This is a genomic window from uncultured Psychrobacter sp., from assembly GCF_947495825.1.
In the GTDB taxonomy this organism is placed as follows: domain Bacteria; phylum Pseudomonadota; class Gammaproteobacteria; order Pseudomonadales; family Moraxellaceae; genus Psychrobacter.
This window is the reverse complement of record NZ_CANMAH010000001.1, coordinates 576714-634384: the sequence shown is the minus strand read 5'-3', so window position 1 is coordinate 634384 and position 57671 is coordinate 576714. Positions and strand designations below refer to the sequence as shown.

The following is a 57671-nucleotide window of genomic DNA, read 5'->3' as shown; positions in this document are numbered from 1 at the left end:
AGACGTATTGCCTAAGTCCATTGCGCTAGATACTCAAGATAATGGCGATGAGGTTTTTGTATTTTTAAGCTTAGAGATTGTCCATAATGACAGCAATAATATACAGACAGAGCATAGTGATAATCCAGCGCGCTATGTGAGGGGTGCTGTCGAAGTAAAAGATTTATATAGTGAGGCAGCTGAAGCAGTCATTGATGTTATCAAGCTATCACCAAGCTTGCAGCTGAGTCATTCCGCGCAAGCACCTAGTCAAGATACAGTGTCTTTGTTGGTAGCCAAACTAATACGCACAACCCAAGGCGCTTATCAAGTAGACGAAGATTACATCGTCCCTAGTGTGCATATTACCGCTAACCCTGCGCTCGTGGGTCAAGTCTATCGTTTGATGACTATGATTAATACCAAATCGACTTCATTATATGATCATCATCGTCAGTCTAATAATGATTTACTAGAATTTCGCTCATCAGATATCGCATCTTTTTGGCTATTGCATACTCTCAATACCGCGTACTCTCAGCTAAATCACTTATATAATAACGCTAAATTGCATCCAGAACGTCTGTATGAGGCGCTATTAAATGTGGCCAGCCAGTTGGCAACTTTTAGTTCATTATATAAAGTGGGCGATCTGCCTTCTTATCATCATGACAATGCTCATGAGTCGTTTATTAGTATCATCTCGATCATTCGTGAGCTACTCAACACTGTCATTGCAAGCAATTTTATCTCGATTCCCTTATGTCAGAATAAATCATCTTACTATACGGGCGAGCTAAGTAATGACAAGATTACGCGAAGCTCACAGCTATATCTGTCCATTAGCTCATCACTACCGATGCATGAGCTGATCGATATCGTCCCACGCCGCTTTAAGGTTGCGACTCCTGATTCAGTAGAGAAGCGTGTGTTATCAGCGCTACCTGGTTCACCTGTCTCGCATGTGACTCAAGTACCTAGTGCGATACCAGTGCGACCAGGATTTAGTTACTTCACCATTGAGCCAGTAGGCGAGCTGTATGATGAGATGATCAAGTCAGAATCTATTTGTATCTATGTACCAAACGGTTTTGATGACTTAAAAATAGAGTTGATGGCTATCGTACAGTAGCTGATTACAAAACCAGTATTTTCAAAATCAGTATTTTCAAAAATCAAGCCTTAGGAACGATCATGTCAGGGAATAATTCAATTGGCTCTGCGCCTTCATTATTAGACTCAGGTGAGGTGGCCTCAAAGGTCTCAGCAATCGGTCTTGATAAACGTCTCAGCAGCCAATCGCTGGTTGATGTCATGTATGACGGCTTTTATTTAGTGTTCTTACTACGCAACCACTACTTTAGTACCGAACCACATAAGTTTCGTCAAAAGATTTATGACTTCTTAGATAAGTTCGAAGTTAACGCGCGCAAAAAAGGATTTTTGTCAGAAGATATTCATGAAGCCAAGTACGCATACTGCGCTCTGGTTGATGAGACAGTCATGACCTCGCAGGAGCCAGAGTTTCAAACGCTAAAAGACGCATGGGAGATGAACCCTTTGCAACTAGATTTGTTTGGTTCACAAATTGCGGGTAATGAATTTTTTGAACGCTTAGATGGTCTACGTGAACAAGGCGAGAAGCGTTTAGCTGCACTAGAAGTCTATCATTATGCGATGCTGCTTGGTTTTCAGGGCAAGTACCGACTTGAAGCACCAGAGAAGATTCGCTATCTTATCTCGCGCTTAGGTGATGAAATTGAGCATCTTCGCGGGAATAAAAACGAATTTTCACCGTTTTGGGCGATTCCTGATCAGATTAAGCATACTCTCACTAGCGAAACACCGCTATGGGTTATTCTCGCGGTAATGGCTGTACTACTGACGGTCATATTTGCAACCATGTGGCAATTTACTAATAGCTTCTCTGACAATCAGCTCTCAGCGTATGACAATGTGATTCAAGAAAACAAAGAGCAAGCACATATCTCGATCTTCTTACCGTAAACAGTATTTAAACATGGTACTAAGCCTATAGAGTTAATACTTAACTTATTTTAATGTTTAAAAAGCCATTCCATTTGTGTAGTGGGGTGGCTTTTTTATTACATAAATTTATTGCCTGAAAGTTGACGTATTATATAGCTATTAATAACACTCATCTCTGTCGTTCATAGGTCGTCATTGTTACTTTTTAACTTCATCAAGCCATATCTGTTATAGTTAATTATAGTACTATTAGTAACTACAATTTGCTCAATCACCATAACCAATACCACCATAATAATTATTAAAAAATAAGGCTTACAAAGATGGATACCTTAAATATCCTATACTTAGTAGGGGCGTTGTTGATTTTTGCCAGTATCATGGCAAGTACGCTATCGGCGCGCTTGGGCGTTCCATTGTTATTGCTGTTTTTAGCAGTAGGCATGTTGGCGGGCGAGCAAGGCATCTTAGGAATTGAGTTTTCACAATATAATATTGCCAACTTCGTCGGGCAGGCTGCTTTAGCTTGTATCCTGCTAGACGGTGGGTTACGTACCTCTTTTAAATCATTTCGAGTCGGTCTAAAGCCTGCGGTTACTTTAGCGACCTGGGGCGTACTGGCTACCGTCATGGTGCTTGGGGTCTTCGTCACTTGGTTGCTCGAAGTGGATTGGCGCTTTGGTTTGCTAATGGCAGCGATCGTTGGCTCGACCGATGCGGCAGCAGTGTTTTCTCTATTACGTAATGGCGGGGTCAAGCTAAACGACCGCGTTCAAGCCACGCTCGAATTAGAGTCCGGTGCCAACGACCCTTTGGCTATTTTATTGGTTACAGGTCTAATCGCTCTAAATGTAGATCCTGCTGGGCAGACGGTATTTGGATTTTTAGGCTTGTTAGTACAGCATTTAAGCTTTGGCTTGGGGATGGGCTTGCTCTTCGGTTATTTACTATCGAGGCTGTTACCTAAGGTTCATTTAGCGGAAGGTATGTATGCAATTTTGATACTGTCTGCTGGCTTATCGGTCTTTGCAGCTACCAATTTGATGGGTGGTAGTGGTTTTTTGGCCGTCTATCTTACTGGTGTGCTAATTGGCAACCATAAGGTGCGCTCAACTGAACATGTCATGCGAGTGATGGATAGCTTTGCATGGTTATCACAAGCAGTGCTTTTCGTCGTTTTAGGTCTGTTAGTCACACCGTCTAACGTTATCAACGTTTGGCATTATTCAGTGGCAATCGCCGCCTTTATGATTTTGGTTGCCCGTCCTATCGCCGTCTATACCAGTGTGAAGCCTTTTAAGTTCAAAGACAGGGAAATTGGTTTTATCTCTTGGGTTGGTTTGCGCGGTGCTGTCCCTATTACTCTTGCCATTTTGCCAGTCATGGCGGGGATAGATGGCGCCTTTATGTTGTTCGATATAGCGTTTGGGGTGGTGGTCTTGTCGTTGATTTTGCAAGGAACGACCATTCCTATGATGGCAAATTTATTTAAGGTGCGTATTCCGACCAATAAAGATCCAAAAGAGGAGCATGAAGTCTGGGTATCGGACAAAGCAAGTATCACCTTGTACGAGTTTGAAGTTCAATCAGGAGCGTTTGCTATCGGTCGTCATCCTAAAAGTATCTCCAATCGGGTAAGTCCTGATGAAATTAGTATTTTTGCACTGGTGCGCGGACAACAAATCGTCATTGTCGATGAAAACACCAAGTTAAAATTTGGTGATAGCGTCTGGTACGCCATGAGGGGCAACCATGCCAGTAAAATTGCTAAGATTTTTAATGACACGACGTTAGATCGTAAAGCCATCGATGATTTCTACGGAGATTGGTTATTATCACCCAGTGTAAAGCTTGGAGATTTACCGTTTTTTACCGGTGTTATGGCGTCCGAAACGCTATCAGACAAACTTAAGTCTAAAGAGGAAGATTCATCAGTAGATATGTGGCAGCAGACTGTGGCTGAGTATGTTAAACAAAGCTTGGACACGGCTCCAGTATCGGGTGATACCGTCTCGATAAACGACGAATGGTCGTTGGTTATTAAGGAAGTCGATGACAAAGGAGCGCTGAGAACCATTGGCTTAAAACATCAAGAGTTGCCCACGGTGGTCTAATGCGGCTGGTCTAAAACAACAATCAAGCTTTGACACGGTCAAAAAACCAAGCCATGCAAAATTATGCCATATCTGATAAAGGATAATGCTCTTGCACGTACTTGATACACAACTCATAAAAGGCTTGTGCAGGTGGTGAGATGGTTTTATCGGTTAGCTTAAAAATACCGATTTGCCGATCCAAAGCTGGCTCCAGTAAGTCAAGCCACACAAGCTCTGGCTCGTTCGACGGAAAAGCAAGCTTGGGCAAAGTCGTGATGCCCAAATCATTGCGCAGTAGTGCAAATAAGGATGTGATGTTTTCGACCGTGTAGCGCGCATTGCGATTGAGCACCTCAGCTGGCGTGTTTTCAAGTAGCCGACAAGTGCCATTATAGATAAAGGGCTGCGCGACTAATTGTTGCCATTTAAGCCCTTTTTTTTGTGGTCGCTTTTGCGGCTTTTCTGATTGACTTTTCAACTGATTTAATACGTTACTTTTTAAGCATACCACGCCAATTGGGTCTGATATAAGCGGGGTAAAGTCGATATCTGCCTGATCCATACTGGTACAGTTGCCTAATGCCAAGTCTACTTCTCCTGCCAATAATCGATTGGCCACACCAACCGCATTATCATCTATCAATACAATCTCGATATCAGGATACTTTTTGGAGTATTCGACCAACACGCTTGGCAACAGCTTGGTGACCAGTGATGGCACGCTAGCGATTCTTATTTTGCCTTTATCGCCTGCTGCCGCTGCTTTTAGATCGTCTTCTAGCACTTGATAAGTATTAAGAAACTGCTCAATCTTTGGTAAACAGCTCTCGCCAAAAGAGGTGAGTGTGGCCTTGTTACCACTTTCAAATAAACGCTGACCGAGCGTCTTTTCTAGCTCTTTGATGGACGCTGATAGCGCTGCTTGTGTGCGATTAGCGCGTTCAGCAGCAGCACGAAAACCGCCTTCTTTTACCACAAATAAAAAGTGCCGTAATTGCTGTATTTTCATATTCTTTATTGCCCAAATTTATTTATAGATAAGATAAGCACCATGATAGATTAAATCTATCAATATTAATACTTAATTAGTTAGATTTGTCATTATTAAAAGGGTAGCATGGATGCAACATCGCAATACAGGCTATCAAGTAAACAGCTGATGCCGCCATTTATCTAAGGAAGAACACCGCATGACGACTCAAACCACTAAGCAGCCCGTTAAGACCCCACTTTACGCTTCCAAATCTCCGTTAGAGTGGGCGATTACTAACAATGGAACGCTGTATACCGCGCAGATTCCTATTGATGAGAATGGTGAAGTGGTCGCAGGTGGTATTGAGGCACAAACTCGGCAAACGCTAGATAACCTAAAACATACTTTGGAATCTGCGGGCGTTGGCATGGATGCGGTATTGCAGGTGCTTATCTATGTGACCGACCGCGAGTACCTAAAAACCGTCAACCAAGTGTATGCTGAATACTTCGAAGCACCATATCCAAACAGAGCGGCGCTGGTGATAGCAGGACTTGCTCGCGAAGAGATGCTCGTAGAGTTGGTCGTTTATGCTGCTGTGCCTTAAGTTTTGAATAAATCTCTATTCATAAATATATTTATTTTAAAATAAAACAAATACGGTTGTTAAACGTGCTACTGGTATAAATTTTCCTCGCTTGCTGTGCGCTTTGCACTCCAGAGGCTTCACAACCTATACTTAAAAAGAAAGCATCCCAGTAGCACTATTTTCTTCAAAGTAAACCAATTATATAGATAGGTTTCATTTCATATTTTTTATTTACCAAGTTTTTTAATCGTTTTACTAAGGATGTTCTTATGTCAGCTCAAACCACCCAACAAGTATTACAACAAGACCCAGCCAAATCCATCTATATCAATGGTGAATGGCAAGCGGGCAGCGATACGATTGATAATATCAACCCATCTGATACCAGCGAGATCGTTGGCGAGTTTGCGCAAGCCAGTCAGGATCAAGTCAAAGACGCTATCGCAGCGGCGCGCCAAGCACAGCCGAAATGGGAAGCCACACCACTTGAGAAAAAACAGTCTATCCTACAAGCAATCGGCGATGAGATGATTGCCCGCTGTGATGAGCTTGGTACATTGCTCTCTCGTGAAGAAGGCAAGCCTTTTGCCGAAGGCCGTGGTGAGATTTATCGCGCTGGGCAGTTCTTTCATTATTATGCCGCCGAAGTGTTACGTCAAATGGGCGACCTTGCTGACTCGGTACGTCCTGGGGTCAAAGTCGAAGTCACTCGTGAAGCCGTCGGTGTGGTGGCGATTATCTCGCCTTGGAACTTCCCAACCGCCACTGCAGTATGGAAAATCGCGCCAGCTTTAGCTTTTGGTAACAGTGTTATTTGGAAGCCTGCGAACTTAACGCCTGCCAGTGCAGTGGCAATGGCTGACATTATTCATCGTCAAGGTCTGCCTGAGGGCACGTTTAACCTACTATTGGGCGGTGGCTCTAGCGTCGGTGATGCGCTTATCAACTCTACAGAAATTGATGCCGTCAGCTTTACAGGCTCTGTGCCCACAGGTCGCAAAGTCGCTGCCGCTACGGCTCCAAACTTCATCCGCTGCCAGCTGGAGATGGGCAGTAAAAACGCCTTGGTCATCGCTGATGATGCTGACTTACAAACGGCTATTGATACAGCGGTTGCTGGTGCGTTTGGCGGTTCAGGACAAAAATGTACCGCCTCTTCACGCCTTATCGTCATGGACAGTATCCATGATGCCTTCGTCGACGGTGTGGTCGAAAAAATGAAGACGCTAAAGGTTGGTCATGCGCTGGAGGACGGCATCTTTATGGGGCCTGTGGTCGATGACAAGCAGCTGGCGGCTAATATGGATTGGGTCGAAAAAGCCAAGCAGTCTGGCGCCAACTTAGCCTTTGGTGGTGAGCGGTTAGAGATGCCACATAATGGCTATTATATGGCACCGACCTTGTTTACCGAGACTGATAACAGCTGGGATATTAACCAAGAAGAAGTGTTTGCTCCGCTCGCTTGTGTCTTACGGGTCAAAGACTTAGACGAAGCGATTGCCATGACCAATGATACCCGCTTTGGTCTGACGGGCGGCATCATCACCCAAAGTTTGCGCAACAGTGCATTGTTTAAAGAGCAAGTGCAGGCAGGGTGCGTGATGGTGAACTTAGCGACTGCGGGCACTGATTATCATGTGCCATTTGGTGGCCGTAAGGAGTCGAGCTTTGGTCCACGTGAGCAAGGTCAGTATGCCAAAGAGTTTTATACCATCGTCAAGACCGCTTATCAAAAAGCGTATTAGTTTTTGATAAAAAGTAGAGGCGTGTTTTGCGTAGGATGGGTTAGTTTTTCAAACTCTTGCAAAGAGTGCCGACAAAACGTAACCCGCCACTTTAAATATAAATTGTCAAATATCGGCGGGTTACGCTACCGCTAACCCACCCTACGACAGAGTTCAGTCGAAAAACGAGTCATAAGAAGGATAACAAGATGTACCAAGATCATATCGTCATCGACGGATTACAGTATAGCCATTGGGATCGCGACTACTTCAAAATGCTAAAAGATAGTGGTATCAATGCGGTGCACGCCACCTTGGTCTATCATGAAGACGCGCGTCAGACCATGACCCGCTTTGCTGAGTGGCACGCACGCTTTGAGCAAAACAGTGATTTGATCATGCCCGTTTATTCGGTCAGTGACATCAAAACCGCAAAAGAGCAGGGTAAGGTCGGTATCTTTTTTGGCGCGCAAAACTGCTCACCCATTGATGATGAAATTGGCCTGATTAGTGTCATGCGCCGTATGGGGCTCTTGATTATGCAGCTGACGTATAACAACCAAAGCTTACTGGCGACCGGCTGTTACGAATCAAAAGACAGCGGCGTCACCCGCTTTGGTCAGCAAGCTATCAAAGAGATGAATCGGGTCGGTATGATTGTCGATATGTCACACAGCGCTGAGCAGTCTACGCTTGAGGCGATAGAAGTCTCCTCACGTCCGATATGTATCAGCCATGCCAATCCAACTACCGCACATGATGCCCTGCGTAATAAATCAGATACGGTCATTAGCGCCTTAACCAAAGCAGGCGGGCTATTGGGTTTTAGCTTATACCCGTTCCATTTGCCCAACGGTAGCGCATGTACGCTTGATGACTTTTGCACCATGATTGCCAACTGCGCTGATAAATATGGCGTTGAGCATTTAGCTATCGGTAGTGACTTGTGTCTCAATCAGCCACAAGCAGTGCTTGAGTGGATGCGTAATGGTCGCTGGTCAAAAGCGATGGATTATGGTGAAGGTAATGCTAATAACTCAGGCTGGCCAGATACTCTGCCGTGGTTCGCTGGCAAAGATGGTATGGAAAATATTTATAACGGTCTTTTACAGCATGGCTTTAATGAGACTGACGCTGGCAAAATCATCGGGCAAAACTGGTTTGACTTTTTAGAGCAAGGATTAAAGCCTTTGGCTTAAAGAGTAAGGCTCTAAAGCTAATTTTTAAAAGCTCGTGTTTTAGAGGTTCATTGTTTAAATCTGAACTTTGCAAGTTAACACTCCAAAGCGCTATAAAACGACGTTCGTTTTATAGCGTTAAACCTCTTTCATTTTTATAGTGGATTGACTATATACCCCTGATTTAAACCATGTAACGTTAGCATATGGAGCCACACTATGGCCGATTTAAAAGGATTTAACAGCGATGAGCAAGGACGCTCAGACGTTAACCAAACAGCAGGCACCTTGACCCATGTAGAGGGGCCGACCGATACCTTAGGTCTTAAAAACCCAGCGTTTTGGTACAGTGGCGGTTTTATTACTCTTTTTGTTTTGATGGCTATCTTTGCCGAGGCGCAATTAGCAGAGATCGTCAATGCCAGCTTTGCCTGGTCGGTTAATATATTTGGCCCCTTTTGGCAGATACTGCTACTAGCTACCTTTGTGATTGCTTTGGCTGTGGGCGCTGGTCGTACGGGACGGGTCATTTTGGGTAATCTGCCTGTGCCAGAGATGGACAGCTTTAAGTGGATGGCCATCTTGTTTTGTACGCTACTTGCTGGCGGCGGTGTATTTTGGGCAGCCGCTGAGCCTATTGCGCATTATGTTACAGCGCCGCCTTTATATGGTGAGTCCGAGAACTTACAACAACGCGCGTTCAATGCCCTGTCACAATCTTTTATGCATTGGGGCTTTTTAGCATGGTCGATCGTCGGTAGCTTAACGGCTATTGTAGTGATGCATCTGCACTATGACAAAGGCTTACCGCTTAAGCCGCGCACCTTGCTGTATCCCGTATTTGGTGAGCGCGTGCTTACCGGTCAAGCTGGCGCCATTATTGATGCTTGTTGTATCGTTGCAGTCGCGGCAGGTACCATCGGTCCGATTGGATTTTTGGGATTGCAAACCAGTTATGCACTCAATGAGCTATTTGGTATTCCTGATACCTTTATCACGCAGCTGATGATCATTGTGTTTGCGATTGCGCTGTATACCATCTCAGCGATTAGTGGTTTGACGCGCGGTATGCAGTTGCTCAGTCGTTTTAACGTTACACTGGCCTTTGCGCTGATGGTGTTTATTTTAATCTTTGGGCCGACCAACTTTATCGTGAATGGCTATATTCAAGGTGTCGGTAGTTTGGTTGATAACTTTATCCCAATGGCCACGTACCGTGGTGATGAAGGCTGGCTGAGCTGGTGGACGGTGTTCTTTTGGGGTTGGTTTTTGGGCTATGGCCCGATGATGGCTATCTTTATTGCTCGTATTTCACGTGGCCGTACTATTCGAGAGTTGATTACCACGGTTTGTATCATTGCGCCGCTCGTCACCTGCTTTTGGTTCACTATTGTTGGCGGTTCGGGGCTGGCGTTTGAGATTGCCAATCCTGGTAGTGTGAGCGCCGCCTTTGAAGGCTTTAATTTGCCAGGTGCGCTATTAGCGGTCACGCAGCAGCTACCATTTCCTTTGATTACCTCGATACTGTTTTTAATTTTGACCACGATTTTTATCGTGACGACAGGGGATTCGATGACCTATACCATCAGTGTGGTCATCAGTGGCGAGCGTGAGCCAAACGCTATGATTCGTACCTTTTGGGGCATTATGATGGGTGTGACTGCCATTGTCTTAATCTCCTTGGGAGCAGGCGGTGTGAGTGCCTTGCAGTCATTTATTGTGATTACTGCGGTCCCGGTGTCCTTTGTCTTATTGCCGTCACTATGGAATGGACCACAGATTGCCCAGAAAATGGCACACGACCAAGACTTATACCGTCCTAACAAGGTTGCGGTTAATCATCGCATTAACGAGGAGAAGCTCGCTAAACAAAAGATTATTGAAGAGAAGTAAATCATCGGTCAACTATCATAATCGATGTGTTATGTATAACATGTTGATTATGATAGTGATTTATTTAAAGTATTAAAATGGTTGTTTTTTAAATGGCTTTGATTAAAAGCACCTCGTTAAAACGGTTAGCCAGTTAACTGGTCTGACATATTTTGTAAGGTAGTGGCATTATGAATTTGGTTCACGCAAGCAATGAGAGCATTGACGTAGCGACACTGTCTTTACGCAGTCCTGATGTGGTCATGAATGCTGAGCGGCTGGGCGCCATGCACCAGACGCGTATCAGCTTTGTGCGCACATTACTGCGTAAAATTGATAGAGAAAAATGGACGCTGAGCACGCATCTTTGGGACTTAGATGACAATGGTTATGGACAAGTGATCTACCGTCTGCAAACCCCAGAGCATACTTATCATTTGGTGGTGTTTTGCAATGAGTTAGCGGATGACGAGCGCAATGATCGAGTGATCGCCCAAAAATGGGACGTCACCTTTGGTCTGGTGTTTGGGGAGATCGGTCAGGAGCTGCTCGATAATCTCAAAGCCAATGTGCCGCTGCAAGAAGCGGGTCGCAACTCCAACATGGTAATGGTACTGGCGCGAGCGAATAAAAGCGTACGCGTCTTTGATCATATTGTGAGCGCTTTAGCTGATGGTCAGCAGCCAGACCTTGAGGTGCTCGCACAAGTTGGCTATATCTTGCGTACCACGGCAGTCTATGGCAATGGCAAATTTGGTATTTATGATTTTAAGCCATTAGATCATAGCGAAGACTTTAACCAGTCGTTTCGCGCGCAGATGTGTGCCGTTTACTTGCTACGCGAGTTTAGCCTTGATTGGGTTGATTTTTTAGCCAAGAAAAAAGGCGGTAATAAAGCCGTCGCGCTCCATCCAGAGATTAAGCGTTATCTAGGAATCGGTAACGCGACGGGTCTGGGTATGGCACCGTATCTGATCAATCACCCTTGTATCGTCGATCAGTGGCTCACCACGCGTGAAGAAGCGGTGCAAGCGACCTTGGTCTGTGATATTGAGTCAGAAAAGGTGGCGTATTTTTCCAGCTTGCTTGCGCGCGCGATTCAGCATTTTACCGAAATCGTTACCATCAATGAGCATCAAGCCACATTAAACGAAGCTGTCGTTACAGAGTTGAGTGCGTTACAAAGTGAGTTAACGACAGTTATTCAAAACCACACGACATGGGCAGAGTTCCTGCAGGCTCATGATCATTTGAGCTTTGAGAGTCAAGAAGTCATTCTCTCTTGCTTGATGGAGCTATACCCTGAGCGTGTCGATGCGTTTCAAGAAAAAGTCAACGCCGATGAAAACTTATCATTACCGAAAGGTAAGGTGATTCAAGATTTGCTTGACGTCTTAGAGTCACGTTATCAATGGGCGATTACGATTGATTTTGATGAGCCTGACAATCGCTATTGGTTTTGGTATCGCTCGGTGGACAAAGAAGAGCCACGCATGGGTGTGCGTGGTCAAGAGCCAGGTGATGATCGAGAGCTGTCATTAGACATCGCACGGCAAGCAAAAAATTTGTACTTGGCATTACAGCAAGCCGATCCACAGCAGCTCATATCTGAGTTTATGTTGAGCAAACCTAGGTACCGCTCTATCGCTCGGCGAGTATGGACCATGGGCCATAAAAAAATGGGTGATATTCAGATGAATGTCTTGCATAAGCATACACCGCCCATGCACTTGCTACGCTGTAAGCTATCGATGTTTGGCGCGACCAAGTTCGATCCTAGATCTGATCGCTGGGTACGAATTACTTTATTCCAAGGTGCGCCTTTATTTAGAGAAGTACATAGTGATGAATGGCTGTTTCCTTTATTACCTAACTTGTCTATAAAGGACTCATCTACAGAAAATTCGTCTACCCAAAAACTGCTCACACAAGACTCGTCCATTACTAAGGAGGTTTAAGACATGATTGTATCGCACAATGAAATCGTGGCAATGGTGTATAAAGCCTTTACGGGGATGCACCGAGAAGTCGGTGAGGCTGATGTCATCGCCTCTATGGTGGCTGAGCTTGAGATGGCAGGACTGGACGGTGTACGTCATTTTAATAATGCCACACCTTTTATTTTATCTGAACAAGATGCGCCTATCGATATCGTCCACCAAGAAGCGGGCGCCATTCGCCTTGACTTGCATAATAGCAGTTTGATTTGTCATTTGCCTGCCATCATGGACTATGCCCTAGAAAAGATGGGCGATTTGGATCATTTTCAGATTTATCTCATGAACTGTCATAATCGCTGGCTGGCTTATAGTGAGTTGGTCAAGTTGGCTGATAACGGTATCGCTTGTCTGGCCAAATGGGACAACGGATCAGCGCCTAAGCATACTTTATTTACCCTAAATCAAGGCTTTGTCTATCCTGACATTTACTTCTTTAATAAGGCGCAAGCCAACTATAATACTGACGATATGATCATTGAGCTGGCTACCTCAAATTTTGATATCGAAGACGATATCCAGCACTTCGATCATAAGATATCGACTGATGAGCTGTATACCACCCATCAGCGTTCATGGAAAGAGGGTATTCATGTTGATGATGAGCAGTGGGCGATACTCAAAAAAACAGCGGCTGCCATATTGGTAGAAAATAGCGAGATATCGAGCAAAGGGGCGGGCGGGATATAAATTCGACTAATCCATTTATCGACGTTAAAACCCGCTGAATATTTTAGCGGGTTTTTTGCTGTGGGTTGTACGTTGTTAAAAATTGGATTATCAAAAGCTTTAAAATGCTACTTATAAACATTTTTCATTTATTGTTTATTGAAATATTCTTATATGTCTGTATTATTGGACATATGGAAATAACTAACGCTATCGCAAGCTTTGCCGCACTGTCTCAAGACACGCGTCTCAAAGCCTTTAGGTTACTTGTCAGCCAAGAGCCCGAGGGTTTGCCTGCGGGTGAGATAGCCCGTCAACTGTCTGTACCACATAACACTATGTCCGCGCATCTATCAGTGCTGGCAAGAGCAGGGTGGGTGGTGTCAAAACGCCAAAGTCGGCAGATAATCTATCGCGCTTCGCTGTCACACATGGAGGCGGTCGTGCAGTTTTTGTTGCAAGACTGCTGTGCGGGACATCCAGAGCTGTGTGCTTCGCTGCTGGATAGTTTAAGCGGCTGTGAGACTGCCAAACCTAATAACCAAGACAGTTTTTAGGACAAGCGCTAAGCTAAGCAGCTAGCTACTTTAATAAATATCTTCTTAATAACTATAGTCGATTCTAAATAAAACAGATACATTATATGTCAACGTGGAACTGGTATAAATTTTTCTGGCGTGCTGTGCCTGCGCTGCTCGATGCTGCGTAAAATTCATCCCAGTTCCACTGTATCGTTTTTATGTCTGAACTCACTATAGATTCAAAAAAATAGGTGAAGTCGCTATGAAACCATTAATTTTTCATAATCCAAACTGCGGTACCTCTCGCAATACGCTTGCCATCATAAAGGCATCAGGTGAACAGCCAGAAGTGGTGGAGTATCTAAAAAACCCGCCGAGCCGTGACGAGTTGGTCGAGCTATTGGCAAAGATGAATATCTCGCCAAGAGAGTTACTACGCAGTAAAGAAGCCATCAATGATGAGCTGGGCTTAGATGATCCTGAGTTATCTGATGATGAGATTATCGATGCAATGATTGCCCATCCTATCTTAATTAACCGTCCTATCGTGGTCACAGATAAAGGCGCAGCGTTATGCCGACCATCAGAGCGGGTGTTTGAATTGTTAGAAAATCCAGTGAGCAGTTTTACCAAAGAGGACGGCGAGACGATTTATCATGACAACAACCAATAAAAACCAACCTCACGCAGAGGGGTCGTTAAAGCTAGATGACCTGCCCAATATTGATGCCAGTCAATTACAATCGATTGATATTGAGTCATTGATTGCACCAAATGACCCACGTCATCCACCTAAGATACTCGTGCTATACGGGTCGTTACGGGAGCGCTCATTTTCTAGGCTAGCGGCTGAGGAGGCAAGTCGGCTGCTGCGTTGGTATGGCTGCGAGGTGCGGGTGTTCAATCCATCGGGGTTACCGCTGCCAGATGATGCTGACAGCAATCATCCAAAGGTGCAAGAGCTGCGCGAGCTGGCGCAGTGGTCAGAGGGCATGCTGTGGGTGAGTCCAGAACGTCACGGCAGCATCACCAGCATTATGAAAGCACAAATCGATTGGATACCGCTTGCACTGGGCGGCGTACGTCCAACCCAAGGCAAAACCTTGGCAGTAATGCAAGTCAGCGGTGGCAGTCAAAGCTTTAATACCGTCAATCAGCTGCGCATTCTGGGGCGCTGGATGCGCATGATTACTATCCCCAATCAATCATCGATTCCAAAGGCTTTTTTAGAGTTTAATGATGACAATCGCATGGATATGTCGCCTTTATATCTGCGCCTTGTGGATGTCTGTGAGGAGCTGGTGAAGTTTACATGGCTGACTCGTGGACGCTCGGCCTATCTGACCGATAGATACTCTGAACGGGTGGAAAGTGCTGAGGAAGTGTCACAGCGTGTCAATCAAAAATCGATTTAGTCTTTTGTAGATTCAATCGGCTAAACCAAATAGCTCAACAAAATCGGTTAAAACAAGCTGGTTAAACCAATTTGGTTAAAAAAGCCAGCTCAAATAAGGTTGTTTCATGCTCGCATTCATTATCTTTATCGTGACCTTGGTTTTGGTGATATGGCAGCCTAAAGGTTTGGGCATTGGTTGGAGCGCGCTGGGCGGAGCCTTGGTCGCCTTGGCTTTTGGTGTGGTGCAGTTATCCGATGTCGCTGTGGTGTGGGATATCGTTTGGGATGCGACCTTTACCTTTGTGGCGCTTATCATCATCTCGCTTATCTTAGATAGGGCAGGGTTTTTTGGTTGGGCGGCGCTCCATGTGGCCAGACTTGGCAATGGGCAAGGGCGCTTGTTGTTTCCTATGATTGTGATACTGGGCGCGTTTATCTCGGCGTTTTTTGCCAATGATGGCGCGGCATTACTTCTGACACCGATCGTCATCGCTATCTTGCTACGGCTTAAGTTTTCACCGCCGTCGGCATTGGCTTTTATCATCGCCACGGGCTTTATTGCTGACACCGCTAGCCTGCCGTTAGTGACTTCCAATCTGGTCAATATCGTCAGCGCCAATTATTTTGATATTGGCTTTGGGCGTTATGCCGCGGTCATGGTGCCGGTCAACATCGTCTCTGTCATCGCGACATTAGTAGTGCTGTGGGTGGTCTATGCCCGCCAAATCCCAACACACTATTCTATTACCAATCTTAGCGCACCTGCATCCGCTATCGAAGATCCGCTGGTGTTTAAAGCAGCTTTTCCGCTACTGGCCTTATTATTGGTTGCGTATTTTGCCACCGAGCCATTAGGTGTGCCCATCTCCCTCGTCACGGGAGCAGCGGCATTGGTATTAATGGCCATCGCTGGGCGCTGGTGGCAAGGCGGGCGAGAGGCGGTTGTTTCTGTGTCTGATGTCGTACGTAAAGCGCCTTGGCAAATCGTCTTGTTTTCAATCGGTATGTACTTGGTGGTGTATGGCTTGGGTAACGCAGGACTGACGGCTTATGGTGCTCAGATACTCAATTGGCTAGGGCAGCAAGGCAATATCATCGCGACAGTAGGGACGGGGTTTCTTTCAGCGATTGTAGCCTCTATCATGAATAATATGCCATCGACCTTGGTAGGTGCACTGGCTATCGATAGCGCGCAAGTACCGGCTGCCACTCGCGAGCTGATGGTTTATGCCAATGTCATTGGCAATGATCTGGGGCCGAAGTTTACGCCTATTGGCAGCCTTGCGACATTGTTATGGCTACATGTATTGGCAGAGAAAGACTATAAAATCAGCTGGGGGCAGTATATGAAAATCGGCCTGCTTATCACGCCGCCAGTGTTACTAGCTACGCTGCTAGCTTTGGTGGTTTGGTTGCCGATGTTACCGAGTTATTGAAAAGCTATCGTCGATTCGCTTGAAAACCGATACAGTGCGCGCTACAAAATCACTTCAACTTGAAAGTAATAATCATTTTTGATAGTAATGCTGACTTTGCCATTATGCGCATGAGCGATCGCTTGTACAATAGATAATCCCAGACCTGATCCTGCGTGCATAGCCTTGGTCTGATCATGTCGATGGAACCGCTCAAATAATTTATCCGCATCGCTTTGAGTCAGTGGCTTAGCCAATTTATTAGTTATAGTGATTGTTGACGTAGAGGTTGTAGTTGCTTCAATAATAATGACGCTATCACTAGCCGCGTAATAGATAGCATTTGACATGAGATTAGCAAACAGTCTTTGCAGCAAGCCTTTGTCGCCCAGCACTGTGCTAAAGCTGCCCTTTTTTTCAAAAGTTATTCCTCGTTCATCTGCTATCATCTCAAAGTAGTCGATAAGTTTGGTTATCAGCGATTCTGTATCTACCGGATTAAGCTGCGAGTCACTCAGTCCCTTTTGAGTCTTGGCGAGCAGCAGCATATTATTAATCAGTCCCGATAACTGCTCTAAAGTTTCATGCTGATGATGTAGCTGCTCGATATACTCATCGCTATCTCTAGGTTTACTGAGCATTACCTGTGTTTGGGTACTAAGCGTAGCTATGGGAGTACGCAGCTCATGGGCAATATTGTCAGAAAAACGTAGCAGGGAGTCAAAATTGCTCTCAAGCTTGCCCATCATTAAGTTATAGGATTCAGCAAGTGGACGCAGCTCCAATGGCATGTTATGAGCGTTAATTCTTTCATCTAGCCGTTCAGGGTTGATGCCTTTCATCTTTTGCATGATAGTAGATAGAGGCGCAAAGCCCCAATAGACACTTAATGCTGCCACGGAAACTAACAATAGGGTAATGGCCATTAAAATCATACTAAGCTGACGGTTGAACTGTAATAAATATTGGTGATGAATATCGATGGGTAGGGCGATAAATGCCAAGGTATGGTGGTCTTTAATAATGATGGCTCGATAATTTCTATCTTTTATCTCAACGACGAACTGCTGCTCATGGTGCTCTTGCCATAATGATAATAGATTAAAGCTGGCTGGCAAATCGTCGACAAAGCGGCTGGGTATGCTGGTCAAAAGCTGCCCCTCTTTATCAGCAATGACTTTTTTTAAATCATAATCACGCCAGGAGGGGTGTAAATGGTCGTTGTCTGCTGGAACTGTGAGGGTGGATGAGTTAGAGGTAGCTGTTTGATCATTGAAGTCAGTTAGACGCTGACGTAAATCAAAAGCAGCATGGGTGATAATCTCCGCGTCCATCTCCTCAAAGTGACCTTTGACAGAACGTTGCACCCAGATATAAATCACTACTTGTGAGAGAACCACGAAGAAGGTAAGTAAAAATATCGTGCGCCAAAGTAGCGGCCAGCGTCGATTATCAGGTGGAGCTTTCATTGTATTGACTGCCATTTTATTCAACGTCTATATTGAGTGGATCTGAGGTCTCTAACTTATAACCCATGCCGCGCACGGTATGGATCAGTCTTGTATTAAAGCCATCATCGATTTTGAGTCGCAGACGTCTTATAGCCACATCAATGACATTGGTATCGCTATCAAAATTCATATCCCATACTTGCGAGGCGATGACAGAGCGCGGCAACACTTCACCGCAGCGCTCAAGCATAAATTGTAGGAGAGAAAACTCTTTTGCCGTCAGTTTAATAGCGCTGTCACCTCTATGTACGGTGCGCTTGGCAATGTCCATCTTCAGATCTGCTATTTGCATGACAGTGCTTTTATAATCTGTTTGATTGGCGCGTCTTAGCAAGCTTTTTATTCTGACTATTAACTCTGCAAAGGCGAAAGGCTTGGTCAGATAGTCATCTCCGCCGATTTCAATGCCTTTGATTTTATCACTCAAATCATCTTTTGCTGTCAAAAATAAGACGGGCGTATGCTTGCCAGCGGCGCGGTAATTGCGTACCAACTCAAAGCCACTGACATCAGGTAGCATCACATCCATTAGCACCACGCTGAACTCATCTGTCATCAAAGCATGATAGCCGTCTAGACCAGTCGTATGATGGTCAACGATAAAGCCCGCCTCAGTTAAGCCCTTTTTTATGTACTCTCCAAGTTTTATCTCGTCTTCTACTAGCAATACTTTCATTATTGTTCCTTTAAATATCACTCTGGTAATTAATAGCGTAACACTAAAACGTTTTTAGATACGTCTGTATATCAGTGGTTCGATCGCTTAGTTGCAATAGAGACTTGTATGACAGGATTGATTTATTTCTAACAAACATGTCATGTCTGCGTCATTAAGCTGTCAGTCTCAGTTTAGTATTCTTAACCAAAGCTAAATATGAGGCTTTGTCTGCTAGAGATGGTTTCTAAAAAATAAAGTTAACTTCTATAAATAGCTTCACTAACAAACATTCTACTTGAATGTCCAATTATTTGTCTTTGAGAGTATTATATGAAAAATTATGGTCTAAAAAGTGCATCTCTATTGTCGCTATCGATGTCATTGTCGATGTTTGTCGGCATGTCAGCAGCAAACGCGCATACTACCAACCTAAGCACTTCGATTCTCGACAACTGCGATGCGGTTACTAAATTTGCAAAAAACGCGGATCACAATGATGCGCCGATATCTGATGCGCAAATGAAAAGCTATATCGATGCAAGAGTAGCCTGTCAGGTTCAGCACCAAGATCAACACCTGCAAGCTGAGAAGTATTTTGTAGACAAGTATGGCCGAGATCGCGACAGTAATGCTAAGGCAATACTAGAGGATTATGAACAACATTAAAATCTATAGATGCCAAGATGACAGAATTGTCATCTTGGTGTCATCTGTCAGTCAGAATGAGTAAGGTAACATTTAGACTGATTCAATAGCCTTAGTATTTGATAACTTTAAGTGGCAATATATTCTTTAAGTTTCAATACATTAAAGCTAAACCCAACCAAAACTTACGCTTTATACGCTGTTAATCAAATCAAATAAGGATCTCTTATGTCACTATTCAAATCAATACCTAAATCGATCATTGTCACTGCTGTTACTCTTGTTGTCTCGACATCTGCCATGGCTCATGATCCAAAGTTGCATGCCCAAAAGGATCAAATGAATTGTGAAAAGATGGAAAAGCATATGCAAATGATGCAAAAGATGGATCATAGCAAGATGGACATGAACGACCCTGCGATGAAAGCTATGATGGCTAATATGGGCAAAATGAAGCAAATGCATCAAAAACATTGTGTCAGCAGTGACAGCATGCATAGCCATAATATGAACAGCAATAGTAAAACCTAAGGATTTCAAAACTAGTCCTATCGAACATACATCGCTGTTGGTCAAAGGCACTGAGTAAGTGGCTTTATTCGTTGATAGTGATGTATCAATAAAAATGGATTTTTAGGATAAGTACATGAAGTTCTTATTGGGGGTGCTATTTAGCATAATTGTAGCAGTGGCTGGTATTCTTATTGTGGTGACTAGTGGTATCGTAAACGTTGGAGCTGATCAAGGGCATAGTCCGATAGTCTACAACCTTTTAGAGACCGCTCGTAACCGGTCTATAGCCAATGCGAGTAAAGATATTATCATTCCAGATTTAGAGCAGGTAGATATGATTAGCAGTGGCGGTGCAGATTATAAAGACATGTGCGCAGGCTGCCATCTATCTCCTGGCGTAGAGCAGACTGATCTTAGTCAAGGTCTGTATCCTAAGCCGCCTAATTTTACCAATACTGATATTGTTGAACATTATCAAACGCAGGCGGGTGCTAGACAAGGCTTTTGGGCGATTAAACATGGCATCATGGCGTCTGGAATGCCAGCGTGGGGCGCAACGCATGATGACGATAGAATGTGGGCCATGGTCGCGTTTATCAGGTCATTACCTGAATTAGATAAAAGTCAGTACACCATGCTAACAACAAGGTTGGACGACGATATGCTAGATATGTCAATGAATAGCGACACGATGAATATGTCGGATGACGGGTCTGAGATGCAGCATTAATGATTAAATATATAAACAAACGCTTAGGGGTGACTTTATGAAGCGCTATACCAATATGTTTTTTAATGGACACAACCAGTTATCTGGTCGTGTTCTTTTAGTGATGATGACATCTTCACTATTATTAGCGGCTTGTAGCCAATCAAATACGAGCGCTTCTGATTCACAGACTGTACAGTCTGAACCAACTGTAGCTACGCAATCGGCTCAGGTAGCACAGCCCCATGCTGAGCTGACAGCGGTGACGGCTCCTTTGATAAACCAAACGGAGCTACTCAAAGATGTCTCTGCCACTGTTTATAAAGATGCCAATTGTGGCTGTTGTAAAGAATGGATAGGCCACGCAGAAGACAATGGTTTAAATGCCACTGCGCAAGACGTTACAGACTTGTCGGTATTTAAAGAGCGTTATAGCGTACCACCGCAAATGCAGTCTTGTCATACCGCAGTCACTACCGATGGTTATGTCTTTGAAGGTCATGTCCCAGCCAAGCACATGGCACAGTTCTTAGAGAATCCGCCTAGCGAAGCTATCGGACTTGCCGTACCTGGCATGCCTGTCGGTAGCCCGGGTATGGAGTATCAAAACCAGTTTATGCCATATCAAATCATGCAAATCAATAAAGACGGTACAACCAGCGTCTATGCTGATGTTAAGTCACCGCAGCAGCAATTGTAGTTTGATTGATGTTTAAAGTAGATCGTTTGGTACAAACTCAATTCCCATTTTATGGATTAAGTTAGGTCATCATTATGAATAATAAAAATATGCTTAACCGCAGGCGTTTTTTGACAGGGTCATCGACGCTACTTGGTGCGTCTATGCTATCGACCCTGCCGACTATAGCCAATAGTGCGCTTGGGGCAAATGCTCAAAACGCGGTAGTCAATAGCGACAGGCCAGATCATAAAGTGCCGATATTAACGGGCAATGAGTTTGATCTTTATGTCAGCAAAAAGCCTATCATTGTTAATGGCAAGTCAAGCATGGCAACGCTCATTAACGATTCATTGCCAGCACCAACGTTAAAAATGCGCGAGGGCGATACAGTAACTATCCGCGTGCACAATCAGATGAATGAGTCGACCTCTATTCATTGGCATGGTCTGCTTGTACCGTTTGAGATGGATGGCGTACCAGGTATCAGCTTTGATGGTATTCCAGCCAATAGCACCTTTACGTATAAATTTACTCTAAAACAAGCGGGTACTTATTGGTATCACTCGCACACGGGATTCCAAGAACAAACTGGTATGCGCGGGGCGATTGTCATCGAACCAAAAGGACGTGAACGTCATCCAATCGAGGAAGACCATGTCATTTTGCTCAGTGATTGGACGCACCGTGATCCGCATAATTTGCTGAAACTATTAAAGCAGCGTGCAGACTTTGATAATTATCATTTGCCAGATTTTAAAAAGCTTTTGTCCGATATTGCCGCAACGGATTTAGAAGCTGCTTTTGATAAACGCAAAATGTGGAATCAGATGCGGATGATGCCGACTGATTTTACCGATCTGTCTGGTGAAAATACTTTTACTTACCTTATGAATGGTAAAACCACCGCGGCTAATTGGACGCAGCTGGTCAAAGCTGGACAGCCGGTCAAGCTGCGTTTTATCAATGGCTCCGCGCAGACGATATTTGATGTACGTATCCCCGGTCTAAAAATGACAGTCATCGCGACGGACGGAATTGATGTGAGTCCTGTCGATATCGATGATTTCCGTATTGGAGTGGCCGAAACTTATGATGTCATCGTCACGCCAACTAAAGATGCTCATACCATATTTGCCCAAAATATTGATCGAACGGATTATGTGGCAACCACGCTTGCTACTAAAAAGGGTGCACGTGCGCCAATACCGGCTATGGATAAAGTTGAATGGTTGACCATGGCTGATATGATGGGTGCGATGGGAGATAAAGGTTATCACGCTCGTCATGCCAAAACAGAATACGACTTTAAGACAGATATGCGCGTCGATAGTCCGCGAATGAACCTTGATGATCCAGGCATTAACCTACGTAACATTGATCGGCAGGTTTTAAACTATAGTCAACTGCGCTCTGTCGATGAGCATATTTTAGCTGAGCAGCAAAAACCGACTAGAGAGCTTGAGATTCACCTAACGGGCAATATGGAGCGTTATATCTGGGCATTAGATGGGATCATGTTTCGAGATGCTAAGCCTGTCAATATCAAACCTAATGAGCGCGTGCGCATTACCTTAGTCAATGACACCATGATGAATCATCCGATGCATTTGCATGGTATGTGGAGCGATATGCGTGCGCCTGATGGTGACTTTCAGGTTCGTAAGCATACGATCACAGTACAACCTGCTCAAAAGATCAGTTTTGATGTTACGGGTGAAGCTGGACGCTGGGCTTGGCATTGTCACCTGCTTTATCACATGGAAGCTGGGATGTTTAGAGAAGTTGCCGTTGTTTAATAAACCTTCGAATATGAGCCTTATTATGAAAATATATAAAGTAGGTCTACCGTTTATTGGCATGTCATCTTTGATGTTATTAATGTCACCTTTAGCAAGCGCTGCTGAGATGGCGCACATGGATCATGACAGTATGGATATGTCTGGTATGGATCACAGCGGTATGGATATGTCAGGTGATATGTCGGATATGGGTCACAGTGGTATGGATATGTCAGATATGGGTCACAGTGGCATGAATATGTCGGGCGATATGTCAAATATGGACCATAGTGGCATGAATATGTCGGGCGATATGTCAAATATGGACCATAGTGGCATGGACATGTCAGGTGATATGTCAGATATGGACCACAGCGGCATGGACATGTCAGGTGATATGTCAGATATGGACCACAGTGGCATGAATATGTCGGGCATGGATCATGGCAGTATGGATATGTCTGGGATGCAAGGCGGCGAACCACCAGCCGATGCTCGTAGTCCAGATTATTCAAATGGCGTTCCTTATGGAGAGCATGGTAAGCCTTTGATGATGGGCAGCTTGCCATTATGGGGCGTGTCAGTAGACGATTTGGGTTATCAGTTTGACGAGGATCAGATCAACTATGAGTTTGACACGTGGTACGGTACAGACAGCAATCGTGTATCGCTACGTAGCGAAGGTAGTATCCAAACTAAAGATGATAAAGAAATTGATAGCTTAACCTCACTATCTTACTGGAAGCCGCTTAGTATCTTTTGGAATGGAGAAGCCGGTATTGCTTATGATACCGAAAATGACAAGCCTGCTGTGATGACTGGTATTGTAGGCACTGCGCCATATTTTATCGAAACTGACGCTAGAGCGTATTTATATACCGATGGGCAAGTCCGTCTGGATCTAGGTGCGGAGTATGAGTGGCGTTTAGATCAGCATTGGGTAGTCATTCCAGAGGTAGAGCTGACGGCATTTAGTAAGGATGATGCGGATAACAATATTAGTAAGGGATTTAACGAACTAGAAACCGAAGTCAGGCTGACTTATGAGACATTGAGTCGACAGCTTGCCCCTTATGTGGGTATTAGCTATGAGACTGCTTTGAGCAACGCACGAGATTTGCGACGTCAAGAAAACGAAGCCGTTGATTCTAGTAGTGTGACAGCCGGTGTGAAGTTTTGGTTCTAGTGTTAACCATGTAAGCAAAAAACAGTTTATAACACTAGCTCCAAAAAAGGCACCTCTTCATTTAGGTGCCTTTTTTACTAAATTAAGGACAAGAATATGAATAATCATATGGATAATAAACAGAAGCAAATGAACCCCTATGTGAAGTTCACCCTGATGATTTTAACATCGACAGTGGTGATGTTTATCATGATGTACTTTAATACATATAAATGGGATCACGTTTATTTTAGTGAGACCAGAGCTTATATGGCGCTGTATATGGGTGCGATGATGGCCATTATCATGCTTGCCTTTATGGGCAATATGTATAAAAAGACCAAGATCAATCTAATGGTTTATGGGATTAGCGTTGTGCTATTTGCCTTTGGTTTATGGGGCGTACGCTCACAGCAAACCGTTGATCAGGTCGATTGGATGCAAGCGATGATACCGCACCATTCAATTGCTATTTTGACTAGTACCCGTGCTGATATAGAAGATCCGCGCGTACGTCAGCTTGCCGACGACATTATTAAAGCACAAAAGCGTGAAATCGGTGAGATGCAGCAATTAATTGATGAGCTGGAGTAGTCAAATAGTAGGCATATACCATTACAAGTTTTGAGCATTATGTTTTAGATGTCATCAAGTAAATAGCTTATTGAAAGGTATACGTTCACTCGCTATTGTTATATCATTACTATTACTAAGGAAATAAAAAATAAGGAGTCCTTATAATGGTAATTATGATGCATGGTATGCCTGATGTCGTTATGCACGGCATGATGAATGGATCAATGCATGGTATGGGATGGGGACGACCGATAGTCTCTTTATTGTTTACGGTATTGGTTTTTGCTGTACTGATATTAGCCATTCTAGCCTTGCTCAAATATCTGCGTAAACCAGACTGAGTCTAAGGCTTAACTAAGTGGTTAGACAGGTAAAGCAAGAGTAGAAACCGCGACTATCAGTAGTCAGAGTTATTGACGCAAAATCTCTACTCATGGTCTTTGAGGAGTGGTTGTATGGAACATATGGACGATACAAAGGCTATAAAAGGTGGACAGTACGATAAAGTACCTACTGGCTAAACTCGGCTGTATATCTAAAAGCCGCTGAATAAGGGATAATAGCCGTCACGGATTCTATGGCGCTATAATAGTTAAAATGAGCCAAAACTTATAGCCACAGACATTCAATACCACAACCCGTACAATAAGGCCGTTCTAAATGACCAATAATAACCCCTTTAACCTTATTCCGCTCAATCCTACTGGCAGAAACGAAGAAGACAACGTCAATACCTATTCTCCTGACGACATGATAAAGATATACGAGCAACAGTTTCTCACGCCAGTGCCTGAAGATGAGCTAACCGAGTTTTTACCAGCGCTAAAAGCCTTTTATGATATCGATGACAATACTTTAGACATCAGCGCGGTCATTTTTGACGCCATAGCTGACGCTACTATCATCTATAATCACAAGGTAAAAACAGGTGATTATCAGATATTAGGAAATTTAGTAGAAGAGCAGATTGAAGTGGATGAGGACAATGAAAATAGTGATAGCCAAGCCTACACGATAGACTGTATGCGTACTTTTTTTATCAACGATGTAGAGATACCTTATCACTTTAATTTATTTATCCAAGGCGAGGGGTACTCTACTTTAACCGAAAAAGACACGTTATTAGAAAAAATATATTGGTTCGTCAATGCTGGTTTTGATGAGCACTTACTAGGTAATCCAGAGGATGTTGTAAACTTAGAGTCTATCAACGAAGAGCTGGCCAGTTTGGGTATCAGAGAGATGGATCTGAGCACTATACATCAATTGGTCAATTATATTGAAGATAATCTTATCGATGATAAAATGGCAGATGCACTAAATAAGCTCATAGAAGACGCTGAATAGACTTGGTTCTAGGCTAAGGTGTATTGTATGTGTTCTATGAGGCATATCCATTTCTTGCAGACGTTGAAAGACGATGTTTGAAAATGGCTTGAAGTAATTCTATGACTTGTATTTTTATTGTATTGACCACCCGCTTTGCTACGCCATTGCTTTAGTAACTCAATAACATCATGCAGTGCTGCTCTGGCAATTATAGAGAGGCTAAGCTAATGGTGTAGGGGTACAGGAGCTATTAGTGATTTAGCCTCTGGAAATATCCATGGCTTATGACTAACACAGCCTAAGATATAATCTTATCGAACCGCCTCGACTCTAAGTAGGGCGGTTTATTTTTTTGGTAAGTTTTGTGGTTTTTGTAAATTTAGTCAGATCAGCTTTAACGATCCTTATCAATTTCTTTCTTATTAAGAGTCACTAAGTAAGCTTTAATTAACACAATCCTAGATAGTCTAATATAAGAGGTTCTATCGAACCAGTGGGAAGGCACGAGTAGTTGACTGTCATGCTATGTGATTAATAGCTCCCAATTTACTTTCTACAAGTTTAACAACTTGGAGCAAGCAGTTATATGATGCTCTGAGTATAGTAATACGTTATGCGTATTTCGTTTTCAAGCCATTATTCAAAGTTAGGTATAGTTATATTACAAACTCGAAAGCAGCAAACTGGTTTCACTGTTTAAAATGCCATCCACTTCCCGAACTTTACGCAAGACCTCATCAAACTCGCTCAAGGTTGTTGTATGTATTTCGGCAACCAGATCCCAAGCCCCGTTGGTTGTGTGCAGCTTCACCAACTCTGGAATACCCCGCATTTTTCTTATGACCTGAGAAGTCGACTGTCCGGACAATTCGATCAGCATGATGGCTTTAATAGTTCCTTGGTCTAGAGCTTCATGTATTCGAATGGTAAACCCGAGAATCGCACCACTTGAGATTAGACGATCAAGACGGTTTTGTATGGTTGCTCGAGACACTTTTAGCGTTTCGGCAAGGTATGAGATCGTCGCTCGTCCATCTTTTCTCAACTCTGAAATAAGCTCGCTATCTAAAGTATCGTAAATATAGTGTTTCATAAGCTCTTTTCACTATTAAAAATAATATTTATCAAAAAGTATAATTCATCTTGTCAAAATGTCAAAAAATAATAAGAAATTTACAACTTTATTACATTTTAACTAACACGTAGCCTTGCTAATATATTCCATATCAACCACGAACATAGTATAGGAGCAAGATATGTCGAAGTTTATCTTACCGCCCAAGGAAGGAGTTCCATTCGTTAGTGTACAAGCCATGGCTAAAATGATTCACGATTATGGCGTTGAACAATGTATTGCAGATCTAGTAGATGCTTTAGAGCAAGACTTTCTTCGTTGGGAGCAATTTGAAAAATCTTCTCGCTTTGCCTCGCACTCCAAAGACGGTGTCATAGAACTTATGCCAGTAAGCGATGGAGAGATGTTTGCTTGTAAATATGTAAATGGTCATCCAATCAATACTAAACGAGATCTACAGACTGTGGCGGCTATGGGCATCTTGTCTGACGTTGATACAGGCTATCCTATTTTGCTTACAGAAATGTGTATTCTCACGGCATTACGTACTGCTGCCACATCCGCTATGCTAGCCAAGCGCTGCGCGCCAAAGGGCGCTAAGACATTGGCATTAATAGGAAACGGCGCGCAGTCTGAATTCCAAGCATTGGGTATGAAAGCGGTAGTAGGGATTTCAGAAGTTCGTTTATATGACGTTGACTCAACGGCATCGCAGAAAACGGCTGACAACCTTGCAGATTCAGGTTTAAACGTCGTTATTTGTCGCACAGTTGAGGACGCGGTTGCGGGCGCAGATATCATCACTACTTGTACCGCAGACAAAAAGAATGCCACTATTTTGCGAGATGGTAACGTGAAAAAAGGCATTTTCATCAATGCAATCGGCGGCGACTGTCCTGGTAAGACAGAACTGGATGGCAATATCTTGATGCGAGCAGATCGTGTGATTGTAGAGTTTGAACCGCAGTCGCGTATTGAGGGGGAGATTCAACAACTATCACCTGAGTTCCCAGTCATTGAATTTCATCACATCCTTAAAGGTGAAGTGTCCGCTCGAGAATCAGATGATGATCTTGTGATATTTGATGGAGTAGGCTTTGCATCAGAAGACTTTACAGCTTTAGTCTTTTTAAGAGACTTGATTAGAGAGCAAGGAGAGTATGAGGTTTTAGACATGATAACTCAGCAAGCTGATCCTAAAAATCTCTACTCGGTAGTGAAAGATCATAGCGTCACACCGACTATAGCCATTGCCTGATTGTCAATGCATAGTACAAAATGATGAGGGCATTTCATCATTTTGTATCAAGTTTTAAAACCAGTATCATTTTTTTAAAGGGTTTAACTATATTTGGCAAGGCTTTTAAATAGTTGTGTTTATTGTTTTAAATCTATCTGCTAGTTTTCAAGAGTACCAGTATAGAAATAAGATGAATTTAATTAAAACTTAAATAATGTAAAAATTATTTTTTTATAGAGACAAAATAATGACTGATATGATGAAAAATATAAGAATAGTAGAAGTTTATTCAGATATTGCAGGATATAAAAAAGGTGCCTCTCTAGGTATTGATGCATTGAAAGCTTCATCAAAAGAACTCAATGCAGAGTATTTTGAAAAACTACAGTTTGAAAGCATTAAGGATGATAGTAATAACGAAGGAGAATCAAAATTTTCGCATGCAAAATATGCTGATGTTATTGAACCGGTTATCTCTAAGTTAGCACATAAAGTAAAAGATATAAGAGATGATGATAAATTTCCAATTGTTTTAGCTGGAGATCATTCTAGTTGTGCAGGTACGATGCATGGTCTGAAAATGGCGCATCCTAATTCTGAAATCGGTGTGGTTTATATAGACGCACATGCTGATATTCATTCACCCTATACCAGTGGCTCGGGGAATATGCATGGAATGCCTTTGGCCATGGCTTGTGCAATCGACAATCTAGAATGTAAGCGTAATGAACTCTCTGAAAAAGAAAAAGAGTATTGGGAGAAATTAAAATTTATGGCTTCTGATAAGCCATCAATTAAGCCAGAAAATGTGGTTTTTTGTGCCGTTAGAGACTATCAAGAAGAAGAGATGGATTTAATTAGAAGACATAAAATTCCTTTATATAGTGTAGCTGAAATAACTCAAAAAGGAATTAGTTCCACGGTAGAAGAAATCTTCAAAAAGTTGGAATACTGTGATCACATTTATGTTTCATTTGATGTTGATAGTGTTGATCCTTTATATGTGCCAGGAACAGGTACGCCTGCAATGAATGGTCTTTCGTATGAACAAGCAATGCAACTTAACATAGAATTAATCAAGAATAAGAAAGTATGCTGTTGGGAAATGGCAGAAATCAATCCTTTGTACAATAATTCAAAAGATGACTCAACCAGAATATTCAAAATTTTAGAGAAAGTAACACACACTCTTTTAAATAATTACTAGTATGGATTACTTAAATTGAGATAAAGAACCTAACCTAAAGAGATTTATTATAAAAATTTATTTAGGTTAGTTAAAAAAATGGACTGCGAGTGAAAATAATATGGACATTATTAAAGCTAGTACTTCAAGTCAAGATGTTAGGAATATCAGTACCAGACAGTTTTTGAAATTCTTTATACCCTCTATAATAGGTTTGATACTCTTCGTATTTCCAATTCCGTATGTAGATGGTAAATTTGTATCATATGCAGAAGGGTTTACAATTCCTATTTCTGTGCTAAAGGATTATATACAAAGTTATATGAATGACCTTTTGCCATTATTGGTTGTAACCTCCATTATAATTACATTGTGTTGTACTTTATACACTAAAATCATGAAACCTTCATTGATTTTAAATAATGCATTTTTGAATAATTTACTGAACGTTACAACACCTTGGCTTGTTATTAGAATGCTTGGTGCATTTTTTGTTGTAGTGACCTATTTTAAGTACGGTTATGAATTTATATATTCAGATAATATTGGAGGTTTAATATTATATGAATTAATGCCAATACTTTTTATAGTGTTTTTCTTAGCTGGGTTATTGCTACCGTTATTACTTGATTTTGGCTTATTAGAATTTTTTGGTGTTTTATTAAGTAAAGTGATGAGACCTCTATTTGGTTTACCAGGTAGATCGTCTGTAGACTGTTTGACATCATGGTTGGGTGACGGAACTATTGGCGTATTATTAACGGATAAACAATTGGAAGGTGGGTTTTATACTAAAAAAGAAGCAGCAGTTATTGCTACCAGCTTTTCAGCAGTTTCGATTACATTTTGTTTGGTTGTCATCTCTCAAGTTCAACTTGAAAGCTACTTTCTCAATATGATTGGGGTGGTTGCGTTATGCGGGATTGTTTGTGCTTTAATAGTACCAAGACTATTACCTTTATCTAAAATTGAAAATACGTATGTAATAGAAAATAATGATAGAGATCATGAAACTATTCCTGAAGGAGAAACATTATTTACCCACAGTTTATATAAAGCCGTTCAAAAAGCAGATAAGAGTCCAGGATTTTTTACTTTCCTAAATGATGGGTTGAAAAATATTTTGGATATGTGGCTCGGAATATTGCCTGTCGTTATGGCAATCGGAACTATGGGTCTAATTGTTGCAGAAAAAACACCAGTATTTGATTATTTAGGTATGCCTTTTATTCCGTTCTTAGAGTTATTGAATATACCTTCTGCACAAGAAATGTCAAAAACAATTATGGTAGGTTTTGCAGATATGTTTTTACCTGCTATTATTGGTTCTTCAATAGAATCAGAATTAACTCGATTTGTCATAGCCTGCTTGTCAGTTTCTCAATTGATCTATATGTCGGAAGTAGGCGGATTAATTTTAGGAACAAAGATCCCAGTTAGCTTTTTTCAGTTATTAATAATTTTTCTATTGAGAACAATTATTTCTTTACCTATTATTGCATTATGTGCTCACATGATTTTTTAATGATACTAAACTGTAAATTTTAATTGAAAATGACTATAAAATTACCTAGTAGAATATCATGATACAAACTCGAGTAAATCTGAGTCCGATATACTTAAGGGATTCAAATTTATAATATTAAACAATAGCTTTATTACCAGATAAAATTCTCTACCACAAAATAAACTATTTATCAAAAGTCTTACGATTTTTACTTATTGGAGATCATATTATGTCTAAGAATGTCACGGTTATTGGTGCAGGTAACGCTGGTCTTACCGCTGCCTATCACTTATCACTGCATGGTTGTAATGTATGTTTATATGGCTCTCCGGGCTTTGATGAACCTTTAGATGATATAGAGCAAAAAGGTGGCATTGAGGCCGTGTCAGAACTGGCTGAACTACCAATGTCGTTTAGTGGTTTTGAGCCTATTCATACGCTTAGCCGAGATATGGCTGAAGCAGTGGCTTTTGCAGATATTTTGTTATTACCCGTACCCTCATTTGCACAAAATGTATTGTTTGATGAGATACTGCCATATTTAACCGATGAACATATCATCGTTTTAATGCCTGGCAACTATGGTTCACTGACGCTTAAAAAGCGTATGTTGGACAAAGGTTATGACACGCTGAATCCAACGTTTATTGATGCAATCTCTAGTCCTTGGGCATGTCGCATCACAGGCCCTGCTCAAATTGCAATTATGGGGCTAAAAGAATTTTTACCTGTAGCGGTAATGCCTGCTAGTAAAACGGACACTACTGTAGAGCGCTTGCAGGAAGTTCTACCGCTCCCGTTGACTTCATTGAGTAATGTTATTGCCGCTGGTCTTGAAAATATTAACTTCGGTGGTCATCCCCTGCTCACTACTTTGAATATGGGTTTACTAGAAAATTTTGAAGGTGACTTTAACTATTATAAAGATTGCTCCTCTCCAGCTACCGCTCGTGCAGCAGCAGTAATGGAACAAGAGCGTATGGCAGTGGGCAAAGCATTAGGAATTGAGTTGACACCTGAGCTTGACGCTATGAATGCGCTTTATGGTACAGACGCCAAAAGCGTTTACGAGTTTAATCGTTCATCAGAGACTCATGGCAAAATCACCTCGGCACCTGATAGCTCAAAGCACCGCTACATCACAGAAGATGCGCCATATTTACTAGTACCTTGTCACGAATTTGGCCGTCTAGCGCAGGTACCTACCCCGATGGTGAATGCTTGTCTAACTATCGATAATGCCTACAATCAGACCGACTACTTTCAAGAAGGTCGAACACTTGAAAAAATGGGTTTGTCAGGAATGACTGTTGAACAAATAATTTCGTACGTTTCTTAAGCTGTCAGCTTATTGAATCTTTATTTGTGTTGACCTTGCAAATATACTGATGCCCTTGGCCCAACCATAGAAATAAGGATATTATATGGTCCGTTTTAAGTTTCCAACCGCGTATACAATTTTGTTCTCTCTTATCATCTTGATGGCTGGGTTGACTTGGATTATTCCTGCTGGTCAATATGAGATGGCGCTCAATGAAGAGCTTGGTCGTGATGTACCAGTGGCAGGCACTTATCATCTGATAGAGCCAAATCGGCAAGGTCCGATTGATGTCTTGATGGCACCTATTAATGGTTTTTATGATAATGAGACTGGTGAGGCTAGAGCCGTCGATGTGGCGGTATTTGTACTTATCATTGGTGCCTTCATTGCAGTTACTACTAAAAGTGGCGCTCTTGATGCTGGTATTACTCGCTCTATTGCCGGTTTAAAAGGGCGAGAAAAATGGATAATTCCCATACTGATGGGGCTCTTTGCTATTGGAGGTACTACTTATGGCATGGCAGAGGAGACCCTTGCATTTTATGCAGTCTTGATTCCGGTGATGATTGCTGCTGGTTACGATGCACTAACTGGCGTTGCGATCGTTATGGTTGGTGCTGGCATTGGTGTGCTTGGTTCTACCATTAATCCGTTTTCTACGGTTATCGCTGCTGATGCTGCTGGGGTAAACTTTATCGAAGGTATATGGCTGCGCATCATTATTTTAGTTGCTGGCTGGGCATTATGTACCGCTTATGTAATGCGCTACGCAGCCAAAGTCAAACGTGACCCTTCAGCTTCTTTAGTCGCTGACCTTAAAGAATCTAATGAAAAACATTTTTTAGGTCATGATCAAGCCGAAAAAGAAATTCCGCAATTAACAGGACAGCGCAAGCTGATTCTACTTATCTTTTGTCTAACTTTTATAGTATTGATTTATGGCGTGGCTATAGTAGGTTGGTGGATGGCCGAAATGGGGGCATTGTTTCTTGGCGCTACTATTTTAATTGGCCTTATCGCTCGTATGAATGAAGAAGAGCTGACAGGTACTATTATAGATGGTGCTCGCGATCTACTCGGCGTGGCAATAATCATTGCTCTTGCCCGTGGTATTGTAGTGATTATGGATCAAGGTAACATTACACCTACTATCTTGCACGCTGCTGAAGTGAGCATCAAAGATGTGTCAGAATATGCTTTTATCAACGGGGTTTACTGGATAGAGATGCTGATGTCCTTAGTAGTGCCATCTTCTTCTGGTTTGGCCGTATTATCTATGCCAATTATGGCTCCTTTATCTGACTTCGCTGGCGTTGACCGCTCTTTGGTAGTCACAGCGTTTCAGTCTGCATGTGGATTACCCAACTTAATCACTCCTACCTCAGGGGTCGTAATGGGAGGCTTAGTTCTTGGTCGTGTGTCCTACGGACGCTGGTTCAAATTTATGTGGCCACTGATTTTAATGCTGATCGTACTAGTAACTATTGTGCTTAATGTAGGTATCTTGATAGGATAGATATAGCTATTACTATTCAAATGCATGGTTTGGGTTAAATAAAGCAGGAGACTATAAAACACAAAAAAGCCCCTGATATCAGGGGCTTCGATGGCTCTATAAAATAATATAGAACTGGGTATTGGTACCAGTGGTCGGACTCGAACCGACACGCTTTTAAAGGCAACGGATTTTGAATCCGTCATGTCTACCAATTCCATCACACTGGCATGTTAGAAGATAATGTTTATTGGATAAATATTATCGAATTGGGCTACAGGGTTAACTGTATAGGCTGCGTATTATAACAGCCTATTTTTAGCCGTCAAGAAATATTTTTATAAATTGTACTTTATTAAATTTAGCCTTAGCCAAATTATCCCACAAAGGCACGCTCGACTGCATAATCTGCCTGTACACCCATGCGTGGTGACACAGTAAGACCAAAGCCATCTAATATCTCTGACACTTCCGCATTAAAGGGCATACTACCGCATAGCATGACACGATCATCGTCTTTATTCATTGGAGGCAGACCAATGTCTTCAAACAGTTTGCCTGATTTCATCAAGTCGGTGACGCGTCCGGTGTTTCTGAACTCTTCACGTGTGACAGTCGGATAGTAGATGAACTTTTCGCGGTACCATTCACCAAAGATTTCATCATTTGGCAGCTCATTTTCGAACATATCTCGATAAGCCAAATCATCAATATGACGTACGCCATGGACCAAAATTATTTTCTCAAAGCGCTCATAAACTTCAGGATCACGTGCCAACGCTAAGAACGGTGCAAGTCCAGTACCTGTTGATAGCATATAAAGGTGCTTACCTGGTAATAAATCGTCAAGCACTAACGTACCTGTTGGTTTTTTGCTGACTAATAGCTCATCGCCGACTTTGATATGCTGGAGGCGTGAAGTCAATGGACCGTCTTGGACTTTGATAGAAAAGAATTCTAAATGCTCTTCATAGTTAGGACTAGCAATCGAGTAAGCGCGCAGTAATGGTCTACCATCGATAGCGAGACCAATCATCGCAAACTCACCATTACGAAAACGTAAACCGTCATCGCGCGTGGTTTTGATGCTAAATAGAGCGTCATTCCAGTGATGAACCTCTGTGACCGTTTCGGTGCGAAGTTTTGACATAAAGTCCTCGTTAATAGATTGCTGACTACGTTAGTAGGTTTAAATGAGTATTAAATTAAAATTTTCAACGGTAGATTCAATATTCTAAAAGTGTATGTCGCTTATAACCACCATCAAAACTATGATAAAGACAGTGAGCGCCATCGCTTAAAATCTAAAATATTTAACTTATTAATCTTGGGTGTTATGAGTTCAATAGCATCATGAATCAGGCAAATAGGCTGCATTATCAACCGCTATTTTAACATTATTATCAAGCGTTATAAGGAGGCCTGAATGCCTATTAAGTCTTTGTATAGAGACGCTAGTATACGAATACAAACGATTCTCAATAAATTCCACGCTCATAATACCAAACTTTAAAATAAAAATCCGCTCAGGGGCTCTAAGCGGGCATGATAAAATAGAATATCGTTAGTAAATATTTTTGTATAGTTAGCTCAATATAAAAGAGTTATAGCGGGATTGAGACAGGTTTTTTGGAGAGTTTTATGTCAGGTAACGATGTGTCAGAGGGCTATGCGTCAGAGCATTGTACGTCAGATAGCTACCATCAGGCGCCAATTATTGGCTACCATCGCGCGCCGCTGTCACAGAAGTTTGGCGTGCCCAGACAGCCAAATCTGGTGGCATTGACTAGCGTGATTGAGATGTTAGCGCCTTACGATACACCAGCGGCGTTTGTCGGATTAGAAGCCTTTAGTCATATTTGGCTCAGCTGGCAGTTCCATCATAACAATTTACATAAAAGTGGTCAGGTAAGCAAAGCTAGTCATGGGAGTACAGAAGAGCATGCTAACAAAGCGGACAGTAGTTTTCGCGCGCAAGTACGACCACCACGACTAGGCGGTAATCAGAAGATAGGGGTGTTTGCCAGTCGCAGTATGTATCGACCATCAGGTTTAGGGCTGTCTGTGGTTAAGCTTAAGCGGGTTGAGGTGGTAGAAGGTCGCGTATTACTGATCATTAGCGGTGCTGATATGATTGATGGTACGCCAATTATCGATATCAAACCCTATGTCGCTTATAGCGACGCTGTTATTGAGGCAAAAAGTGGTTTTGCACCAACTGCGCCGGCGCTGCTGAATGTGACGATAACTGAGTCTGCTTACAAGCAATTTATGAATTTGGTTAAGATAGGGCAGTCTGACAAAACCAACCATCAGGATGTTGGTACAAATAATGCTACGGTATTATCGATGGTTTGCAAGATACAAAACCAATTGCTCACCTCTGATATCGACTCTATAAAAGCCTTAATCGCGCAAGATCCGCGTCCTGCGTACCGCCGTACGGAGATAAACAAAGTGTTTACGATGCGCTATAAGTCTGTGGATGTGAGCTTTCAGTTGATAGAGTCAGGGCAGTTACAAATCATGGCAATTGTAGAAGTAGCTTAGTTTTTTTAAATAGTTAGCTAACCAATGCAAGCAGTAGTACTCATTTTACCTAGATTAAAAAGAAGAAAAATATGTCCGCTCCGCAGTATTCGATAGTGATTGATTTACGTTGGTGTCTTGATGAATTACTGGCAGATAGGGTGATTGATCAGCGTGGCTACAATTTGGTGATTACCAGTCGCCGTGATAAGGCGCAGCATCCGCTACTGACGATAAGTGAGTTTGGTTTGCCAAATGGTCATGCGCTTGATAACAGCTCTGAGAGCAAATTGACACTGTCATGGCTCAATCAATGGCTGGCCGCCAAAGCAAATATGCCCATATTTCGCATTGATCCGTTAAAGGTTGATGTACCAGCGGTAACACAGCTGATGTCTTTTGAGTATGCGCGCTCGCAGCATATTTTGCCGATTGAGGTCACATCAGATGAGGTTATCATCGGTACAGATCAGCCGTTTTATACCGATTGGCACACAAACATCGAAAAGCTGATTAAGTCTAAAAGCTATCGCACGGTTTATATCAATCCTGAACAAATTAATCGCTATCGGCAAGAGTTTTACCAAGTCACGCAAGCGATCGCCGGGGCAAATAGCGTGCATAAGCGTGCGGCCGCTGATGTGACTAATGTCGAAGCTTTATTGCAGTTAGGCGACAACACCAATCCAGATGCCAATGACCAACATATCGTCAAAGTCGTCGATTGGCTGCTGCAATATGCCTTTGAGCAGCGCGCCAGTGATATTCATTTAGAGCCGCGCCGTGAGACGGGCAAAGTGCGCTTTCGAATTGATGGCGTGCTGCATACTGTCTATGAGATGCCACTTGCGATTATAGTCGCGGTGACTGCACGTATTAAAATCTTGGGTCGTCTTAATGTGGCAGAGAAGCGTAAACCGCAAGATGGCCGCCTAAAAACCCGTACGCATAATGGAATGGAGACTGAGCTGCGTCTGTCTACTATGCCGACTGCCTTTGGCGAAAAGCTGGTCATGCGCGTCTTTGACCCAGAAGTACTGGTGCGCTCGTTTGCTCAGCTTGGCCTGTCAGGTAAGCAGCTTGAGACTTGGCATGAGCTGACAGCGCATCCAAACGGCATTATCTTGGTCACAGGTCCAACCGGCTCAGGTAAAACCACGACGTTATACAGTACGCTCAAGCAGCTGGCGACCGAGCAGGTCAATGTCTGTACTATCGAAGACCCTATCGAGATGATTGAGCCGGCCTTTAACCAAATGCAGGTCAATACAGGCGTGGATTTGCACTTCGCTGATGGTATTCGCTCTTTAATGCGTCAAGATCCAGATATTATCATGGTCGGTGAGATTCGTGATGCCGAGACTGCCAACATGGCAGTGCAAGCATCCCTGACCGGACATTTGGTGCTCTCAACGTTGCATACCAATGATGCGCCAAGCTCCATGACTCGTTTGCATGATTTGGGTGTCCAGCCGTTTTTGACTTCGGCAACTATCTTGGGCGTGATGGCGCAGCGCTTATTACGTACATTATGTCCGCATTGCAAGCAAGCAGTTGATGTCACGTCAGATAGCGAGATAGCGATTCAGTGGCAGGAGTTAGTACAGCCTTGGCGCGCTGCTGTGCCAGCACAAATTTATACAGCGCAGGGCTGTGAGCACTGTCGCCATACAGGTTATCAAGGCCGCGTTGGTCTGTACGAGATCATGCCATTGTCAAATAAGCTAAAAAAGCTGGTCGCCGCCGATGCCAATTTGGATACGCTCAAACAACAAGCGTACCGCGAAGGCGTGCAACCACTGCGCTTATCTGGGGCGAAGCGTATCAGTGAAGGGGTGACGACCATAGAAGAGGTGATGCGTGTGGTGCCACTTAATTAGCTATTATGGTTTAAGTTATTTTTAGCGCTCCCAGCGTACATTTTGGCGAATAATCTTGGCAGGCGTGCCCGCAACTATACAGTTTGGTGTCTCTATCGGTTTATTGACAAAAGCGCCTGCCGCGATGATACAACCACTAGCAATAGAGACGTTTTTAGAAATGGTAACATTGGCGGCAATCCATATGTGATCTCCTAAGACAACATCAGCATGAGCATCATTCAGTCGCGCATTAGAGTCTATATCATAGACCTTGTGGACGTCAGTCGCCCGAATTTCAATGCCGCGCGATATCATGCAAGCGCTACCAATGGTCACGCTCTTATCGCGTGCCAAAATATAGCAATCTATGGCAGTGGTACGCGCACCGATATGAATGTGGAGATGGTCGCCAACGATTAATAATTGACCAGAAAATTTGACATGATCTGCGATAGTGATTTGATTGTGACTGCCATTGATATCGATTTTTAACTTGTTAAACTTACCATGCTCACCAATAGTGATTTGATTGTCATGACCTTTACGAATGGTAATAACTGAATGTCCAATAATACGCGCATCTGTAGCAATATCGATTTGATTGTCGTGTCCGTTGTCCTGCAATAAGAACCGTTGCTTGTACAAATACTTAGGTAGCAGAGTTTTCAATATAGGTGCTAGGGTCACGGTTTTTTTATGATTCATAGTGATAAGGCTTGTGAAAGGTGAATAAAGGATGCGATATTTTTTCCAGCTATACGCCATTATTAGCGTCGTGGGTTTATAAGGTTTTAGCCGTGTTTGCAGCATCTATAGTGCCAGGTTAAGTTTTATAAATAGCTAGCCTGATAGTTTACTGTTAAAGAACGCTTGAAAACAGTGCTATTTAGAGCAATAAATAGTATAACGATTACCAAATCCATATTTTAAAAGATTTTACTTATTAACGAGATTGTTTATGTTTACTGATACCCACTGCCATCTAAACCGGTTAGATTTAACCAAATATGATGGTCAATTAACTGGTGCGATAGCCGCTATGAAAGAGGCCAATGTCACGCGCGCGATGGCGATTATGTGTGATTTTGCTGAATATGATGAGATTGCTGATATTGTCCGCACTTATAATGACGAGGCGCTAAATCTTGGTATGAGCGTTGGCATTCACCCTTGTGAAGATATTGGTGTGTTGCAATCAGCGACGGTCGAGCGTTTGATAGAGACCGCCGACGCTGAGCACGTCTGGGCGATAGGCGAGACGGGGCTGGACTATTACTGGTCAACAGAAAACAAAAAAGAGCAACAATCTAGCCTTGCGCGGCACATTCATGCTAGCCAAAGCTTAAAGAAACCCCTAGTTGTACATATGCGTGATGCCAAAGAGGATACTATTGATATCTTAAAAGTAGAAGGTGCTGAACATGGCATTATTCATTGCTTTACCGAGGACTGGGAGACGGCAAAACGTGCGCTGGATTTAGGGTTTTATATTTCATTCTCAGGCATCGTGAGCTTTAAAAGTGCGCAAATGATTCAAGATGCTGCGCGCAAGATGCCTAAAGACAGAATACTTATCGAAACAGACAGCCCGTATCTTGCACCTGTGCCCAAACGCGGTAAGCCCAATGAGCCGGCGTATGTTCCTTACGTTGCCAATTATCTTGCTGATATGTATGGCTGTAGTAGCAATGAAGTAGGAGCGCTAACTGCAAAAAACTTTGAAAATTTACTGGCACAGTACCATTAAAATCGTTATGCTATGACCAGTCAGTCATTAATTGTATAGTCTTTTCGCCGTGTATCCCATTATTAGGTATAAGAGCGTAAGCTTATGATTATGCATAACTATAATTAGTTCGCTATAAAAACGTTACAACGTATTAGCTTTATTCGGTATCGACTATATTAAGCGAATATAAGTATAGTAGCTATTTATAGTTCATTATAGTTTTCACGTAGTTTTTACCCTGACATTACCGTTTCACTATCTATTGTACTGGTTATCGCAATATGGTCACGTGCTTATTTTGACCAAGTTTTAGGAGAGATTATGAGTCGTCAACATCAGTTTAAAGCGCGCGAAGAGAATATCTTAGCGATGGCTGAGCAGTTATTACTTGAGTCAGGCGACGGTGATATCACTTTAGACAGTTTGGCCGATCAACTAGATTTGGCAAAGGGGACGCTATATAAGCATTTCTCGAGCAAAGATGAGCTGTATCTGCGTATTATTATTCGTTATGAAGAGCAGCTGTTTGAGATAAACCGTATTGATGATTGTCCATCAGCAGGAATTGCGCGGATGATATTTCAGCAACTGCTCAACCCGCAAAAAGCCATGCTGCTCAATCAAATAGAAGAACGTCTGGCAGCTTCAGTGACTGGTCTTAATCGCCTGTTCGGTGAGCTATATGATATTCGCCGCCAGCGTATGAAGCGATTGCTAGATATTATCAGCATTTATCTAAAAGATGAGCGTAGTAGTTTGAGCACTCGTGATTATTTGTCTTCCATTTGGGCGATGGGTCAAGGCGGGGCGGGGCTGTTAAATTCCAGTTTTTATCAGCGTTATCTAGGTCGCCGCGATACTCTACGTTATGTCTTTGTGCAGCAGATGCTTGAGTTGCCCAGTCATTATCCAGCTGATGCGACGGACCAAGATGTATTGGATGAGGACATGCAAGAATTGGTTGAGCAAATTGATACAGAATCAGAAGAACATCGTAATACGACTTATTAATAACAGGTATAACATGCCGATCACTGCAAAGACCCATTCCAGCTCAGTGGTCGAGCATGCTTTTTACCCCTCAGAGTATAAGCTATTTGACCTAGGCAACGACTCAGCTATAAAGTTGAGTCATTGTTATTGTGATCTTTCTAAGTATTCTCAAAAAAACTATTCACAGAAAGAACATTTCCAAGCATTACCTATCCACGCATTACCTAATCCAGCACTTTCTTCAAAAAATGTATTGCCCATACTAGCACGTGCACAGACTGGTTTTACTCTAGTCGAAATCATGGTGGTCATGGTTATCTTGTCTATATTTGCTGGCATGATTGCTATATCAGTCGGTAGTAGTGAGTCTCGAAAAAACCGCGCCTTTTACGAGCATCTTACTGACTCATTAAGCTATGTCAGACTACTGGCAGCTGAGCGTATGCAGCCGATGGGATTAAGCTTGCAAGCAGACAAGCAAGGTCAAGTAACGCCCGTTATCATGAGTTTATCAAACCCTTATATTAGCTATCAGACTCAATCGGTAACACCAAACGGCGATAGTACGCCCAAAAACGCGATGGAGTTGTCTGCAGATTTGTCCGGTATGTCAGGCATTAATGGCGACAATCCACCAACGCCCAGCTGGGAGCTAGAGACAGAAGTCACGTTGCCACAAATGCCAGCTGGGGTCAGTTTAAGCATTCAAAGTCTGAAGACAAGCAATGCATCGGGACTTGAGTCCACCCAAGTTTTGCAGCCTTGGTTTAATGGGCAGGCAGTGCCGCAGGTATTATGGTTTGGGACAGGGCAGGCCACTCCTGTCACAATCGAGGTGCGTCATCAATCGCGCTTAGTCGGAGAGGTCATTACTATCATGCCAGATGGTAGTATGACGATAGGTCAAGGACTGTAGCAGATGACGAAGAGAAATAAACCAAGAGCGCACATGACAACTCATAGCACACGTCAAACCTCACTATCAAAGCGTGAAGATGGGTTTACATTGATTGAGGTAATGGTAGCACTCGCGATATTAGCAGTGGTCGCTGTTGCCGCTAGCCGAGCTAGTAGTGCATATTTAAGCTCGGTTGAGGTATTACGTACGCGCACGCTTGCACACTTTGTGGCACAAAACGCCGCGGCTGATTTGCGGATTCAAGAGTCGTGGTTGACGGCCAATAGCACGCAAACGGTGGATGCCCAAGGCCGCACGTGGCAAGTAGCCATGATCGTTAATAATACTTTGTCGCCAGCGCTCAAGGAAGTAAATATCAGCGTCGCTCCTATTATTGATGGACAGGTGCGCTCAGCGGTGACAGATATCGATGTGATCTTATGCAATACAGAACAAGATGTCGGTAGCTTAGATCTGAGTAGTTTAAATCCAAGTGGAGGCAACTTGTGAGGCAGCAGCGCGGCTTTACCTTACTTGAGCTTATGGTCGCGATGGCGATATTTGCGATACTTGCCGTCGCAGGGTGGCAGGTTTTTGACGGGGTCAACCGTGCTCGTGAGCGGGCACAGTTTCATGCCGATCAGCTCGCGGTCTTACAATATGCGTATTTGCAATTGCAACAAGACATGGGTCAAATCGTTGCCTATCAAGTACCCTCTACGCAAAATAGTAGCGCGAATGGCTCCAATCTAAATACCAATACCAATACCAATAGCGAGCAAGACTCTGTAACTGCTGAACCTTTTATGAATTTAGATGGTGAGCAGATTAGCTTTGTGCGTTTTGCTGATCCGGACCCGCGCTACCAAACCAGTCCAAGCTTGCAGCGTGTGGAGTATGTCTTTACAGATCAACGTCTTATTCGGCGACAATACCATAGTATCGAAAGTGGGGCTGATAGCGTCAGCCTAGATACAGTGCTTCTTAACGGTGTCACAGCAGCGCGCTGGCAAGCCTACTTACCTGAAATCAGCAATAGCTTCCCTAATACAGACCGCCAAGTCGGTAATAATGAGAACAATAATAGCGTTAATACTGCTTTTGATGAAGCAAAGACTGTCTTACTTCCCAAAGGAGTAGGGATAAGTTTTACTTATCAAGATATGCCGATTACTTGGCAATGGGCGCTTGCGCCGCAACCTTTGCCAGATAATAGTAGTGGACTTAATACCAACATAGGCGGTAATAGCGATAACGAAAATAACCCTGATAACATGACAAACGGCCAATAATAGGAGGCGCTTATGACAATGACAGCAAACACCCAGCGCGGCGTGGCCTTATTGACCATCTTGCTTTTGGTTGTCAGTATTACAGTGGTAGCAGGGGCAATGCTTGCGAGCCAAAAAATCGTTATTCGTCGCAGTGGGCTACTATTTAATCAAGATCAGTTACTACAAGACCTTGAGGCAGGAAAGCAGTTAGCGATTACCATTATTCGTGCTGATGATAAGCTAAATGATAACGATAGCATGCAAGATATTTGGGCGCAGCCGTTGCCGCCTTATACTTTAGGGTCGCATAGTATCACTATTGAGCTACGTGATGAGGCCAGTCGTTTTAACATCAATAATCTTTATCATGATGACGCAGTCGATACCGATGCATTGGAGGTATTTCAGCGTTTATTAACCCAATTAAACCTAGAGCCTGAAATCGCGATCGCGGTACTTGATTGGCAAGACCCTGACAATCAAATTTATAACGATGGCGGTGATGAGAGTGTCTTATATGGTGAGCAAACAAATATTCGCGCAAATAAAGCACTGCCCAATCAACCATTGGTCAGTATCGATCAACTCCAAGAGGTACGCGGGGTAAACGCTGATACATTGGCAATTTTGCGCCCGTATATTACCGCGGTCCCTTATTTTGTGCCAATTAATATTAATACAGCAAGCCCTGTACTGTTAGCAGCATTGATGGATGAGGCGACCCCACAGCAGATGCAAACCCTGACAGATTTGCGTGCACAACAAGTATTGGTCTCTATTGATGACTTATGGCAGCTACCACCATTTATCAGTATGGGTACTGAGGCGCGTCAAGGGTTTGAGTCGTTATTAGCGGTGGATAGTCAAGCGTTCAGAGCGCTTATTACTGCAACTGGTAATAGCGATGTAGGCGTCGCGCCGCAGCGATTTGCAACGGTATTAATCAGTAAAACGAACTTTAATAATGACGACGATATAGATAATAACGATGTTAACAACAGCGGTAACAATAATAGCAAAGCTAAGACCGTAACAGTCGTAGCACAGCGCTCATGGGCATTTCGTCCTAGTTTTTAACAGCCAGTATCATTATTCAAAAATGCATTGTTAATCATTAAGCTGCGTCTTCTCGCTTGACTTCCAATTATAAGCACCATAAAACAACATTTGCGCTTGGCGCGTACAGTTATGTAGCATTAATTGTTTTTTCTCTTCGATTTCTGCTGGATTCATCTCATCGTCATGCTCCTCAGAATATGTAAGCTCTAACCAATCAATAATCCAAGAAAAAAACATATTGACCCCAGCTTCGGCCAATAAACGCCGGTCATAATCGTTGATATGCGTAAAGGCAGGCTGCAGTGCTAAATCCTCTCCCAAGATTTTTCCATGCATCTTTATCAGATTGCTGATGGCTTTACGGACAGCTTCTGAGCCACCAAAGCGCTCACTGACCAAAAACTGCCAATAACGAGGCTGTGCATTGACGGTTTGTAAAAATAATTGAATGCTTTTTGCAATTTGACGATCAAAACTGCGTTTGCGACCGATCTGTAGACCATCACGTAAGATAGCAAGGGTACCGCCTAGCTCTTCGACGACTAATGCTTCACCCAATGACTCCATGTCATCAAAATGACGATAAAAGGCAGTCGGCACCACACCAACTTCACGAGTTACTTGTCTAAGACTGATGGAGCTAAATGATTGTCCGGTGATGCATAAGTCTAGCACTGCATTAAAAAATGCTCGCCGAGTTTGAAGCTTTTTTTGTTCGCGACTGCTCATAATATTTCAAAATTACCTAATAGATGTTTATCATACTCATTTCAACGCAAAAATACGAATGAAATACGCGGTCAGCGTCGATACTGACAGCGAGATTATCAAACCATTGTACCCCAATGCCCCTGCAACTCTTGCGCCAACCTATAAGCTTCATGATCATTCATACCCGTAATAAAATCTAGAATATTTAGAATATTATGATAAATATCATCCCTCAGTATGCGTCTGTTTTCATCAAGATGGGGCTGCAACAAGCTTAATAAGCGTTGCTGTTCAAAAGGTTTTGATGCATTTGTATGTGCCATCCATGCCAATGGCATAAATGAGTCAAGTAGACGATGCAAGCACTGGTTTGCCATAAGCTCCATGCGAACTTTACTAGGATGATTAAATATCTGTTCGCGTGCTAACTGCTTGGCTTGATTAATACCATTTTGCACACTTGCATCACAATGCGCAAATAGACTGCCATTGAGAGTTCCAGCTAGTAATTTATCGCTATTTACCACAAAAGCATCGGTCACGGTGTTGACCAAGCGCATCATTGCACGTGCTCGCAGTGAGGCTAGGCTCTGTCGGACAGAGAGCTGTGCAGGTAAATCTATACTACTAGGACGCTCACCAATCAACTCATAAAATATCGTCGCCACCTCATTATAAGTGAGCATATTTAAATTGATTCCATCCTCTAGATCTATAAGCGCATAGCAGATATCGTCTGCAGCTTCTAGCAAGTAAGCCAGCGGATGACGTGCAAAACCATCGTGTTGCTCTGAGCGTGGCAATTGCAAACAGTCCGCCAATTGCTGCAACTGTCCAGCTTCACTATAAAAGCAGCCAAATTTTTGTATTTTAGGGATAGGGTCGTTTTGATAAGCGCTCTGATGCTGGTTGCTGTTTATTAGAGTGCTATTTATCGGATTGCTGTGCGCCGCTAACCATGGATATTTCATAAAGGCACCCAAAGTCGCGCAGGTTAGGCGCATACCGCCTAGGTCAGGATGGTGCTCATTACGAACCAATAAGCGAAACCCTTGTGCATTGCCTTCATAGGCAAACAGATCAAGACGCTCGTCGTTGCTGATATTCTGCAAGATGGTTTGGCGATTAGGATGCATAAACCAATCACGAATGGCGTACTCTCCAGCATGGCCAAAAGGTGGATTGCCAATATCATGCGCAAGACAGGCGGCTTGCACGATGACGCCCACATCTGCTGGCGTGACACCTGCAGGCAAGCCATTGCCTAGTTTATCATGAAGCTTTTCTGCCGCCATGATTCCTAGTGAGCGCCCAATACAAGACACTTCTAAAGAGTGAGTCAGGCGTGTATGAATGCCCAGCTGATTGGTTAATGGATGGACTTGAGTCTTTTGATTGAGCTGGCGAAAGGAGTGCGAGAACACCAAGCGATCATAATCTTTATGAAAGGAGGAACGAGCACTATCTTGGATAGGAGCAGGTTTTACACTACCTAAACGCTGTGCGGTGAATAACCTTGCCCAATGATCGGCTGGGGTAGCTGGTTTATTAAAATGAGCGACCATAGTTTATATTCCATCATTATTATCATTAACATTATCGTTTTTTGAGATTTATTTTATAAAAATGGGCGATGTCTCATACGTGATGTTTGACATCAGTTAAGTCAGTATAATAAAAAAAGCCAGCGCGAAGGCTGACTTTTGGTTGTACTATGCTAAGACTGTGTAAGTCAGCCAACAGGCGAAATACCTACACTGTTGGGACACTTATACATTAAAGCGGAAATGCATCACGTCACCATCTTGCACGATGTAGGTTTTGCCTTCTAGACGTGATTTGCCAGCGGCAGCGGCACCTTTTTCACCATTGTATTCGATAAAGTCATCATAAGCGATGACCTCAGCGCGGATAAATCCACGCTCAAAGTCGGTATGGATAACGCCCGCCGCTTGGGGAGCTGTGGCACCAATAGCGACAGTCCAAGCACGCACTTCTTTAACACCAGCGGTAAAGTAGGTCTGCATATCGAGTAAGTCATAACCACCGCGAATTACTTGGTCTAAACCTGCCTCTTCCATGCCCATGTCTTCTAAGAAGTCTTTTTTGTCATCTTCATCCAGTTGCGCGATTTCAGACTCGATTTGGTTGCATAAGGCAATGACGATAGAGTCTTCGCCTTTAGCGTAGTCGCGCACAGCATCGAGATAAGGGTTGTCTTCAAAACCATCCTCAGATACGTTGGCGATATACATGGTCGGCTTTAGGGTGATAAGGCCATAGCTTCGGATTAGCTTTTGCTCATCTTTATCCAGACCAGCTGCACGCGCCGCTTTGCCTTCAGCCAGTAACGGTTCGATTTTTTTGAACACATCGAGCATGGCTCCAGCGTCTTTATCACCGCCCTTGGCTTTCTTGGTTAAGTTAAATACTGCACGCTCAACGGCTTCAAGATCAGCGAGAGCCAGTTCAGTATTAATGGTTTCGATATCATCGATAGGGCTTACGCGGCCATCGACGTGTACGACGTTGTCATCATCGAAGCAACGTACCACATGAGCAATCGCGTCAGTCTCACGAATGTTGGCCAAAAACTGGTTACCCATGCCTTCACCTTTTGACGCGCCAGCGACAAGGCCTGCGATATCGACGAATTCCATGGTCGTGGGTAGCACGCGCTCGGGATTGACGATGTCCGCCAGCTTTTTTAGGCGTGGATCTGGTACAGGCACAATACCAGTGTTGGGATCTTTGGTACAAAACGGGAAGTTTTCAGCGGCGATTCCCGCTTTGGTTAAGGCATTAAATAAAGTGGACTTACCCACGTTTGGTAAGCCGACGATGCCGCAGTTAAAACCCATAATAATCTCTCAATGTTTTGATAAAACCGTCTCCAACTTTTAACTTAATGTTAGCTTAGGTTTTCGCTCAGCTTAACTTTTGGCAAAAGCAAAAAGCTGGACTAAAGCCATGACTACGATAACGATGGTTAAAAAGCTAAGAATCAGACAGTTAATTGGTTTGATATGATATAAAAATTGGCGCTATTGTAGCAAAAATTACCCAACAGCGGGCGGATAGATGAGCTAATTTTCTGGTGTTTCAGTGACCCCAATCATCACACCCATCTCTTTTTTATCATGTTTATCGATACTAGGCGCATATAGTGCTGATGCAATACCGCCATCTAAAAATAACGCATTCGGACAGCTTAAATCATCCTTAAACAACGAGGCAAACTGATAAAACGTCACAGGCTCATCGCTATTGACAAACTGTATGCTGCCATCACTACAAACGCCGGATCCGTTACGAAACTTACTTGAGGTGCTATCAGGATTAAACTGCGGATGTATCTTACCGTTGATAACTAGCATTGGTCCTGATTGCGTGGCGTACCAAGGCTTCGCTTTGCCACTATTAAGCTGCTTAGCTAAAGCATTACTTTCAGTAATCTGCACATTACCAGATTTATCCCACCACATAACCCCATTAGGTAATAAATGAAAATTACCGCCGCCTTCGTTTAAGTTTAAGGCGCGAATCTCATCACCTTCGATGACCGTGTAACCAATCGGCGCGTAACGCTCATTGTACATACCTGCGTTCATGGCAAAAACTAAATTCTGGGTCTTTGGCAGTGTATTCACTAAATTGGCAAAGGTGAGCAGTGGTTTTGAGCCACCAGAGGGTTGCCAAAACAACTGTAAAGAGTAGCGTTCGCTATTTAAAGCCTCAGCATCGATGCTACAAGCGCTATAAGTAAAGGGTAACTCTTGCGACTGGCACACCCAACTTTGCGTACCAGTATCAGACTTATCAGCGCCTATCGGTTGGCAAGCACTGATACTTAAGGCGAGTAAGGCCAGTGCTAAGGAAGATATAGAGTTTGGCATCAATCCGTTGTCTTTTATCATATAAATAATAGTGATAGCGTATTATCTTTAAGCTATTTTTAATGGTCAGCAGATGGAAAGTCGCGAAAGGTATTGTTTACATTACCAATTAGCTGACCGCCATCGACTTCATCATATTCTGAGCTATCAACGGTTTCTTCTGTGGGAGCACTAGTTTCTTTACCTTTATCACGCGAGTCTTTGTTATAAGCAATCAAAGCATCGTTGTTGGCTAAAAAGCTATCAGGATTGGCCATCACCCACATCTGATTGAATACGTCTGCGCGGGCGCTGTGATCGAGTAAGGCACCTTTATCCGTAAAATAAAAGTACTTCGATAGTAGTTTAATTTGTCCATCATCAAGGCGGCGTGCAATATGATAAGGCTGCAATTGACTTGGATGTTGCAGACCGACGGCACCGACGATACTGGCAAGCGATTTGAGCGTATTTTTATGAAAGCTTGCGACGCGTTCGGCTTTGCTCGGTACATCCAGCGCTTTTTGACGATACGGATCTTGGGTCGCTACGCCTACAGGGCAGGTGTTAGTATGACATGAGCGCGACTGAATACAGCCGACGGCAAACATAAAGCCACGTGCTGAGTTACACCAGTCAGCGCCCAAAGCAATCATCCGAGCAATATCAAAGCCTGAGACAATCTTTCCACTAACGCCAAGCTTAACCTTGTCACGGATACCTGCACCAACCAAAGTATTGTGTACCAACAAAAATCCTTCAACCATTGGCATGCCGACGTTGTCCATAAACTCAACAGGTGCCGCTCCCGTACCGCCTTCAGCGCCATCAATCACGATAAAATCAGGATAATTGTCAGTCTCCATCATGGCTTTGACGATTGCCATAAACTGCCAAGGCTGACCAATACACAGCTTAAAGCCGACGGGCTTGCCACCTGATAACTCACGTAACTGCTGCCAAAACGCGACCAGCTCGCGCGGGGTACTAAATGCCGTATGAGAAGAGGGTGACACGCAGTCTTGACCCATAGGCACGTGGCGCGTTTCAGCAATTTCTTGCGTGATTTTTTCGCTTGGTAGTACACCGCCTTTACCAGGCTTTGCGCCTTGTGAAAGTTTAATTTCAATCATTTTTACTTGTGGATCGACTGCTTGTTCGGCAAAGGACTGGGGGTCAAAGTTGCCATTTTCATCACGGCAACCAAAATAACCCGTACCAAGCTCCCAAATCAAATGACCACCGAATTTGCGATGATAAGGACTAATCGCACCTTCGCCCGTATCATGAGTGAAGCCGCCCATCTTAGCACCCTGATTGAGCGCCATAATGGCATTGGCAGACAAGCTTCCAAAGCTCATCGCTGAGATATTAAATACCGACATATCATGCGGCTGCTGACAACGCTCACCGCCGACCATGATGCGAAAGTCTTTATTCTCTAAGGGCTGGCTGACTGCCGACTGTAAAAACCATTCTTTGCCATGCGTGTATAAGTTATCTAATGTACCAAAAGCATTGGTATCACTAACATTTTTGGCACGCTGATACACAAGGGCGCGCTGCTGACGCGAAAACGGTACTTGTTCTTTATCATTTTCTAGCAAATACTGCCGAATCTCAGGACGAAAGTCCTCGAGTACATAACGGATATGACCTGCGACAGGATAGTTGTTTAGGATAGAATGTTTGGATTGAATAAGGTCGTAAATACCTAAACCTACTGCCAAGCCGCCAATAACAATCAGCCACCAATTGACTAATAATAGTCCTGCCAAAAAAATTAAAATAGCGGCACCAAAGGTGCTATAGCGCAGCAGTAAACCAACCAGATAAGGAGAGCTGGTCTTGGATTCAGGATTTAGATTGGTACGAGATTGGGGCATAGCAAGGCTCAACAGTAATACGTAAAGATTAAAGAGGCAACAATGATTGAAAGAGCAAGTAGATCAAAAAACCGCTTTTTCATCATCATTATTAAGCGCAAATAACGCGCTCAGATTTATCGCCTACATCATACACGCATGATGTCATGACGTCGGTATCAATGGGTAACAGCTTGCCAAAATAATTTTTGTTAGGAGCGGAATTAGTTCGGTTGCACAAATAAGTAATGACAGTAGATGCAATAAAGTGATTAAAAATAGCCCATATGCTACTTTAAATAGTGAAACCATCGAGTAGGGTAGCCATAATACTTTAATAAAATATCTCGATGAAGATATGCTGAAAACTATTGATCCGTTTGACGCAGTATAACTGGCGTATGTCATTGAGGTGTGTATCAGCCATAAAAACCAAGCGGCGGCGGGGCGTTATTTATATGCCAACTCCCGCGATAAGCTCAAAAGCCCCAATGATAGTGATCGTTTGCGTAAGTATTTGCTTAAATTCGGGCTTAGATTTGATGAGCTGGGGTAGAGTTTAAAAGCATTGTTTTTGCTGATTGAATATTAAAATAAAAGGAAGTAGTTATGAGTGATCCACGATGACATCTGTGGCGGCGATCCTTACATTGCTCATGTTCGTAATCGCTATAAGATTAATGCCAATGGTTCAATAATGATTTACAGCGTTAAAGATGCTAAATATCAACCGCTTTAATCCCCACGCCCAATCCGCTCTGCCAACGCCTGCAATCTCGGTACAATCTTCGCCGCATACTCATCTGCATCCCAATTCGCCCTTGGCACGCTGGCATTCAACGAGTATTCATAAAGACCGGTGGCTACATCAAAAACCCCAACCGCAACTGCTAAAATATCAGGAGAGTACTCACCATCAGACAGTGTATGACCATGCTGTTGATAATATTCTGCTGACTGATCTAGTGCTGTTTGCGCATGGCTGTAATCTATGGTGGATAAGCTATCTTGTAGATGTGAGCGAATAAGTGCTTGTCTGGTCGGTAAGCTTGCTGCATAAAAGGCACGACCAATGGCTGTCCGTGCTACTGGGACGGCCGAGCCAACTTGTAAGTTGACTGATAGGCGAGCGGGGCTACGGCAACAGGCGAGATAACGCATTTCGCCTTCAATTTCTGTGGCTAGGTTCACTGACACTTCGTTTTGTGTTGCAAATTGACGTAGCAGAGGTTCAGCAAACGCCACCGCATCATGACGACTCCATGCCGCCGCGCTCAGTCGTACCGCGCTACTACCCAGCTCATACTGACCGTGTGCGGTAATACGCAAAAACCCAAGCGTGGTTAGAGTGTAAATTAACCGAGTAATGGTCGCTTTTGGTAGTGCTGTCATCTGACATAATTGCTGATGACTTAACTGGTCTTGATGTTCAAAGGCAGCAAGTAAAGACAAGCCACGACCAAGCGCTGTGACAAACTGCCTGTCTTCTTCCTCTTTGCTCTGAATAAGAGCACTATTCATCCGTTCTAATAAAGGCTTAGGTTCTGGCAGGTTCTTTGGCATTTTTTGACCATATATATTTAAAAGGGTTTACAAGAAGGATAAATTTTGCTTAAATAGTTTTACATTATGAAACTTAGTTTCACATAGTGGAACTAAGTTGTCAAACAAAATTTGCTTGTCACTTAACTGATCGTATAAATAGCTTTGATGAAAAGCTAATGAACTGTTTTTTACAAGCCGTCTTAAGTAAAGGAGTACGACATGTCAGCACCTACCAACCTACGAACGAATGCCAGCCCAAGTTTTGATTGGGAAGACCCTTTTTTACTGCGTGATCAGCTTACTGACGAAGAGCGTATGGTCAGTGAAAGCTCGCGTCAGTTTTTCCAAAAAGAGTTGATGCCTGGCATTTTAGAGGCCAATCGCAACGAAAACTTTGATCGTAATATCATGCGCCAAATGGGTGAGATGGGCCTGCTTGGGGTGACTATTGAAGGCTATGGCTGTGCTGGTTTGTCGAGTGTGGCTTATGGTCTTATTGCCAAAGAAGTTGAAGCAGTAGACTCAGGTTACCGCTCTGCGATGAGCGTACAGTCAAGTTTGGTGATGCATCCTATCCACGAATACGGCACAGAGGAGCAAAGAGAAAAGTATCTGCCTAAGCTTGCTTCTGGCGAGTATGTCGGCTGCTTTGGTCTAACCGAGCCTGATTCAGGATCAGACCCTGCCTCTATGTCGACTCGTGCCCGTACTGTTGATGGCGGTTATGAGCTAACTGGTAATAAGATGTGGATTACCAATAGTCCTATCGCTGATGTGTTTGTCGTTTGGGCAAAGGATGATGAAGACAAGATTCGTGGTTTTATCTTAGATAAAGGTATGAAAGGTCTATCTGCACCGAAGATTGAAGGTAAGTTTTCACTACGCGCTTCAGTGACTGGCGAGATTGTCATGGACAAAGTCTTTGTTCCAGAAGCCAACGCTTTCCCAGATATTCGTGGCCTTAAAGGACCTTTTGGTTGCTTAAATAAAGCTCGTTACGGTATCGCATGGGGCGCTATGGGCGCAGCTGAATTTTGCTGGAAAGCGGCGCGTCAGTACACGCTTGATCGTAAACAGTTTGGCCGTCCATTAGCCGCGACGCAGCTCGTACAGTTAAAGCTTGCAAACATGCAAACTGAAATTGCCCTTGGTTTACAAGCAGCGCTACGAGTTGGTCGTTTGATGGACGAGCACAATGCAGCGCCTGAGATGATATCGCTAATTAAGCGTAACAACTGCGGCAAGGCGTTAGATATCGCTCGCGTTGCTCGTGATATGCATGGTGGTAACGGTATCTCTGATGAGTTCCATATCATTCGCCACGTTATGAACCTAGAAGCGGTAAATACTTATGAAGGTACGCATGATATTCATGCCCTTATCCTAGGACGTGCTCAAACAGGTATTCAAGCGTTTTATTAATCTAAAGCATTTGAGAATGTTTGATTAAATTATCACCCAGTATAGATGTTTAACGACTAACGTACGTTACTGTTTAGCCTTTAACACAGCGCTTAACATTAGTGTGCGTTTTTTTATAAGCTGAAATAACCAGTTAGTAAGATATTTCAGCACTTAGAATGATAAATATCTAAATGCTTCTAAAAAGGTAAGGGAATATCATGAATACAACATCGCAACCTTCTATGTCACAAACTGATGACCACGCAGCAAAAGGCGCACTGCATGGTATCAAGGTGCTCGACTTATCAAGAGTATTAGCCGGACCATCTTCTACACAAGTGCTCGCTGATCTTGGGGCAGAAGTCATCAAAGTTGAGCGTCCCGGTATCGGTGATGAAACGCGCCATTGGGCACCGCCCAAGTTTAGCGATGATACTTCTGCTTATTACGCAACTATTAACCGTAATAAAAAATCGCTCACAGTCGACATCACCACGCCAGCCGGACAGACTATCATTAAGCAGCTTATCGCTGATAGTGACGTTGTGGTAGAGAACTTTAAGGTTGGTGGTCTCAAAAAATACGGTTTGGACTATGAGAGCCTCAAACAAGCCAATCCGCGCTTGATTTATGCGTCATTGACAGGATTTGGTCAGACAGGGCCGGATGCCAAGCGCCCTGGTTATGATTATATTATTCAAGGCTTGTCGGGGCTGATGAGTATTACCGGTCCTAGCGATGGTGAACCACACAAGGTCGGCGTTGCGGTCGTCGATTTATTTGCAGGCTTGCAGCTGACCATCGGTATTCAGGCAGCACTATTGGCGCGTCAACATACTGGCCTTGGCCAGCACGTCGATGTGGCACTATTAGATAGTGCCTTAGCCATGCTGGCGAACGTCGGTATGAACCATTTGGCCTCAGAAAAAGTGCCGCCAAGACTGGGTAATCAGCATCCAAACATCGTGCCTTATCAAGTGTTTGCAGGTCAAGGTGAAGAGCACTTTATATTAGCATGCGGTAACGACAGTCAGTTTGCCAAACTTTGCGACGTACTAGGCGTAGACTGGCATACCGACAGCCGTTTTATGACCAATCCTGCCCGAGTGGCCGAGCGAGAGCTGCTATGCAGTGCGCTGGCTAAGAAGTTTGCTGAGCAGCCGCGTGCGTATTGGTTAGAGGCATTAGAGCAGGCAGGTATTCCTTGCGGTGCCATTCATAACATTGCTGAAGCTCTAGCGATGCCGCAAGCGCAAGCACGTGAGATGATTGTTGACTTTGCCGCACAAGGCAGTCCGGTAAGAGCGCTTGGTAGTCCTATTAAGCTATCAGCTTCTCCAGTAACTTATCGTACACCGCCGCCGCGACTAAGCGAGCATACCGATAGCACGCTTGCAGATCTTGGTTATGATAGTGAGACGATAGCCAAACTCAAAGCAGACGGTATTGTTTAGTTAAAATGGACGACAAAGTTAGGCTGAGCATGAAGGTATAAAGCCTAAGCGCTGCTCTATCTGTTTGGCAAGCTCGATCAGAACAGCGCTAACCTCAGCGCGTTTTGCTTCATATTCAATTTGCAAAAAGCTGACTGCCATGCCAGCGACTGCGTGTCCAGAGGCATTACGAATATAAGTACCTAAGCAATACATACCCTCGCGTAGCTGTCCATCATCTAATGAAATACGGCTGTCATGAATAGCTGCCATCTCATCGGCAAAGCTGACAAAGTTGTCGACGCCATTTGGGGTTAGCGGTTTAGGAAATTGCCCCTCATATATCGTCTCTATAGTATCTATAGGTAAGGTTGAGAGCATGGCTTTACCCGTTGCCGAAAATACGGCGGGCACACGTACCCCAGCACGGAAAGTAAAGCCGAGCGGCGCAGGGGCTTCATGACAGGCCAAAAATACCACTTCTCCTAAGTCCAGTTTAGATAGCGTGACGGTATGCTGTAGTAGGGCAGGATACTGTACGATTAAGTCTTTAAATAGCTGGATCACACCTTGTTGCTGCTCATATTTGCCTGCCCAGTACATCAAATAAGAGCCTAAATGAAAACGATTTTCAGCGTCTTTGTAGATTACATGTTTGGTAAGCAGGCTTTGCAAGATATTATGAGTTGAGCTACGAGGAAGTTCTAATTCTTTAGCAATATGAGCGGCTGTCAAAGGCTGGGCGCTTGCCGTAATCAAATCTAGAATCTGAAAAGTTTTGTCTAATGCAGGAACAGCGGTTGAGCTCATAAGTGGCCTATAAAAATGAGTAAAATTAAGAATAATAAAAATAAAGCGTTAAATGGTCATGAAAATGAGAATAAAGGTTGCAAAATGGATCCCATCATTCTTATAATGATGTCTCATATATAGAATCTATGTTCAGTATATTGAACAATATAACAGTTATCAATAATTATTTATGTAGAGTCGTATCAAAACGATCTCATTATTAAAGCTACTAATAACCGTTTTATCTACCTTTATAATATGCCATTAGTCCAATCGACAAGGAGCGTCAAAATGTCACAACGGTCACAATCTACTCTACAGTTGTCAAACCCAGACCTGCTTAAGCAACACTGCTTGATTAAGGATGGATGGCATGCTGCTAGTGATGAAGCCACTCTTGAAGTAAGTAACCCTTTTGGTGGGGACGTTATTGGCACTATTCCCAGTCTTACCACCGAAGACGTCAATGACGCTGTCGCCTATGCGCACGACGTACAAACAGCATGGGCTGCAAAAACACCAAAAGAACGTGCAGAATTATTGCAAAAATGGGCAGATCTCATTGATGCAAATAAAGAAGATCTTGCAATCATTATGACCGCAGAACAAGGCAAGCCTTTGACCGAGTCGCGCGGTGAGATTGGTTATGCCAATAGCTTTATTCGCTGGTTTGCCGAAGAAGGCAAGCGCGTTTATGGCGATGTGATTCCTGCTAATCAATCCCAACTGCGTCATGTCGTTCTCAAGCAGCCAGTCGGTGTTTGTGCAGCCATTACGCCTTGGAACTTTCCAGCAGCGATGATTACTCGAAAAGCTGCACCTGCATTAGCGGCAGGCTGTACGATGATTATCAAACCGGCCACTGAAACTCCATTTTCTGCGCTAGCCTTAGGTGCGTTAGCAGAGCAGGCTGGTATTCCAGCTGGTGTCATTCAAGTCGTTACTGGTAAATCATCAACGATCGGTGACATCCTCACAGGCGATACTCGTATTCATAAGTTATCATTCACAGGTTCTACGGAAGTAGGCCGTACTTTGATGGCTCAGTGTGCCCCAACTATCAAAAAGCTGTCATTAGAGCTGGGTGGCAATGCTCCATTTATCGTTTTTGATGACGCAGATCTTGAAAAAGCAGCCGAAGGCTTGATTGCTTCTAAATATCGTAACGCTGGTCAAACCTGTGTGTGCGCCAACCGTGTGTATGTCCAAGACAGCATCAAAGATGAATTTTTGGATGTGTTTGTCAAAAAAGTAGCTGAACTGAACGTTGGTAACGGCTTAGAGGAAGGCGTGGATATCGGTCCTTTAATCAACAAAAAAGCACTAGATAAGGTACAAGCACTACTCAAAGATGCATTGGATAAAGGCGCAACACTAATCGCTGGTGGTAGTATCAATAGCGCATCAGAGTTGACCTATAACCCGACTGTCATTACTGATCTTAGTAGTGATATGGACATTGCTCATGAAGAGATTTTTGGTCCTATCGCTACCATATTTACCTTTAACGACGAAGAAGAAGTGATTCGTAGAGCTAACGATACGATTTACGGATTGGCCGCTTACTTCTACAGCGGAGATTATGCTCGCTCATGGCGCGTCTCGGAAGGTCTTGAGTACGGTATCATCGGTCATAATACGGGACTTATCTCTACAGAAGTAGCTCCATTTGGCGGCGTGAAGCAGTCAGGATTCGGCCGTGAAGGTTCTAAATACGGTATCGAAGAATATGTTGTGACCAAGTATTGGTGTTCTGATATCAGTTAATAGTTTGTCTAGCGTATTTAGTTTTCGATAGTTAGTTTTTGACCCTCAGCTTTTTAAATAATTTACCGATTAATTTTAAGCTGAGGGTCGACGTTTTAAAGTTTTTTAGTATTAATTAAAATTAATACATTCTGGTATCTAGTATTT

At 43.3% G+C, this 57671-nt stretch carries 52 protein-coding genes and 1 tRNA gene (1 of these 53 only partly in view); 39 read left to right on the top strand and 14 right to left on the bottom strand.

Annotated elements, in window-relative coordinates; genetic code table 11:
* From tssK to Q0895_RS02600, 3 genes are all read left to right on the top strand, one after another.
* Positions 1-1111 carry the 3' portion of a type VI secretion system baseplate subunit TssK gene (gene tssK / locus Q0895_RS02610; protein WP_299185280.1) on the top strand. Its footprint begins 236 nt before the window's first position, so the window shows 1111 of its 1347 coding nt (coding positions 237-1347); its start codon lies beyond the left edge, outside the window; its stop codon occupies positions 1109-1111.
* A gap of 62 nt (positions 1112-1173) precedes the next feature.
* Complete coding sequence (gene icmH, locus Q0895_RS02605; RefSeq protein WP_299185278.1) at positions 1174-1986, top strand: type IVB secretion system protein IcmH/DotU; 813 nt, start codon at positions 1174-1176, stop codon at positions 1984-1986.
* Positions 1987-2291: 305 nt separating this feature from the next.
* Complete coding sequence (locus tag Q0895_RS02600; protein WP_299185277.1) at positions 2292-4082, top strand: potassium/proton antiporter; 1791 nt, start codon at positions 2292-2294, stop codon at positions 4080-4082.
* Between the two features lie 61 nt (positions 4083-4143).
* On the opposite strand, the gene Q0895_RS02595 is transcribed toward Q0895_RS02600, so the two are convergent.
* Complete coding sequence (locus Q0895_RS02595; RefSeq protein WP_299185275.1) at positions 4144-5073, bottom strand: LysR family transcriptional regulator; 930 nt, start codon at positions 5071-5073, stop codon at positions 4144-4146.
* 181 nt (positions 5074-5254) lie between these two features.
* On the opposite strand from Q0895_RS02595, the gene Q0895_RS02590 reads away from it, so the two are divergent.
* The 10 genes from Q0895_RS02590 to Q0895_RS02545 all read left to right on the top strand — a co-directional run bounded on the left by Q0895_RS02590 (position 5255) and on the right by Q0895_RS02545 (position 16419).
* Positions 5255-5644: a RidA family protein gene (locus Q0895_RS02590; RefSeq protein ID WP_299185273.1), complete on the top strand. Its 390-nt coding sequence runs from the start codon at positions 5255-5257 to the stop codon at positions 5642-5644.
* Positions 5645-5895: 251 nt separating this feature from the next.
* Positions 5896-7371, top strand: a complete 1476-nt coding sequence (locus Q0895_RS02585) for an aldehyde dehydrogenase family protein (RefSeq protein ID WP_299185272.1) — start codon at positions 5896-5898, stop codon at positions 7369-7371.
* Between the two features lie 188 nt (positions 7372-7559).
* Positions 7560-8549, top strand: a complete 990-nt coding sequence (locus Q0895_RS02580) for a membrane dipeptidase (RefSeq protein ID WP_299185270.1) — start codon at positions 7560-7562, stop codon at positions 8547-8549.
* 198 nt (positions 8550-8747) lie between these two features.
* Complete coding sequence (locus Q0895_RS02575) at positions 8748-10421, top strand: BCCT family transporter (protein WP_299185268.1); 1674 nt, start codon at positions 8748-8750, stop codon at positions 10419-10421.
* A 170-nt stretch (positions 10422-10591) separates the two neighbouring features.
* Entirely contained in the window at positions 10592-12358 is a 1767-nt protein-coding gene (locus Q0895_RS02570) for a hypothetical protein (RefSeq protein WP_299185266.1), read from the top strand.
* A 3-nt stretch (positions 12359-12361) separates the two neighbouring features.
* Positions 12362-13087 carry a DUF3726 domain-containing protein gene (locus Q0895_RS02565; protein WP_299185265.1) on the top strand — a complete coding sequence of 242 codons (726 nt, stop codon included), beginning with the start codon at positions 12362-12364 and terminating at the stop codon, positions 13085-13087.
* Positions 13088-13260: 173 nt separating this feature from the next.
* Positions 13261-13623, top strand: a complete 363-nt coding sequence (locus Q0895_RS02560; protein ID WP_299185264.1) for a helix-turn-helix transcriptional regulator — start codon at positions 13261-13263, stop codon at positions 13621-13623.
* Between the two features lie 226 nt (positions 13624-13849).
* Positions 13850-14260: an arsenate reductase (glutaredoxin) gene (gene arsC / locus Q0895_RS02555; RefSeq protein ID WP_299185262.1), complete on the top strand. Its 411-nt coding sequence runs from the start codon at positions 13850-13852 to the stop codon at positions 14258-14260.
* A complete protein-coding gene (gene arsH / locus Q0895_RS02550; protein WP_299185261.1) occupies positions 14244-15002 on the top strand; it encodes an arsenical resistance protein ArsH in 759 nt (252 codons plus the stop codon). Before arsC ends, arsH begins: the two co-directional genes overlap by 17 nt.
* Before the next feature lie 106 nt (positions 15003-15108).
* Positions 15109-16419 carry an arsenic transporter gene (locus tag Q0895_RS02545; protein ID WP_299185260.1) on the top strand — a complete coding sequence of 437 codons (1311 nt, stop codon included), beginning with the start codon at positions 15109-15111 and terminating at the stop codon, positions 16417-16419.
* 41 nt (positions 16420-16460) lie between these two features.
* On the opposite strand, the gene Q0895_RS02540 is transcribed toward Q0895_RS02545, so the two are convergent.
* Both Q0895_RS02540 and Q0895_RS02535 read right to left on the bottom strand, forming a co-directional pair.
* On the bottom strand, positions 16461-17867 hold the full coding sequence (locus tag Q0895_RS02540) for an ATP-binding protein (protein WP_299185259.1): 1407 nt from the start codon (positions 17865-17867) through the stop codon (positions 16461-16463).
* A 16-nt stretch (positions 17868-17883) separates the two neighbouring features.
* Positions 17884-18585 (bottom strand): heavy metal response regulator transcription factor, encoded by a 702-nt coding sequence (locus tag Q0895_RS02535; protein WP_299185257.1) that lies wholly within the window; start codon positions 18583-18585, stop codon positions 17884-17886.
* 312 nt (positions 18586-18897) lie between these two features.
* On the opposite strand from Q0895_RS02535, the gene Q0895_RS02530 reads away from it, so the two are divergent.
* The 9 genes from Q0895_RS02530 to Q0895_RS02490 all read left to right on the top strand — a co-directional run bounded on the left by Q0895_RS02530 (position 18898) and on the right by Q0895_RS02490 (position 25982).
* A complete protein-coding gene (locus Q0895_RS02530; protein WP_299185255.1) occupies positions 18898-19233 on the top strand; it encodes a hypothetical protein in 336 nt (111 codons plus the stop codon).
* A 207-nt stretch (positions 19234-19440) separates the two neighbouring features.
* Positions 19441-19743 (top strand): hypothetical protein, encoded by a 303-nt coding sequence (locus Q0895_RS02525; RefSeq protein WP_299185253.1) that lies wholly within the window; start codon positions 19441-19443, stop codon positions 19741-19743.
* A 115-nt stretch (positions 19744-19858) separates the two neighbouring features.
* A complete protein-coding gene (locus Q0895_RS02520) occupies positions 19859-20455 on the top strand; it encodes a cytochrome c (protein WP_299185252.1) in 597 nt (198 codons plus the stop codon).
* A 37-nt stretch (positions 20456-20492) separates the two neighbouring features.
* On the top strand, positions 20493-21134 hold the full coding sequence (locus Q0895_RS02515) for a DUF411 domain-containing protein (RefSeq protein WP_299185251.1): 642 nt from the start codon (positions 20493-20495) through the stop codon (positions 21132-21134).
* Positions 21135-21208: 74 nt separating this feature from the next.
* Positions 21209-22912 carry a copper resistance system multicopper oxidase gene (locus Q0895_RS02510; protein WP_299185249.1) on the top strand — a complete coding sequence of 568 codons (1704 nt, stop codon included), beginning with the start codon at positions 21209-21211 and terminating at the stop codon, positions 22910-22912.
* A 25-nt stretch (positions 22913-22937) separates the two neighbouring features.
* Positions 22938-24080: a copper resistance protein B gene (locus tag Q0895_RS02505; RefSeq protein WP_299185247.1), complete on the top strand. Its 1143-nt coding sequence runs from the start codon at positions 22938-22940 to the stop codon at positions 24078-24080.
* 96 nt (positions 24081-24176) lie between these two features.
* Positions 24177-24653 (top strand): DUF305 domain-containing protein, encoded by a 477-nt coding sequence (locus Q0895_RS02500; protein ID WP_299185245.1) that lies wholly within the window; start codon positions 24177-24179, stop codon positions 24651-24653.
* 146 nt (positions 24654-24799) lie between these two features.
* Entirely contained in the window at positions 24800-24976 is a 177-nt protein-coding gene (locus tag Q0895_RS02495; RefSeq protein WP_299185243.1) for a hypothetical protein, read from the top strand.
* 319 nt (positions 24977-25295) lie between these two features.
* A complete protein-coding gene (locus Q0895_RS02490) occupies positions 25296-25982 on the top strand; it encodes a hypothetical protein (RefSeq protein ID WP_299185242.1) in 687 nt (228 codons plus the stop codon).
* Between the two features lie 643 nt (positions 25983-26625).
* Here Q0895_RS02490 and Q0895_RS02485 read toward each other — a convergent pair.
* Positions 26626-27057 carry an Lrp/AsnC family transcriptional regulator gene (locus Q0895_RS02485; protein WP_299185240.1) on the bottom strand — a complete coding sequence of 144 codons (432 nt, stop codon included), beginning with the start codon at positions 27055-27057 and terminating at the stop codon, positions 26626-26628.
* Between the two features lie 163 nt (positions 27058-27220).
* On the opposite strand from Q0895_RS02485, the gene Q0895_RS02480 reads away from it, so the two are divergent.
* From Q0895_RS02480 to Q0895_RS02460, 5 genes are all read left to right on the top strand, one after another.
* On the top strand, positions 27221-28297 hold the full coding sequence (locus Q0895_RS02480) for an ornithine cyclodeaminase (RefSeq protein WP_299185239.1): 1077 nt from the start codon (positions 27221-27223) through the stop codon (positions 28295-28297).
* 229 nt (positions 28298-28526) lie between these two features.
* On the top strand, positions 28527-29486 hold the full coding sequence (locus tag Q0895_RS02475; protein WP_299185238.1) for an arginase: 960 nt from the start codon (positions 28527-28529) through the stop codon (positions 29484-29486).
* A gap of 100 nt (positions 29487-29586) precedes the next feature.
* Entirely contained in the window at positions 29587-30990 is a 1404-nt protein-coding gene (locus Q0895_RS02470; protein WP_299185236.1) for a YjiH family protein, read from the top strand.
* A 211-nt stretch (positions 30991-31201) separates the two neighbouring features.
* Positions 31202-32311 (top strand): NAD/NADP-dependent octopine/nopaline dehydrogenase family protein, encoded by a 1110-nt coding sequence (locus tag Q0895_RS02465; protein ID WP_299185235.1) that lies wholly within the window; start codon positions 31202-31204, stop codon positions 32309-32311.
* Positions 32312-32396: 85 nt separating this feature from the next.
* A complete protein-coding gene (locus tag Q0895_RS02460) occupies positions 32397-33809 on the top strand; it encodes a YfcC family protein (RefSeq protein ID WP_299185233.1) in 1413 nt (470 codons plus the stop codon).
* Positions 33810-33931: 122 nt separating this feature from the next.
* Here Q0895_RS02460 and Q0895_RS02455 read toward each other — a convergent pair.
* Positions 33932-34018, bottom strand: a tRNA-Leu gene (locus Q0895_RS02455).
* 146 nt (positions 34019-34164) lie between these two features.
* Positions 34165-34938 (bottom strand): ferredoxin--NADP reductase, encoded by a 774-nt coding sequence (locus tag Q0895_RS02450; protein WP_299185231.1) that lies wholly within the window; start codon positions 34936-34938, stop codon positions 34165-34167.
* A gap of 491 nt (positions 34939-35429) precedes the next feature.
* Between Q0895_RS02450 and Q0895_RS02445 the strand changes: the two genes are divergently transcribed.
* Both Q0895_RS02445 and Q0895_RS02440 read left to right on the top strand, forming a co-directional pair.
* Positions 35430-36338 (top strand): tRNA (N6-threonylcarbamoyladenosine(37)-N6)-methyltransferase TrmO, encoded by a 909-nt coding sequence (locus tag Q0895_RS02445; protein ID WP_299185229.1) that lies wholly within the window; start codon positions 35430-35432, stop codon positions 36336-36338.
* Between the two features lie 71 nt (positions 36339-36409).
* The gene (locus Q0895_RS02440) at positions 36410-38197 is read left to right on the top strand and encodes a GspE/PulE family protein (RefSeq protein ID WP_299185227.1); all 1788 of its coding nucleotides are present in this window, start codon (positions 36410-36412) and stop codon (positions 38195-38197) included.
* Between the two features lie 21 nt (positions 38198-38218).
* On the opposite strand, the gene Q0895_RS02435 is transcribed toward Q0895_RS02440, so the two are convergent.
* Complete coding sequence (locus Q0895_RS02435; protein ID WP_299185226.1) at positions 38219-38884, bottom strand: acyltransferase; 666 nt, start codon at positions 38882-38884, stop codon at positions 38219-38221.
* A gap of 253 nt (positions 38885-39137) precedes the next feature.
* Here Q0895_RS02435 and Q0895_RS02430 point away from each other — a divergent pair, with 253 nt between their 5' ends.
* From Q0895_RS02430 to gspK, 6 genes are all read left to right on the top strand, one after another.
* On the top strand, positions 39138-39926 hold the full coding sequence (locus Q0895_RS02430) for a TatD family hydrolase (protein ID WP_299185224.1): 789 nt from the start codon (positions 39138-39140) through the stop codon (positions 39924-39926).
* A gap of 303 nt (positions 39927-40229) precedes the next feature.
* Entirely contained in the window at positions 40230-40919 is a 690-nt protein-coding gene (locus Q0895_RS02425; RefSeq protein ID WP_058369688.1) for a TetR/AcrR family transcriptional regulator, read from the top strand.
* Positions 40920-40932: 13 nt separating this feature from the next.
* Positions 40933-41817 (top strand): type II secretion system protein, encoded by an 885-nt coding sequence (locus tag Q0895_RS02420; protein WP_299185222.1) that lies wholly within the window; start codon positions 40933-40935, stop codon positions 41815-41817.
* A 3-nt stretch (positions 41818-41820) separates the two neighbouring features.
* Positions 41821-42309 (top strand): type II secretion system minor pseudopilin GspI, encoded by a 489-nt coding sequence (gene gspI / locus Q0895_RS02415; protein WP_299185221.1) that lies wholly within the window; start codon positions 41821-41823, stop codon positions 42307-42309.
* A complete protein-coding gene (gspJ, locus tag Q0895_RS02410) occupies positions 42306-43091 on the top strand; it encodes a type II secretion system minor pseudopilin GspJ (protein WP_299185219.1) in 786 nt (261 codons plus the stop codon). Before gspI ends, gspJ begins: the two co-directional genes overlap by 4 nt.
* Before the next feature lie 12 nt (positions 43092-43103).
* Entirely contained in the window at positions 43104-44150 is a 1047-nt protein-coding gene (gspK, locus tag Q0895_RS02405; RefSeq protein WP_299185218.1) for a type II secretion system minor pseudopilin GspK, read from the top strand.
* Positions 44151-44180: 30 nt separating this feature from the next.
* Here gspK and Q0895_RS02400 read toward each other — a convergent pair whose 3' ends face one another.
* The 5 genes from Q0895_RS02400 to Q0895_RS02380 form a co-directional block, all read right to left on the bottom strand.
* Entirely contained in the window at positions 44181-44861 is a 681-nt protein-coding gene (locus tag Q0895_RS02400; protein WP_075103641.1) for a TetR family transcriptional regulator, read from the bottom strand.
* Between the two features lie 98 nt (positions 44862-44959).
* Positions 44960-46408 carry a deoxyguanosinetriphosphate triphosphohydrolase gene (locus Q0895_RS02395; RefSeq protein ID WP_299185215.1) on the bottom strand — a complete coding sequence of 483 codons (1449 nt, stop codon included), beginning with the start codon at positions 46406-46408 and terminating at the stop codon, positions 44960-44962.
* A gap of 204 nt (positions 46409-46612) precedes the next feature.
* On the bottom strand, positions 46613-47704 hold the full coding sequence (gene ychF, locus Q0895_RS02390; protein WP_299185214.1) for a redox-regulated ATPase YchF: 1092 nt from the start codon (positions 47702-47704) through the stop codon (positions 46613-46615).
* A 225-nt stretch (positions 47705-47929) separates the two neighbouring features.
* Positions 47930-48739 carry a phosphodiester glycosidase family protein gene (locus Q0895_RS02385; protein WP_299185212.1) on the bottom strand — a complete coding sequence of 270 codons (810 nt, stop codon included), beginning with the start codon at positions 48737-48739 and terminating at the stop codon, positions 47930-47932.
* 59 nt (positions 48740-48798) lie between these two features.
* A complete protein-coding gene (locus Q0895_RS02380; RefSeq protein ID WP_299185210.1) occupies positions 48799-50604 on the bottom strand; it encodes an FMN-binding glutamate synthase family protein in 1806 nt (601 codons plus the stop codon).
* 391 nt (positions 50605-50995) lie between these two features.
* On the opposite strand from Q0895_RS02380, the gene Q0895_RS02375 reads away from it, so the two are divergent.
* Complete coding sequence (locus Q0895_RS02375) at positions 50996-51139, top strand: hypothetical protein (protein WP_299185209.1); 144 nt, start codon at positions 50996-50998, stop codon at positions 51137-51139.
* 179 nt (positions 51140-51318) lie between these two features.
* On the opposite strand, the gene Q0895_RS02370 is transcribed toward Q0895_RS02375, so the two are convergent.
* Entirely contained in the window at positions 51319-52146 is an 828-nt protein-coding gene (locus tag Q0895_RS02370) for a helix-turn-helix domain-containing protein (protein ID WP_299185207.1), read from the bottom strand.
* A gap of 201 nt (positions 52147-52347) precedes the next feature.
* On the opposite strand from Q0895_RS02370, the gene Q0895_RS02365 reads away from it, so the two are divergent.
* Both Q0895_RS02365 and Q0895_RS02360 read left to right on the top strand, forming a co-directional pair.
* Entirely contained in the window at positions 52348-53550 is a 1203-nt protein-coding gene (locus tag Q0895_RS02365; RefSeq protein WP_299185206.1) for an acyl-CoA dehydrogenase, read from the top strand.
* Positions 53551-53750: 200 nt separating this feature from the next.
* Positions 53751-54986 (top strand): CaiB/BaiF CoA-transferase family protein, encoded by a 1236-nt coding sequence (locus tag Q0895_RS02360; protein ID WP_299185205.1) that lies wholly within the window; start codon positions 53751-53753, stop codon positions 54984-54986.
* A gap of 18 nt (positions 54987-55004) precedes the next feature.
* Here Q0895_RS02360 and Q0895_RS02355 read toward each other — a convergent pair whose 3' ends face one another.
* Positions 55005-55775 (bottom strand): IclR family transcriptional regulator, encoded by a 771-nt coding sequence (locus tag Q0895_RS02355; RefSeq protein WP_299185204.1) that lies wholly within the window; start codon positions 55773-55775, stop codon positions 55005-55007.
* 273 nt (positions 55776-56048) lie between these two features.
* Here Q0895_RS02355 and Q0895_RS02350 point away from each other — a divergent pair, with 273 nt between their 5' ends.
* Entirely contained in the window at positions 56049-57524 is a 1476-nt protein-coding gene (locus Q0895_RS02350; protein WP_299185203.1) for an NAD-dependent succinate-semialdehyde dehydrogenase, read from the top strand.
* Positions 57525-57671: the final 147 nt, after the last annotated feature.

Coding starts and splice junctions, on each gene's coding strand:
- Q0895_RS02435 (WP_299185226.1), bottom strand. CDS start 38,884: ATGAATCATAAAAAAACCGTGACCCTAGCACCTATATTGAAAACTCTG.
- Q0895_RS02525 (WP_299185253.1), top strand. CDS start 19,441: ATGTCACTATTCAAATCAATACCTAAATCGATCATTGTCACTGCTGTT.
- Q0895_RS02470 (WP_299185236.1), top strand. CDS start 29,587: ATGGACATTATTAAAGCTAGTACTTCAAGTCAAGATGTTAGGAATATC.
- Q0895_RS02490 (WP_299185242.1), top strand. CDS start 25,296: ATGACCAATAATAACCCCTTTAACCTTATTCCGCTCAATCCTACTGGC.
- Q0895_RS02425 (WP_058369688.1), top strand. CDS start 40,230: ATGAGTCGTCAACATCAGTTTAAAGCGCGCGAAGAGAATATCTTAGCG.
- Q0895_RS02565 (WP_299185265.1), top strand. CDS start 12,362: ATGATTGTATCGCACAATGAAATCGTGGCAATGGTGTATAAAGCCTTT.
- Q0895_RS02590 (WP_299185273.1), top strand. CDS start 5,255: ATGACGACTCAAACCACTAAGCAGCCCGTTAAGACCCCACTTTACGCT.
- Q0895_RS02480 (WP_299185239.1), top strand. CDS start 27,221: ATGTCGAAGTTTATCTTACCGCCCAAGGAAGGAGTTCCATTCGTTAGT.
- Q0895_RS02505 (WP_299185247.1), top strand. CDS start 22,938: ATGAAAATATATAAAGTAGGTCTACCGTTTATTGGCATGTCATCTTTG.
- gspK (WP_299185218.1), top strand. CDS start 43,104: ATGACAATGACAGCAAACACCCAGCGCGGCGTGGCCTTATTGACCATC.
- Q0895_RS02370 (WP_299185207.1), bottom strand. CDS start 52,146: ATGCCAAAGAACCTGCCAGAACCTAAGCCTTTATTAGAACGGATGAAT.
- Q0895_RS02440 (WP_299185227.1), top strand. CDS start 36,410: ATGTCCGCTCCGCAGTATTCGATAGTGATTGATTTACGTTGGTGTCTT.
- arsH (WP_299185261.1), top strand. CDS start 14,244: ATGACAACAACCAATAAAAACCAACCTCACGCAGAGGGGTCGTTAAAG.
- Q0895_RS02575 (WP_299185268.1), top strand. CDS start 8,748: ATGGCCGATTTAAAAGGATTTAACAGCGATGAGCAAGGACGCTCAGAC.
- Q0895_RS02355 (WP_299185204.1), bottom strand. CDS start 55,775: ATGAGCTCAACCGCTGTTCCTGCATTAGACAAAACTTTTCAGATTCTA.
- Q0895_RS02585 (WP_299185272.1), top strand. CDS start 5,896: ATGTCAGCTCAAACCACCCAACAAGTATTACAACAAGACCCAGCCAAA.
- Q0895_RS02365 (WP_299185206.1), top strand. CDS start 52,348: ATGTCAGCACCTACCAACCTACGAACGAATGCCAGCCCAAGTTTTGAT.
- Q0895_RS02510 (WP_299185249.1), top strand. CDS start 21,209: ATGAATAATAAAAATATGCTTAACCGCAGGCGTTTTTTGACAGGGTCA.
- Q0895_RS02430 (WP_299185224.1), top strand. CDS start 39,138: ATGTTTACTGATACCCACTGCCATCTAAACCGGTTAGATTTAACCAAA.
- Q0895_RS02485 (WP_299185240.1), bottom strand. CDS start 27,057: ATGAAACACTATATTTACGATACTTTAGATAGCGAGCTTATTTCAGAG.
- gspI (WP_299185221.1), top strand. CDS start 41,821: ATGACGAAGAGAAATAAACCAAGAGCGCACATGACAACTCATAGCACA.
- Q0895_RS02395 (WP_299185215.1), bottom strand. CDS start 46,408: ATGGTCGCTCATTTTAATAAACCAGCTACCCCAGCCGATCATTGGGCA.
- Q0895_RS02445 (WP_299185229.1), top strand. CDS start 35,430: ATGTCAGGTAACGATGTGTCAGAGGGCTATGCGTCAGAGCATTGTACG.
- Q0895_RS02350 (WP_299185203.1), top strand. CDS start 56,049: ATGTCACAACGGTCACAATCTACTCTACAGTTGTCAAACCCAGACCTG.
- Q0895_RS02500 (WP_299185245.1), top strand. CDS start 24,177: ATGAATAATCATATGGATAATAAACAGAAGCAAATGAACCCCTATGTG.
- Q0895_RS02465 (WP_299185235.1), top strand. CDS start 31,202: ATGTCTAAGAATGTCACGGTTATTGGTGCAGGTAACGCTGGTCTTACC.
- Q0895_RS02450 (WP_299185231.1), bottom strand. CDS start 34,938: ATGTCAAAACTTCGCACCGAAACGGTCACAGAGGTTCATCACTGGAAT.
- Q0895_RS02560 (WP_299185264.1), top strand. CDS start 13,261: ATGGAAATAACTAACGCTATCGCAAGCTTTGCCGCACTGTCTCAAGAC.
- Q0895_RS02515 (WP_299185251.1), top strand. CDS start 20,493: ATGAAGCGCTATACCAATATGTTTTTTAATGGACACAACCAGTTATCT.
- Q0895_RS02520 (WP_299185252.1), top strand. CDS start 19,859: ATGAAGTTCTTATTGGGGGTGCTATTTAGCATAATTGTAGCAGTGGCT.
- Q0895_RS02385 (WP_299185212.1), bottom strand. CDS start 48,739: ATGCCAAACTCTATATCTTCCTTAGCACTGGCCTTACTCGCCTTAAGT.
- Q0895_RS02400 (WP_075103641.1), bottom strand. CDS start 44,861: ATGAGCAGTCGCGAACAAAAAAAGCTTCAAACTCGGCGAGCATTTTTT.
- Q0895_RS02545 (WP_299185260.1), top strand. CDS start 15,109: ATGCTCGCATTCATTATCTTTATCGTGACCTTGGTTTTGGTGATATGG.
- Q0895_RS02580 (WP_299185270.1), top strand. CDS start 7,560: ATGTACCAAGATCATATCGTCATCGACGGATTACAGTATAGCCATTGG.
- ychF (WP_299185214.1), bottom strand. CDS start 47,704: ATGGGTTTTAACTGCGGCATCGTCGGCTTACCAAACGTGGGTAAGTCC.
- Q0895_RS02540 (WP_299185259.1), bottom strand. CDS start 17,867: ATGAAAGCTCCACCTGATAATCGACGCTGGCCGCTACTTTGGCGCACG.
- Q0895_RS02420 (WP_299185222.1), top strand. CDS start 40,933: ATGCCGATCACTGCAAAGACCCATTCCAGCTCAGTGGTCGAGCATGCT.
- icmH (WP_299185278.1), top strand. CDS start 1,174: ATGTCAGGGAATAATTCAATTGGCTCTGCGCCTTCATTATTAGACTCA.
- Q0895_RS02535 (WP_299185257.1), bottom strand. CDS start 18,585: ATGAAAGTATTGCTAGTAGAAGACGAGATAAAACTTGGAGAGTACATA.
- Q0895_RS02600 (WP_299185277.1), top strand. CDS start 2,292: ATGGATACCTTAAATATCCTATACTTAGTAGGGGCGTTGTTGATTTTT.
- Q0895_RS02380 (WP_299185210.1), bottom strand. CDS start 50,604: ATGCCCCAATCTCGTACCAATCTAAATCCTGAATCCAAGACCAGCTCT.
- Q0895_RS02460 (WP_299185233.1), top strand. CDS start 32,397: ATGGTCCGTTTTAAGTTTCCAACCGCGTATACAATTTTGTTCTCTCTT.
- Q0895_RS02595 (WP_299185275.1), bottom strand. CDS start 5,073: ATGAAAATACAGCAATTACGGCACTTTTTATTTGTGGTAAAAGAAGGC.
- arsC (WP_299185262.1), top strand. CDS start 13,850: ATGAAACCATTAATTTTTCATAATCCAAACTGCGGTACCTCTCGCAAT.
- Q0895_RS02570 (WP_299185266.1), top strand. CDS start 10,592: ATGAATTTGGTTCACGCAAGCAATGAGAGCATTGACGTAGCGACACTG.
- Q0895_RS02495 (WP_299185243.1), top strand. CDS start 24,800: ATGGTAATTATGATGCATGGTATGCCTGATGTCGTTATGCACGGCATG.
- Q0895_RS02530 (WP_299185255.1), top strand. CDS start 18,898: ATGAAAAATTATGGTCTAAAAAGTGCATCTCTATTGTCGCTATCGATG.
- Q0895_RS02360 (WP_299185205.1), top strand. CDS start 53,751: ATGAATACAACATCGCAACCTTCTATGTCACAAACTGATGACCACGCA.
- Q0895_RS02475 (WP_299185238.1), top strand. CDS start 28,527: ATGACTGATATGATGAAAAATATAAGAATAGTAGAAGTTTATTCAGAT.